Origin of the sequence: Sphingomonas sp. Sphisp66, assembly GCF_047324325.1 — a bacterium.
In the GTDB taxonomy this organism is placed as follows: Bacteria; Pseudomonadota; Alphaproteobacteria; order Sphingomonadales; family Sphingomonadaceae; genus Sphingomonas.
This window is the reverse complement of sequence record NZ_CP168508.1, coordinates 2,292,272-2,349,942: the sequence shown is the minus strand read 5'-3', so window position 1 is coordinate 2,349,942 and position 57,671 is coordinate 2,292,272. Positions and strand designations below refer to the sequence as shown.

Genomic DNA, 57,671 nt, shown 5'->3' with positions numbered 1-57,671 from the left:
ACGCGGGCGCGGCGGACATGGCGGGTGATCACCGAGCGGGCAACCTGGAACAGATAGGCGCGCGGATTGCGGATATCCTCGACCGTGTCGAGATCGGCGAGGATCGCGTAGGATTCCTGGATGATGTCGTCGACATCGAGGCCGAGCGGCTGGCGCCGGCCGAGCCAGCTGCGCAGCGCCGGCTCATGCGGCAGGACGTTGCGTAGGAACCATCGCGTCCGTTCGCGGTCGATCGCGTGCATCAGCCATCCCTGCAGGGTGCAACCCGAGACCTCGCCGATCAGCGAGTCGGCACCCCGTTAGGCGGCAAATGTGACAGTCTCTGTTCGCGCTACCTTCGGCGCATGCGGCATTTGACGGACGTCAATTCGGGATCGCCAGGGCCGGCGTAGATCGGGCGGGATACGAAGGATCCCGTCATGACGCGCCGCAGTCCACCCTTCGAACTGCTCATTTCGGGCTTCCAGCTATTGGAAGACGATCATGCCGTGCAGTGCAGCCTGTGCCACGAACTGGAGGGCGTTGCGGATCGGCTGCCGGCCCTGCCGTCGCCCGCCGAGGTGATGCGGCTGTGCAAGACGATCCAGCGCGTGACCGCCACGCATTTCGCCCGGGCCGAGCGCATCTTTGCCGGGTTGCCCCTGGCGCATCGGCCCGCGCCGGCATTCCTCTCGGCGCTGCACGAGATGCACCAGTTCGACCGGATGCATGGCGAGGACCTGGCGAGCGAACTGCGCCGCAGCGTCGAGACCGGGGCCGAGCGCGACGTGGGCAAGCTCTCCTACATGCTGCGCTGCTTCTTCGACGGCTGCCGCCGGGCGATCGTGCTCAAGGAAAGCGGGATCGAGATCGCCTGGCGCGGGCTCATGCCGGGTTGAGGATCGCTCGCAGGCTGGCTTCGCGCAGCACGGTGCAGCCGCGATCCCCCTTGGCGAAGGTCAGGATGCCCGCCGCCTTGAGTAGCGAGAGCTGGCGGCTGACCGTCTCGATCGTCAGCCCCAGATAATCCGCCATCTCGCCACGGCTTATCGGGATGGCGATGAGGGTGCCGCCGCTCGCCACGGGGCGGCCGGTACGCTCGACCAGGTCGAGCAGGAAACCGGCGATCCGCTCGCGGGCGTTGCGGCGGCCGAGCGCGAGCATCCGGGCGCGGGCGTCTCCGAGCGCCAGCAAGGTACGGCGCAGCAGCATGCGCTCCATGCGCGGATGCTGCTCCAGCGTGCGCTCGAATGCGGCGCGGGGATAGGTGCACAGGTCGGTCTCGCACAGGGCCGAGACGGTCAGTGTCGCGTCGTCCGCGAACAGCTCGCCGACAAAGTCGCCGGGGAAGAGCAGGCCGACGATCTGCTCGCGCCCGTCGCTGGTGGAGGCGGTGACCTTGAGCATGCCCTCGACCACGGTGGCGCAATGGTGGTTGCAGTCCCCGGCCCAGTTGAACACCTGGCCCGCCGGCAAGGTACGGCGCCGGCCGATCGCATGGAGCGCTGGGAGTTCGCCATCCGCCATCGCCGCGCAGAGCGAGCTGCCGCGTGCCTTGCAGGATTGACAGCGCGCGGGGGCGCAGCTGGCTGTGGTGTGGTCCTGGAGGAGCATGGCGGACGCTTTCGGCTGGAGGGCTAGACGGCGCTGCTGAAGCGATTGGTGCTCGCCACGCGCCAAGGATCGAAGGTTGCCGCGATGGTGCGGGCATAGGGCAGGGCGCCCTTGTCGAGCAGCAGCCGGGTGCCGGCCCAGGCGATCAGGCCCCGTGCCTCGAACGGCACCAGCCGGGTGCGGATCCCTTCGAGGTCCGACAGGCCGATGCATTCCGCTTCGCCGCGGCAGAGCAGGGCCTCGATGATCGCACCGCGGCGCCGATCGCCCGCGCTGCGCCTTATGCCTCGGGCGGTGCCGAACTGGCCGTTGCCCATGCGCAGGTGATAGCGGCCGGTGTTCTTCTCGTTCTGAAGCAGCGCGCCCGGGAAGGCGCTGATCGCGGAGGCCCCCAGGCCGATCAGCACCTCGGATCTGTCCTCGGTGAAGCCCTGGAAGTTGCGGCGCAGCGTCCTGCCGCGCGCGGCACGGGCGATCGTGTCGTGCGGCAGCGCGAAATGATCGAAGCCGATCGCGTCATAGCCGGCGCCGGTGAGCTTGCGATGCGCCTGCTGCGCCATGGCGAAGCGGACGGCGGGGCCGGGCAGGCGGGTTGAGTCGATCCGGCGCTGTCGGGGCAGCAAATGCGGGACATGCGCATAGCCGAACACAGCGAAGCGCTCGGGATGCATCGACAGGGCGATGCCCAGCGTCTCGTCGAGATCCTCGGAGAACTGGCCCGGCAGGCCGTACATCAGGTCGAAGTTGATCGATCGCACCCCCGCCACGCGGAGCCGGCCGGCGGTGCAGGCGATCTCCTCGGTCGGCTGGATGCGGCCGATCGCGCGCTGGATGTGCGGTGCGAAGGTCTGCACGCCCAAGCTGGCGCGGGTGACCTTGTTGCGCGCGAAGCACTCGGCCCATTCCCAGCCGAAGCCGCGCGGATCGAGCTCGACCGAGACGATGGCATCGGCGCAGGCGAAGGCGCTGCGCAGCCGTTGCATCAGTGCGTCGAACTGCGCGGGAGCAAGGGCATTTGGGCTGCCGCCGCCCCAGGCGATGCGCGCGATCCTGCCGCGGCCATCGAGCTTGCGGGCGACCAGGTCGATCTCCTCGCCCAGCCGCTGGACATAGGCGGTGACGCGCGCGGTGCGGTTGGCGGCGCTGGTGTTGCAGCCGCAATACCAGCAGATCTCATGGCAATAGGGGATGTGGAGGTAGAGCGAGACCGGCTCGTCCTCGCGCACCCGGGCCAGCGCGTGCTCCATGTCAGCGGGCCCGACATCGTCGCCGAACTCCGCTGCGGTGGGGAAGCTGGTGTAGCGGGGCACCGGCGTGGCGAGCAGCTCGGGATGATAGGTCCACATGGCAATTCCCTGCGGGCGCTGCGGCGCGGGGGCTTTGATGCCGGTCAAATCGCGGCTTGCGCTGCTGCAATGCGGCGCGGCGAACCGGCGCGCATCCCCTGGCGCGACAACACAGGAGGCAATGATGAAGACCCTGATCGCCCTGGCCGCCGCGAGCATGATGGCCGCGCTTCCCGCCGGCGCCCAGATGCGCGACGAAACCGGCATCAAGGCGGGCGACGTGCTCGTCCGGCTGCGCACCATCCTGGTGGCGCCCAACGAGAAATCGAACGGCATCCACCCGGCCTTCCAGGGCGAGAAGGTGAAGCTCGACAATGCCGTCATGCCCGAGATCGATGCGACCTACATGGTCACCGACACGATCGGCCTGGAGCTGATCGCCTCGACTACAAAGCATGATTTCTCGGGCGTCAGCGGCACCACCGGGTCGATCGGCAGGCTCGGCTCGACCTGGGTGCTGCCGCCGACGCTGACCGCGCAATATCACTTCAATCCGCGCGGCAAGCTGCGGCCCTATCTCGGCGCGGGCGTGAACTACACGATGTTCTGGGATGAGAAGGCGTCGGCCGGGCTGCAGGGCGCCGTGGGCAAGACCAGGGTGCGCATGTCCGACAGCTTCGGCTGGGCGGCGCAGGCGGGCATGGACGTCGACCTGACCCGCAAGGTCTTCCTCAACCTCGATGTGAAGTACATCGACATGCGCACCGATGTGCGGCTCGACACGGCCGCGATCGGCACGCAGCGCACGCTGGTGAAGGTCAATCCGCTGGTGTTCGGCCTGGGGCTCGGCGTGCGGCTCTAGATCTCGATGAAGCCGCGCCGCGCCGCGGTGATCACCGCATGGGTGCGGTCGGCGACGTCGAGCTTGGCGAAGATGTTCTTGAGGTGCGCCTTCACCGTGTCGGTGGAAAGCGACAGCCGCCAGGCGATCTGCTTGTTGGGATGGCCTTCGGCGACCAGCTTGAGGATGTCGGTCTCGCGCTCGCTCAGCCGGTCGTCGAAGGCATGGAGCGCGATCTCCTGCGCGACATCGGCGGCGATCGCGCGGCGCCCCTCATGGACGGCGCGGATCGTGTCGAGCAGGTCCTTGCGGATGCAGCTCTTGAGCAGATAGCCGGTCGCGCCCGCCTTGAGCGCGCGCAGCGCATGGGTGTCGCCGGGATAGGTGGTCAGCACGACGAACTGCGCCGCGGGGAATTCGCGGCGGATCACCTCGATCGTCTCGACCCCGTCCATGCCGGGCATCTGGATGTCCATCAGCGTCACGTCGGGCTGGAGCGCGCGATACTGCTCCACCGCCTCGGCACCGCCCTGCGCCTCGCCGACGATCTCCATGTCGGGCTGGCGCTCGACCACCGCGACGATGCCCTCGCGCAGCATCGGATGGTCGTCGACCACCATCACGCGGACGGTTCTCGTGCTCGTTATCACAGCTGCTTCACCCAATTCGGCCTCCCGTGACCAGAGCGCGCCACTTGCGGCGCCGTGTGTTCGAATAGGCGATCGTCGCGGGGACGATCAACGCGACTTCGGTGCCGCCGCCGGCCGGGCGCTGCACCACCAGCCGCGCCTGGATCTTGCCGGCGCGCTCCTGCATGCCGGGCAGGCCGAAATGGCCGTCGCGTCGGCCGTCGCGCACTATCTCCTCGGCGATGCCGACGCCGTCGTCGCGGAAGCGGACCGAGAAGCTCTCGGGGCGGAAGGCGATGCGGATGAGGATCTGCTTCGCCTGGGCGTGGCGCCAGATGTTGAACAGCGCCTCGTTGGCGATGCGTGCCACTTCGTCCCACACCAGCGGGTCTAGCGCCCGCGCCTCGCCTTCGCTGGCGACGTTGATCTGGGTGGCGGGCGAGAAGACCTGCTTGCGGGCGATCTCGAGGATCATGTGCTCGATATCGTCGGCGCCGCCGATCATCCGCAGGTCGCGCACCCGGTCGCGGCCCTCGGCCAGCACGTCGTCGGCGCGGTCGAGCGCTTCCTCCAGCGTGCGGCGGGCGGGGTTCTCGGGCGGAATGTCGTCGGCAACGAGCTGGAATCGCAGAACCAGCGCCTGAACCCCCTGGAGAAGCGTATCGTGCAATTCCCGCGCGATCCGCTCCCGCTCGGCGAGGCGCTCGCGCATGCGGACGCGCATCTGCGCCGCCATCGCACGCACCTTCACCTGGTAGAGCAGCAGGAACAGCGCTGCGATCGCCACCGCGCAGAGCAGGGCGAACCACGGGCTCTGCAGGAAGGTGGGCGGGATGGTGAGCTCCAGCACCGCCGGCCTCGGGTTCCACAGACCGTCATTGTTCGAGGCCATCACCCGGAAGCGGTACGTGCCCGGATCGAGATTGGTGTAGAAGGCCTGTCGCCGGGTGCCAGGATCGATCCAGCCCTTGTCGAAGCCTTCCAGCATGTAGCGGAAATGCACCCGGCTCGGCACCGAGAAGCTGAGGCCGGTATAGTCGATCGAGAGATTGGTCTTGCCCGCCGGAAGCGTGATCCGTTGCGGATCGACGAAGCGCTGGCCGTCGACGGTCAGCGCCCGGATCGCCACGGGCGGTACCGCGGCGTTGCGGACGAGGTGCGCGGGATCGATGCGCATCACGCTCTGGCGGGTGAGGAACCAGAGACGCCCGTCGCCGCCCGCATCGATCTGCAGCCCGTCGGCGCGCTGGGTACGGCTGGAGAGGCCGTCCTGCTCGTCGAACAGGTCGTGGCGGAGCGGCGCGGTGGGCTGGGCGAAGGCGCGGTCGAGATCGGCGGTGCGCAGCCGCAACAGGCCGGTATTGTTGACCATCCAGGTCTCGCCGGTGGCGGCCTGCACCACGCCGCGCACGCCGCGCAGCCAAGGATGATGGGCGATCGACAGCCGCTCGAACCGGCCGTTCCGCCAGCGCGCCAGCCCGTCACCGCCGGCGACCAGCAGGCCTTCGCGGCTGCCATAGACGCCGGTCAGGCCGGAGACGCCGATCTGCTCGTTGGTCCAGCCGCGGGCGATCGATCCGGTGACGCGGACAAGGGCCTTGCGATCGAGGATGATCACCGGATTGCCGTCGCCGTCGATCACGATGTCCTGCGGCCGGCCGGGCAGGGGGAGCCTTGGTTCATGCCAGCCATTGCCACGGCGGACGAGCACGCCGTGCTGGAAGCGCGCGACCCAGAGGCGTCCGAGCCGGTCCTCGGCGCACCCGAAGGTGGCGCCGGCGCCGGGCAGGCCGAGCGTCTCCACCACCCGGTCGCCGCGCAGCCGGACCATCTTCTCGGGCGTGCTCAGCCACACCGATCCATTGCCGCCGCGGCACAGCGCCTGGATTTCCGTGTAGCCGCTCGAGAAGAGCACGGGTTCCCGGCCGGGCAGGGCGCGGTAGAGCGAGGGGCCGCTCGCCAGCCAGACCGTGCCGCTGCTGTCCGCCGCGAGCAGATAGCCTTCCGCCGCGCCGCCCGACGGCGTGTCGATGCGGAAGAGGTTGGCCGGGCGGAACTGGTCGAGCCCCAGCTCGGTGCCGACCCAGATATTGCCCTCGCGGTCCTGGAGGAACGACACCGCCTGGTTCGAGGTGAGGCCGTTGCCGGTGCGATAGGTGGAGACCGCGCCCGGCAGGTCGTATCGATCCGCGGCGCGATCGACTTCGAAGATGCCGCTGGTGAAGCTCGAGCCCCAGAGATTGCCGTCGCGGTCGAACAGGATCGCCGTGCGGCGCACCCGACCGGAAAAGGGGTAGAGCACCGAACTGCGCGGCGTGTGCGCGCCGGCGGCATAATCGGGCAGCATGCGCGTGCCGTGCTCGTCGGCCAGCCACATATTGCCCTTGGGATCGAGCGCGAGATGGCCGCCGAAGCCGAGCTGCACCCCGGTCGGCTCGAAGCGTTTCCCGCCCCGGCGCCAGATGTAGAGCTGCTTGTCGGTGGCGATCCAGACCGAGCCGTCGCGGGCGGTGGCGAGGCTGGAGACATATTCCTTGTCCGGCACGCCCTGTGCTTCGCCGATCGTTTCCCAGCGGCCGCCGCGATAGCGCTTCAGTGCCTTGTGGGTGCGCCCGCCGACCGCCCAGATCGCGCCGTCCCGGTCTTCCCGCAGCTCGGTGAACTCGCCCGCGGCATCGGTCATGCCGGTGCGCACCATGCGTCCGCCGCGATAGACCTCGACCCCGCCGGCGCCGGCATAGGCGGCCCAGAGCTCGCCGGCGCGGGTGACGAGCACCGCGCTGACCGGGATCGCGCCGCGGGGATGGTCGGCGGCGGGCGGGACATATTCGAAGGTCACGCCGTCGAAGCGGTAGAGCCCGTTGCCGGTGCCGACCCAGATATAGCCGTCCGGTCCCTGGGCGAGCGCCTGGACCATGGCGGGGACGCCGTCCTTGCTGGTCCAGGTGGCGTGGAGATAGCGCGATATGCCCTGGCCGGGCGCGTCGGCGGTGGCCGTGCCGGTGCAGCACAGCGCGACGATCCCGGCGATGAGCAAGGCCAGTCGCAAGACGCTCCCTTTCTCACGCGACGCTTTGGAAAGCCGGGATGCTAGCACGAAAGCCCGGCGGAGCGTGAGGTACCCGAAAGAGTAGGCGCTGGCTACCGGCGCGGGATTTCCTTCGGCGCGGCGGCGTGGGACCCACATCGGACATCTGGCCGGAGGAAGAGCATGGACGAGCGTCTCGAGATCACGCGCCGCGCGTTCGGCATGGGCGCGGCGGCAGCGGCGGCGGTCGCGGCATTGCCCGTCTCCTTCCCGGCCATCGCTTCCCCCAATGCAGGAGACAGGATGATGGGCACCTTCAAGGTCGCGGACGGCACCGAGCTTTTCTACAAGGACTGGGGTCCCAGGGACGCGCAGGTGATCTGGTTCCACCATGGCTGGCCGCTCTCGGCGGACGACTGGGACAGCCAGATGATCTTCTTCCTCCACCAGGGCTACCGCGTGATCGCGCATGACCGCCGCGGGCATGGCCGCTCGACCCAGACCTATACGGGCAACGAGATGGACACCTATGCCGCAGATGTCGCGGCGCTGGTCGAGCATATCGACGTCAAGGGCGCCATCCATGTCGGCCACTCGACCGGCGGCGGCGAGGTCGCCCATTATGTCGCGCGGGCCAAGCCGGGCCGCGTCTCGAAGATGGTGCTGATCGGCGCGGTGCCGCCGGTCATGCTCAAGAGCGAGAAGAACCCGGGCGGCCTGCCGATCGAGGTGTTCGACGGCATCCGCGCCGGCGTGCTCGCCAATCGCGCGCAGCTCTACATCGATTTCCCGACCGGCCCCTTCTACGGCTACAACCGGCCGGGCGCGAAGATCAGCCAGGGCATCATCGACAACTGGTATCGCCAGGGCATGATGGGCGGGATCAAGGCCCATTACGACTGCATCAAGGCGTTCAGCGAGACCGACTTCACCGACGACCTGAAGAAGATCGAAGTGCCGTCGCTGGTGATGCACGGCGATGACGACCAGATCGTGCCCTATGCGGACTCGGCGCCGCTCTCGGCCAAGCTGCTGAAGAATGCCACGCTCAAGACCTACAAGGGCCTTCCGCACGGCATGGCGACCACGCATCCCGAAGTGATCAACCCGGACCTGCTCGCCTTCATCAAGGGCTGATCGTCGCACCCGAGTTCGGAGTATCGGATTGGCCCCCACGGTCATGCTCATCCATGGCGCTTGGCTGACCCCCAGCGCCTGGGACCGCTTCCGCCAGCGCTACGAGGCGGCGGGCATGACCGTGGTGGCGCCGGCCTGGCCCTGGCTCGACCGCCCGGTGGACGAGCTCCGCCGGGCGCCCGACCCGCGGCTGGCCAGGCTCGGCCTGCGCGAGATCACCGACCATTATGCCGCGCTGATCGCGGCGATGCCGCACCCGCCGATCCTGATCGGCCACAGCTTTGGCGGGCTGGTCGTCCAGCTGCTCGCCGATCGCGGGTTGGGCGCCGCGGCGGTGGCGATCGACCCGACGCCGCCGTTCGGGGTGCCCGTGCACCCGCTGGCGCTATGGTCCTCGCTCGGCGTGTTCACGGCCTTCAACGGCTGGAACCGCGTGCTGCGGATGCGCGCGGCGAGCTTCGCCACCGGCTTTGCCCAGACGCTGCCCGAGGCCGAGAAGCTCTATGCCTGGGAGAAGTTCATCGTGCCCACGCCCGGGCGGATATTCTTCCAGGCGGCGCTGGGCATCGGCAGCCGGGTGCGCTGGGACAATCCCGACCGGCCGCCGCTGATGCTGATCGCCGGCGCGCGCGATTGCACCGTGCCCGCGCCGATGGTGCGCGGCGCCTATCGCCGGCACCTGCGCTCGCCGGCCGTCACGGCGTTCCACGAATTTCCCGGCCGCTCGCACTGGCTGTGCAACGAGGATGGCTGGGAGGAAGTCGCCGACCGGGCGCTGTCCTGGGCGCGGACCGCGGCGGGGCGCTGATTTCCTATCCCGCGCGCCGTCGCGACTCGCCAAAGTACAGGAAGTACACGCCGGAAGCGGGTTTTCCCGGTCGGAAGGTCACAAAGTTCGCACCATTGGCGGCTTGCGAGATGCCGGCCGCGCAACAGGATTGCGCGAGGCCGATCCTATCTTTCCTACTGTGCAAAGAGCGGTCCGAAGACGCCTAAGCCCAGCAGGTGAAATCCTACATTGCAAGCGTGCCGCCCGTGACCCTGGGCTCCTGCTTTCGCAGGAGCACAAGGTCGGGGCTCAGGCGTATTCCGGCATGCCCTCCAGCAGCTTGTCGAGCGTGACCGGATAGTCGCGTACGCGGACGCCGGTGGCGTTGTAGATCGCATTGGCGACCGCCGCGCCGACTCCGCAGATGCCGAGTTCGCCCACGCCCTTGGCCTTCATCGGCGAGGTGGTGGGATCGGTCTCCTCGAGGAAGATCACTTCCTGGTGCGGGATGTCGGCATGGACCGGCACTTCGTACCCCGCCAGGTCGTGGTTGACGAAGAATCCGAAGCGCTTGTCGACCGCCAGCTCCTCCATCAGCGCCGCGCCGGCGCCCATGGTCATCGCCCCGATCACCTGGCTGCGCGCCGAGACCGGATTGAGGATACGGCCGGCCGCGCAGACCGCCAGCATGCGGCGAATGCGGATCTCGGCGGTGGCGATGTCGACGCCGACCTCGACGAAGTGCGCGCCGAAGGTCGATTGCTGGAACTTGCGACCCAGGTCGCCATATTCCATCACGTCCTCGGCGACGATCTCGCCGGACTTGGCGGCATCGGCGAGCGGCACGCTGCGCTTGCTCGCGCGGACCTTGCCGCCGGCGAACACCGTATCGGCCGAGTTGAAGCCGAGCTTCTGCGCCACCGCCTCGCGCAGCTTGACGCAGGCAGCGTAGACGCCCGCGGTCGCGCTGTTCGCGCCCCATTGCCCGCCCGAGCCGGCCGAGACCGGGAAGCTGGAATCGCCGAGCTTCACCTTCACCTTGTCGAGCGGCACGCCCATCATCTCGGCAGCGGTCTGCGCGACGATCGTGTAGGTGCCGGTGCCGATATCGGTCATGTCGGTCTCGACCGTGACCACGCCGTAGCTGTCGAGGCGAACGCGCGCGGCGGACTTCATGTTGATGTTGTTGCGGAAGGCCGCGGCCATGCCGATGCCGACCAGCCAGCGCCCGTCGCGCACCTGGCCCGGCCTGGCATTGCGCTTCGCCCAGCCGAACTTCTCCGCGCCGGTGCGCATGCACTCGACCAGCCGGCGCTGCGAGAAGGGGCGCTCCGGCTTTTCGGGATCGACCTGGGTGTCGTTGAGCGCACGGAACTCGATCGGATCGAGGCCGAGCTTCTCGGCCAGCTCGTCCATCGCGATCTCGAGCGCCATCATGCCCGGCGCCTCGCCCGGTGCACGCATCGCGTTCGCCTCGGGCAGGTTGAGCACGGCGAGCTTCTGGCCGATCAGGCGATTGGCTCCGGCATAGAGCAGCCGCGACTGGGCGACCGAATTCTCGCCGCCGCCACCGGGCAGGTCGCCGCACCATTCCTCATGCGCGATCGCGCTGATCCTGCCGTCGCGACCGGTGCCGATGCGGATGCGCTGGATCGTCGCGGGACGATGCGTGGTGTTGTTGAACATCAGCGGACGGGGCAGGGCGACCTTGACCGGCCGGCCCGCCGCCTTGGCGCCCAAAGCGGCCAGGATCGCATCGGCGCGGACGAACAGCTTGCCGCCGAAGCCGCCGCCGATGAAGGGGGAGATCAGCCGGACATTCTCCTTGGGGATGCCGAGCGTCTTGGCGACATCGCCCTGGCCCCAGGCGATCATCTGGTTGGCGGTCCAGAGCTGGAGCTTGTCGCCGTCCCAGGCCGCGATCGAGGCATGTGGCTCCATCATCGCATGCGCATGATCGGGCGTGGTGTATTTCTGGTCGAACTGCACCGGCGCGGCGGCGAAGGCGCCGTCGAAATCGCCGACCCTGGCATTGTTGCCGCCCGCCTTGACCGCGCTGTCCACCGAGGCGGCAAGATCATAGGCAGCCTTTTCGCGGGCATAGTCGACGCGGACCAAAGCGGCGGCGGCGCGCGCTTGCTCGAACGTCTCGGCGACCACCACGGCGACAGCCTGGTGGTAATGCTCGATGTCCGGACCGCCGAGCAGCTTGGCGGTGTTGAAGCTGCCCTTGACCAGCTTGCCGGCATTGTCGGCGGTGACGATCGCCAGCACGCCGGGCGCGGCCTTGGCATCGCGCAGGTCGATGCCGGTGATGCGGCCCTTGGCGATCGCCGAGCCGACGACATAGCCATAGGCGGGATTGGCCACCACGTCGCCATGCTCATAGGCATAGCGGGCGGTGCCGGTGGTCTTGAGCGGCCCCTCGATACGCGGCGTGGGCTTGCCGACGATCCTGCCCTGGTCGATCGGGTTGGTGCCGGCGGGTTCGGTGAACTTCATGGCTCAGGCCCTCGCTTCGGCAATGGCGGCGGCGAGCGTGCGCTCGGCCAGCACCAGCTTGAACTTGTTCTGCTCGGTCGGCTTCGCACCGGCAAAGGCGAGCGCGGCGGCGGCCTTTGCCCCCTGGGCCAGCGCGGCTTCGGCCGCCTCGACCCGCCAGGGCCTTGGTGCGACGCCGCCGAACGCGACGCGGCCGGTGCCGTCCTTCTGGAGGATCGCGCCTACCGAGACGAGCGCGAAGGCATAGGAGGCGCGGTCGCGGACCTTGTGGTAGATGTGGGTGCCGCCGATCGGCCTGGGCAAGGTCACCGCGGTGATCAGCTCGCCGGCTGCCAGGCTGTTCTCGACGTTCGGGGTGTCGCCGGGGAGCGTGTGGAACTCGGCGATCGGGATCGAGCGGGTGGTGCCGTCCGCACGCACCGTTTCCACCACCGCGTCGAGCGCGCGCATCGCCACCGCCATGTCGCTGGGATGGGTGGCGATGCAGGCGTCGCTGGTGCCGATCACGGCGAGGCTGCGGTTGATCCCGCCGATCGCCGCGCAGCCGCTGCCGGGCCTGCGCTTGTTGCACGGCTGGTTGGTGTCGTAGAAATAGGGGCAGCGGGTGCGCTGGAGCAGATTGCCCGCGGTCGTCGCCTTGTTGCGCAGCTGGCCCGAGGCGCCAGCGACCAGCGCACGGGAGAGCAGGGCGTAGTCCTTGCGGACGCGCCTGTCGGCGGCGAGATCGGTGTTGCGGACCAGCGCGCCGATGCGCAGCCCGCCCTCCGCCGTCGCCTCGATCCGGTCGAGCCCGAGATGGTTGACGTCGACCAGATGGGTCGGCGTCTCGATCTGCAGCTTCATCAGGTCGAGCAGATTGGTGCCGCCGGCGATGAAGCGGGCGCCCTGGGTGCTGCCGACGATCGCGGCGGCCTCGGCCGGGCTATGCGCCCGTTCGTAGCTGAACGCCTTCATGCCTTCCTCCGCGCGGCGACTTCGCCGATCGCCTCGATGATGTTCGAATAGGCGCCGCAGCGACAGATGTTGCCGCTCATCCGCTCGCGGATCTCGTCGGCGCTCATCGCCGGCTTGCCTGCGATGTCGCCGGTGACGTGGCTGGGGATGCCGGCGCGGATCTCGTCGAGCACCGCCACTGCCGAGCAGATCTGCCCCGGGGTGCAATAGCCGCACTGATAGCCGTCATGCTTGACGAAGGCGGCCTGCATCGGATGGAGCTTCTCGGGCGTGCCGAGGCCCTCGACGGTGGTGATGCTGTCGCCTTCGTGCATCACCGCCAGGCTGAGGCAGGAGTTGATCCGCCGGCCGTCGACGATCACCGTGCAGGCGCCGCACTGGCCATGGTCGCAGCCCTTCTTGGTGCCGCCGAGCAGCAGATGCTCGCGCAGCGCGTCGAGCAGGGTGGTGCGGGTGTCGAGCTCCAGCGCGTGCGGCTTGCCGTTCACCTTGAGGTTGACCTTCGCCAGCACCGGCGTGCCGGCACCGGCCGAGCCGGCCTGTTCAGGAGCCGCCTCTGCGACGGGGGCGGCCGTGGCCGCGACCGAGGCTGCGCCGCCGATCAAGACACCGCGCCGGGAAAGTTCGAAATCGCCTGGTCCGTGCATATCGGCATCTGCTCCTCATGACGCTGGTGCGTGTCCCGACTTCAACGTTCTAACGCGAACCGGGGGCCAGGCAAAGCGCGGCCTTGGCGGCCGGCTCCGGTCGAGGGAGAACGAGCGAGCCTGAGCAGATGTTGCCAGCATGCTGGAACAAGGGGATAAAGCCGCCAGATAAAAGGGGCCGTCCCCTCGGGAACAGCATGAAGCCGCCGCGCGGAATCAAGACCGATCACTACACCACCGCGGGGTTTCCGGCCGCAGATCGGCATGATCTGTGGTCCGCCCGGGGCTGGCCGAGCATTGCCTCGGTATTCGACTCGACGCCGATCGGCCCGTTCCACACCACTGCCGAGAATGTGCTGCTCGACGGTGTGCCTGTTTCCTATTCACACGGGACTGCCCGCCGGTTCGAGCGCACGCCGGAGCGCATCGCGGCGGACGGGATCGACGCGCTGGGGATCAGCGTGTTGCTCGAAGGCCGCACGCATGGCAGCGCGGCCGGCCTGCCGTTCGTCGCCGAGGCGGGGGAGGTGGTGCTGCTCGACCTTACCCAGGTCTCGTCGGTGGTGATCTCCGAGAACCGCTCGATCCAGTTCGCGGTGCCGCGCGATCGCGCCGAACTGGAGATCGGCCCGGTCGAGCCCTTGCACGGCCGGGTGATCGGCCGTGCGGCGGCGGCGCTGCTGCACGGCCATCTCGTCCAGCTGGCCGAGGGGATGAAATATATCCCCGAGACCGATGCTGCCCGGGTCGCCCGGACGCTGATCGACATGCTCGCCCTGGCGATCCGTGCGGAGGGGGAAGCGGCGCTGGGCGAAAGCGCGGTGCAGTCGCTGGCGCTGCGGGTGCGTGGCGAGATCCACCGCAATCTCGGCTCGCCGGGGCTGAACGCGGCGAGCCTGTGCCGCCGCTTCGCCATCTCGCGCTCGACGCTGCACCGGCTGTTCGAGGAGGAGGGCGGGATCCAGTCCTATATCCGCGCCACCCGGCTCGATGCAGCGCGTACGGCGCTGCTGACGCCGCCGCGGGCCGACCGGATCGGCGACATCGCCGAGCGGCTGGGGTTCAGCGATGCGGCGCATCTCAGCCGGCTGTTCCGCCAGCGCTTCGGCGAAAGCCCCAGCGACTGCCGGAAGCGGGCGCGGGATCGCGGCGAGGGGCAATGAAAAGGGCCGGGAGTTTGCTCCCGGCCCTTTCGATTACGAGGGTGGCGCGGATCAATTGCCGGCCAGTTCCTCCTCCAGGTCGAGATTGGTCTCGTCGAGCTGGATGATGATCGCGGTGTAGCCGATGCGCAGCAGCTCGCCGAGGCGGCTGACATTGTTGACCACCACCGCCGGGCGCTGGCTGTCCTGGCCGTTGCCGGCCGGGGCGATCAGGCCGAGCGCCAGGCCGACGGGCAGCTGGATCTCGCCATTCGCCGAGACGCTGCCGCCGGCCGGGCGGACGAAGGTGTCGATGAGGATCTGGCGCGCGTCGGCGGTGCCGCTGCCGATCACCGGCTGGTCGTTGACGATCAGCGTGCCGGTGTTGTTGGTGCGGATCTCGCCGAACACGCCGGTGACCGTGCCGCTCGGCGCCGTCACCGTGACAAGGCTTCCGTTGACCACCACGCTGATCGGGCGGGCCGAGGTGAGCGTGATCGTGGTCGGGCTGGTATAGCTGCCGGTGAGGGTGCCGTTGGTCTGGGCGGTGATGGCGCCGCCGGCGGTGACCGTCGCGCCGATCGCGCCGAGCTGCGACAGGATCGAGACGGCGCCGCCGCTGGTCACGGCCGAGGTGACTGCGCCGCTGGTGGTGGTCAGGCTGACCGCGCCGGCCGCGACGATCGGGCCGGTGATCGCGCCGCCGCTGGTCACCGCGACGCTGCCCTGCGACGTGATCGCGCGGCTGACGCTGCCGCCATAGCCGAGATTGACCGGGCCGCCGGCGATGAGCGAGCCGCTGCCCGAGCCGCCCGCGGTGATCGTCACCGAGCCGCCGGCGCGGATCGGGCCGCTCTCGTTGCCGGCCACCTGGGCGTTGACGTTGCCCAGCGTGTCGAGCGTGTTGGCGCTGAACTGCTGCGAGCCGCTGAGCACCGAGGTGAAGGTGCCGGCCAGCTTGACGGTCGCGGCGGTGAAGTCGTGGCCGGTCACGGTCATCGCGCCGAGGCGGATGGCGTCGGTACCTGCGTTGCCCAGGGTCACGTCGCCGCTGTTCGCGGTGAGGCCATTGCCGGCGGTGAAGGTGACGTTCTGCTGGGCGTTGGTGGTGCCGACCAGGGCTGGGGCGATCGAGATCGCACCGCCCGCGCCGCCGGGCAGGCTGGTGTTGAAGGTCGTCGCGGCCTGGGTCAGGCGCACCGCGGCGTTGGCACCACCGGTGAAGCCCAGGCTGTTGGCGGCATAGGTGGTGCCGTTGAGGACGGTGGTGCCCGCGTTGATCGCGGTGGCGCCGAGGCGGCGGAGCGCGCCGGCATTGCCGAGCGCCACCGTGCCGGTGCCGGCATCGAGCGTCAGGCCTGCGCCGCCTGCGACCGCTGCGTCGACCGCGCCGAGCGCGATCGCGCCGTTGCCGGTGGTCACGCTGCTGGTGCCGGCCAGGCTGGTCGCCCCGGTGACGGTGAAGGCGCCGCCATTGGTGGTATAGGCGCCGCCCAGGCTGGTCGCGCCGGTGTAGCGTTGCTCCCCATTGGTGGAGACGCCAAGGGTTGCGATGTTTGCGCCGGTGACGGAAAGGCTCGCGACCGACACGGTGCCGAGCGAGGTATTCCCCGTACCGCTGTTGACGCTGAAGCTTGCACTGCCGGTCACCGCGCCGAGGGCGACGTTGCCGCCGGTGGTCGCCACCGAGGTCGCGCCGGCCAGCGTGGTGCTGCCGGTCACCGAGAAGCTGGCGGCGCCATAGCTGCCGTTCAGCACGGTCACGCCGGTATAGCTCTGCGCGCCGCTGGTCGAGGCGCCGGCGGTGGTGATCGACGCGCCGGTGGCGGAGAGCGCGGTGAGGCCGGTCACGGCGCCGAGGGTGACGTTGCCGCCCGCCTCGATCGCCAGCGCCTGGGCGCCGGTTACCGTGCCGAAGCCGACATTGCCTCCGGCCACGACGCTGGTGTCCTCGGCCAGGTCGGTCGTGCCGTTGACGGTGGCGTCGCCGCCTGCGCTGTGCAGGCCGGCCAGGCTGGTCGCGCCGGTATAGGTCTGCGAGCCGCTGGTCACCGCGCCATAGTTGTTCACCGCCCGGCCGGTGAGCGACAGATCGGTCACGCCGGTCACCGAGCGGACCAGGACGGTGCCGTCGCTGCCGGCGTTGACGGTGAAGCTGCTGTTGCCGTCGCCGACGACCGAGCCCAGCCCGACGGCGAGGGTGCTGGCAGTGGTCAGGGTCGTCGATCCGGTGAGGATCGTGTCGCCGAACACGCCGAAGCTGGTGGCGCTGTAGGTGCCGCGCAGCAGCGTCTGGCCGAAATAATATTGGGCGCCGGCCGTGGTGGCGCCGGCGGTGGTGATGGTCGAGCCGGTGACGGTGAGCCCGGCGATCCCGTTGACGAAGCCCAGCGTCACATTGCCGCTGCCGGAATCGACGTTCAGCCCGGCATTCGGGCCGTTGATACTGCGGAAGCTCGCGTCGCCGCCCTGGGTCGCCACGTTGACGATGCCGCCGGCGCCGAGGGTGGTGGCGCCGGTGACGGTGAAGGCGCCGCCATTGGTGTTGTAGCTGCCGCGCAGCAGCGTCGCACCCGTATAGCTCTGCGCACCCGCGGTGGTCGCGCCGTTGGTAAGGATGCCGCGGCCGGTCACCGAGAGCGCGGCGAGGCCGTTGACCGCGCCCAGCGTGACCGTGCCGGTGCCGGCATCGACGGTGAGCGCACGGGTGCCGCCGACCACGCCGAAGGTCGCATTGGCGTTCGCGGTGGTGACGCTGCTGTCGCCGGCGAGCGTGGTCGTGCCGTTGACGGTGAAGGTGCCGCCGGCAGCATAGGCGCCGTTGAGCAGCAGCGTGCCACCATAGGTCTGCGCGCCGCTGGTGGTGACGCCCGCGGTGGTGAGGAGGGCGCCGCTGGCGGTCAGCGAACCGAGATTGGTTGCCGCGCCCAGCGTCACGCTGCCCGGGCCGGCGACAATCGCCAGCGCGTTGCCTGCGCCGGCGATCGTGCCGAGGCCGATAGTGCCGCCGGTGGTGGCGACCGAGGTCGCACCGGCCAGCGTCGCCGTGCCGGTGACGGTGAAGCCCGCGCCACTGGTCGCATAGCTGCCAGCGAGCGTCGTCGCGCCAGTGTAGCTCTGGGCGCCACTGGTCGAGGCGCCCGAGGTGGCGATCGTCGCGCCGGTCGCGGAGAGCGAGGCGATGCCGCTGACCGCGCCGAGGGTGACGTTGCCGGTGCCGGCATTGACGGTGAGGGCGCCCGCACCGCCGACGGTGCCGAGGCTCGCATTGCCGCCCGCGGTGGCGATGCTCACCGCGTTGACCGTGGTCGAGGCGCCGTTGACGGTGAAGGCGCCGCCATTGGTGCTGTACGCGCCGTCGAGGCTGGTCGCGCCGGTGTAGCTCTGCGCGCCATTGGTCGCGGCGCCGCCCGTCGCGATCGTTCCGCCGGTGACCGCAAGCGCGGCGAGGCCGTTGACTGCGCCCAGCGTGACGGCGTTCCCGCCTGCGTCGATCGCCAGCGCGCCTGTGCCGCCGATGCTGCCGAAGCTGGCATTGCCGCCCGTGGTCACGCCGGTGTTGCCGGCGACGATGGTGCCGTCGGCCACGGCGAAGCTGCCGCCCGAGACGTAGATGCCGTCCAGCGTCGTCGCGCCGGTGTAGCTCTGGCTACCCGTGCTGGTGACGCCGTGGGTGCGGATCGTGTCGCCGATGATGGTGAGAGAGCCGAGGTTCGACGTGCCGAGCGTCACATTGCCCGTGCCGGCATCGATGCCGAGATCGCTGGTGCCCGAGGCGCCGCCAAACAGGCTGACCGCACCGCCCGCCGTGGCGATGTCGGTAAGGGCGGCCAGCTGGGCCGCGCCGTTGACCGTGAAGGCGCCACCGCTGGTGCTGTAGCTGCCGGCCAGCAGGACCGTGCCGGTGTAGTTCTGCGTGCCGTCGGTGGAAACGCCCGCGGTGGCGATGGTCGCGCCGGTCGCGTCGAGCGAGGCGAGGCCCGAGGCCGCGCCCAGCGTCACCGCGCCGCTGCCCGCATCGAGGCTCAGGCCATTGCCGCCGCCGGCGACGGTGCCCAGCGTCGCGCTGCCGCCGTCGGTGACGATGCCGGTCGTGCCGGTCAGGGCCGAGGCACCCTGGACGGTGAAGCTGCCGCCATCCGTGACGTAGCTGCCGCCGAGCGAGATGGCGCCGACATAGCTCTGGTTGCCGCTGGTCGAGACGCCCGCGGTCGAGATGGTCGCGCCGGTCACCGAGAGGCCGGTGAGGCCGTTCACTGCGCCGAACGCGATCGCGCCGGTGCCAACATCCGCCGCCAGACCATATGCGCCGCCCAGCGTGCCGAAGCTGGCATTGCCGCCACTCGTGATCACGCTGCTGTCGCCGGCGAGCGTCGTCGCCCCGGTGACGCCGAACGCCGCACCGTTGGTGCTGTAGGCGCCGTTCAGCACGGTGTTGCCGGTGTAGTTCTGCGCGCCGCTGGTCGAGGCGCCCGCCGTGACGATCTCGTCCGCGCTGATCGTGATCGAGGCGAGGCCCGTCGCCTGGCCGAGGCTGACGTCGCGGTTGCCGGCCGAGGCGCTGAACGCATGGGCGCCGGTGAGGCTCGCGATGCCGATATCGCCGTCGGTCATGGTGATCGAGGTGTCGCCGGCCAGCGTCGCCTGGCCCGAGACGGTGAACCAGTCGCCGGCGTAATAGGCGCCGTTCAGCGTCGTCGCGCCGTCATATTGCTGCGACCCGACCGTGTAGACCTGTGCGGCGACGATGCTCGTCCCGGTCACGGACAGGCTGTTCAGCACCGACTGGCCGAGCGAGACGGTGGTGCCGGTCAGCGTCAGATTATAGGGCGAGAGGACCGAGCCGAGGTTCAGCGCGCCGCCGGCGAGGAGCGTCGTGTCGCCGGTCAGCACCATGCCGCCGGCGATGTTCATGTCGCCGCTGGCGATGATGCTGGTGCCGAGGTTCGTGCCCGCCGCGCCTGCACCGAAGGTCAGGTCGTTGAGCCGGAGCGTGCCGGAGATGTCGAGGATGCGCAGCGCGTCGAGCGTGACGCTCTCGTTATAGGTGCCGCCGGCGATATGGACGGTGCCGCCCGAGACGACCGCGTTCAGGCCGCCCTGGAGGTCGAGCAGGGTGCGCTGGCTGCCCTGCGCGCCCGCCACGCCGCTGGTGGCGACATAGGCGCGGGTGCGGTTCGCGGCGCTATAGCCCTGGTTGTAGACGGCCATGCCGCCATTCGCCGCGGACAGCGCCAGCAGGCGGGCCTGCTCGCTGAGCGGCGTGTTCGCGCCGAGCGACCCGGCCGAGGCAGTGATCGTCGTGCCGTTCCAGATGCCGTTCAGCCAGGTGATGATGCCCCATTCATTGCCGAAGCTGCCTTCGCTGTTGCCGGCGATGGTGAGGTTCGAGCCGTCGGTATACTGGACCGAGATCGCGCTCTTGGTGTTGTCGATCAGGTTGTTGGTCAGCGACGCGTTGACGTTGCGGCCGTCGATCAGGATGCCGTTGCGCACGCCGGTGATGGTGTTGCCGGTGACGGTGACGTTGTCGGCGCCGTTGGCGACGACCACGCCGCGGGTGATCGTCGGCCAGGCATAGGTGACATAGCTCTGGTCGGCCGGGCCGAAGATCTCGAAGCCCGAGACGGTGACGCCGTCGCCGGTGATCGTGATGCCGTTGTCGCCGTCATGGCTGGCGTCGATCTTCGCGCCGGCGCTGCCGAGCAGCGAGACGCCGTTGGTGCCGATCACGGTGCCCGAGGCATAGGTGCCGGCGGCGACGTTGATCGTGCCGTTCGCCCGCACGTCACGCGCGGCGGCGGCGATGCTCAGGCCGTCGACCACGGTGAACTGGTTGGTGCCGGCGCTGACCGCCCAGCCTTCGATCGAGCTGCTCGCCGGGGTGGCGAGCGACAGCGCATAGCCGGTCGCGTCGCTCAGGCTGGTGCGGAAGAAGGTGAACTGGTTGCCGTCCGCGCGGAAGGCGGTGTTGCGGACGATATGGTCGAAGCCCGTGATGCTCAGCGTGCCGACATCGTTGATGGCCGAGCTGTCCTGCAGATACAGGCCATTGGCCTCGCCGAAGAGGTTGTTGCCCTCGATCGTGATGCCGGTGAGCTGCTGGTTGCTGCCGGTCGGGCCATTGGCCTGATAGAGCGCCAGGCCGCCCCAGGCATTGCCCGAAGTGGTGGTGTTGCGGACCAGCACATTGGCGCTGTCGGTGATCGAGATGCCGTTGCCGGCGAGCGCGCCGGTGACGTTGACGTTGTCGATCGTCGCGCCGATCACCGAATTCAGGTCGAGCCCGGTCTTGCGCGAGCCGCTGATCGAGACGTCGCGGATCGCGAAATCGTCGATCCGGGCGTTGCCATTGGTATCGCCCGCGCCGACCTCGACCTTGATGCCATAGGTCGAGCTGCTGACTGCGTTCGGGGCGAGCAGCGAGAAGCCGCTCAGCGAGACATTGTCGGCATGGACGCGCATGCCATAGACGCTCAAGCCCGAGGCATCGAGGATCGTGCCGCTCTCGCTGGCGCCGACCAGCGACAGGCTCTTGTCGATCATCAGCGTGCCGGCGAGCATGTAGGTGCCGTTGGCGATGTTGATCGTGCCGCCGCTGCGCGCGTCGCGCACCGCGGAGTCGATACCCAGGCCCTGGACCACGGTGAAGACGTTGCTGTAGCCGGTGCCGGTATAGCCCTCGATCGAGCCGGTGCTCGCCGCGCCCAGGCCCAGCGCCCAGCCGGTGGCGTCGGCCAGGTCGGTGCGGAAATAGGTGAACTGGCCGCCATTGCTGCGATGGCCGGTGTTGCGGACGGCGTAGTTGTAGCCGGTCAGGTTGAGCTGGCCGAAGCCCTGTATCGTCGATTCCAGCTGGGCGAACAGGCCGTTCGCTTCCTCGAAATCATTCTGCGCGGCGTCGATGTTGATGTTCGTCGTCTGGCCGTCATAGCCGCCAGCGCGGTTGGTCTGGTAGAGCGCGACGCCGCCCCAGTTGTTGTTCAGCGTATGCACGCCGTTCAGCGTCACGTTCGCGCTGTCGGTGATCTGGACGCCGGCGCCTTCGGTGCCCTGGCCGTCTGCGGTGAAGTTGGTGAGGGTGACGCCCACGGCGCCGTTGATGTCGAGCTCGGCGCGGCGCGAGCCCTTCACCGTCACCTCGCTGATCGTGACGTTGCTGATCCGCTGCGAGGGCGCATAGGTGAGCGGGTCCGGCTGGACCTTGATGCCGTAATTGCCGCCCGAGAGCTGGCTGCCGAGCAGGGTGAAGTTGCTGAGCGTCGTGTTGTCGGCCGCGACCAGGATCGTGCCGAGTCCGCCGCCATTGTTGACCGTGCGGCCGTCGAGGATCGTGCCGGCCTGCGACTGGCCGACCAGCGCGATGCCGCGGTCGATCTTGAGCTGCGAGCCGAGCACATAGGTGCCGTCGAGGATGCGCACCGTGTCGCCATTCTGGGCGCGCGCGACCGAGGCGTCGATCGTGCTGGTGATGCGGATGTCGGGATCGCCGCCCGCCGTGATGGTGGCGCGGGCATTGGTCGAGCTGCCTTCATAGGCGAGCACGCCGCCGCGCAGGAAGCTGTTGCCGTTGTTACGGAACACATCGTCCCAGGCGAAGACGCTGCTGAGCAGGCCGACGGTGCGCACCGGGATGTCGACGTCGAAGCTGTTGCCGGTCACCGTCACTGCGCCGGCATAGAGCTGCTGCCACGGCGTGTTGGGCATGTAACCCTGGATCTGGAAGCCGCGCATGCCGGTGAGGCTGCTGCTCAGATAGTTGTTCGCGAAGATCCGGTTCGAGGCGTCGGTGGTGCGGCCGGCGCCGCCCGCGACGACCACCATGGCGCTGGCATAGGTGCCACCCAGGAACTTGTTGCCGGTGATCGTGAAGCTCTCGAGCCGGGTGCGCGCCGGATCGTTGAAGTCGTCGATATAGAGGTTGGCGGCGGTCTCGTTGCCGCTGTTGTCGATCACCGAGTTGCGCAGGGTGAAGGCGTTGCCGATCACCTCGACGGTCTTGTTGTCGCCGGCGGCTGCGGGCTTGAAGCCCAGGCCCTCGATGGTGACGCCGTTGCCCGAGACGAAGTGCTGCGCGCCGAAGCCGGCCTGGTAGCGCGACGTGATGAACGCCGCGACGTCGTCGGCATCGGTGATCGCGTTGCCGGCGGCATCGACGCCGCGCAGGGTGATGTTGTCCTTGTAGAGGTACAGGCCGAAGCTCTGCGCGCCGGCATCGCCATAATAGCCGACGCCGGTGACGCCCTCGAGATAGTCGCCCGGACGGACGGTGACGACCGCGCCCGACGCGGCCTCGTTGACCGCACCCTGGATGTTGCGGCTGAGGCTGTGATAGCCGGTCGCCGAAGTGTTGGCCCAGGCGCCGGCGCCGGCCAGCGTGTTGGCGGCGAGCAGGTCGGAGAAGCTGGCGGCGGTCATCGCCGCGTCGCGGATGTAGAGGCCGCCGGCGGTATAGTCGACGCCGGCCATGTCGATCACGTTGCCGGTGACGCTGGTATTGGTGCCGCGGGCGCGCAGCATGTTGCCGAAGCCGCCGGTGGTGCTGGCGAAGCGGTTGCCGGCGATCGTCGCGCCGACCGCGTCGATCGTCACGCCGCTGTTGAGGCCGCTGTTTCCGGTCACCTGGTTGTTGGTGAACACCACGTTCGAGGTGTTGCCGCCGCCCGCGCCGCCGCCGATCGCGACCAGCTGGCGCGAGACGTTGGGCGTGGTGAACTGCTGGCTCGACGGGGCAGAGGAGGGCGCCGCGCCGACAAAGGTCTGGCCGTTGAAGATGTTGCCGTCGATCGTCAGGTTGCTGACGGTCGCGCTGTACTCGGAGACCAGGCCGAGATCGCCGTTCGCGGTGATCGTGTTGCCGCGGATCGTGGTGCCGCTGTTGTTGCCCTGCAGGTAGAGCGCGGCATTCTCGATGCCCGGATTGCCATTGTCGATGCCGAGGATGGTGAAGCCGTCGATGGTGACATTGTTGGCGTTCGAGACGGTTGCCGCGCCCAGCGCGCCGAGGCCGGCCACACCCTGGATCGTGGTCAGGTCGCGGCCATTGGTCCCGGTGAGGGTGATGCCCGACTTGTTGATCAGGACATTCTCGACATAGGTGCCGGCGCCGACGCTGATGGTCGCGCCCGCCCGGGCATCGCGCAGCGCGGCGCCGATGGTTAGGCCGGCGACCACGGTGAAGTCGTTGCTGAAGGTGGTGCCGGTATAGCCTTCGATCGAGCTTGTCGTCGGTGCGCCCAGCGCCAGCGCGAAGCCGGTCGCCTTGGTCAGGTCGGTCTGGAACCAGGTGAACTGGCTGGCATCGGGGCGCGAGCCGGTGTTGCGGATCGCATAGTTGAACCCGGTGAGGTTCAGCTGGCCGAAGCCCTGGGTGGTCGAGGTCAGCTGGGTGAACAGCCCGTTCGCTTCGTCGAACTGGTTCTGGCCGGCGTCGATGTTGATGTTGGTGGTCTGGGCGTTGTAGCCGCTCGCGCTGTTGTTCTGGTAGAGCGCGACGCCGCCCCAATTGTTGTTCAGCGTGTGGACGCCGCTGAGCGTCACGTTCGAACTGTCGGTGATCTGGATGCCGGCACCGTCGGTGCCCTGGCCATCGGCGGTGAAGTTGGTGATGGTCGCGCCCACCACGCCGTTCAGGTCGAGCTCGGCGCGGCGCGAGCCGCTGACCGTGACGTTGCTCACCGCGAAGTTGTTGAGCCGCTCGCCGGTGCCGCCCGCGGTGTTGACGTGGCCGTTCGGGTTCGGGGCGACCTTGATGCCGTAATTGCCGCCGGCGAGCTGGCTGCCGAGCAGCGTGAAGTTACTGAGCGAGACATTGTCGGCGATCACCGAGATGGTGCCGAGGCCGTTGGCCGAGACCGCGCGGCCGTCGATCACCACGCCCGCCTGCGACTGGCCGATGATGCTCAGGCCATGGTTTATGACGAGCTGGGCCGAGCCGAGGCTGTAGTTGCCGTCGGCGACATAGACGGTGCCGCCGGTGACGACGGCGTTGACGCCCGCCTGGAGCGTCGCGAGCTTGCCGAGCGGGCTGCCCTGGTTGGAGTTGCTGCCGGCGGGACCGACATAGACGGCGGTGCGGTTGAGCGCCGACCAGCCTTGGTTCTGGACTTCCATCCCGCCATTGGCGGCACGCAGCGCGAGCAGGCGCTGCTGCTCGGCAAGCGGGGTGTTGGCGCCCAGCGATCCGGCCGCGGGCAGGATGGTGACGCCGTCCGCCTGCAGGATGCCGTTCAGGTAGAGGTTGATGCCCCATTCATTGCCATAGGTGCCGCCGTGATTACCCGTCATCACGACGTTCGATCCGTCGGTATACTGGACCGAGATCGCCGACTTGGTGTTGTCGATCCTGTTGTTCAGCAAATAGACGTTCGCGTTCCGCCCATCGACGATGATGCCGGTGCGGATGTCGTGGATGTTGTTGTTCAGCAGCTGGACGGTGTCGGCATAGCGATTGACGAAGATGCCGCGCGAATTGGTGCTGCCCCAGGCGAAGCTGGTATAGCCGCTGGTCGCCGGGCCCGCGATCTCCAGGTTCTGGACGGTGACGTAGTCGCCCCAGATGTCGATCGCGTTCTCGATGCCCGGCGTCCAGCCGATCCTGGCGACGCCCTGGCCGTCGATCCGCACGTCGCTCGCATCGACGCGCACGCCCGACCGGTAGGTGCCGGCGCCGAGCCGCAGCGTGGTGCCGAAGCCGGTGGTGCCGATCACGCCCAGCGCGTCGTTGATGTAGTTGCCGAGGCCGCTGGTGTCGGTGCCGTTGTTGCTCAGGTTGAGGTTCAGCGCAGTGGCCGTGCTGACCTTGCCGGCGCCGTAGATGTGCGGGGCGGTGATGTTGACCGTGCCCGAGGCGGCGCTGAGATTGCCCGAGATGTTCACGCCCTGATCGGAACTGATCAGGATGTTGCGGCTGATGCTGTTGCGGTCGTTGGCCGCGATCGTGCCGCGCAGATTGGCGCTGCCGCCCACCGCCTCGAGCACGACCACGCCATTGTCGAGCGTGGCGGAATCCACGCTGAGCGTGCCGGTGTTGACCAGATTGTCGATCAGCCCGCCTGCCGTCCTGGCGGACATCTGGATGCGGCCGCCCTCGGCGAAGACCTGGCCGTTGTTCTGGACGAGCGCGCTGCTGGCGGGCACGCCGATCTGGAGCAGGCCGTCGCCGGCAAGGTCGAGCGTGAAGGCGTTGCCGGCGCCCAGCTGCACCCGGCCCGCGGTGGCGGTGATCACGCCGCTGTTGCGCACCGTCGGCGCGACGAAGGCGGCGAGGCCGAGATTGCCGGCCGAGATGTTGATGTTGCCGTTGACGACGATCTCGCCGCCGGTGTTCGCCCCGGTGATCTCCAGCGTGCCGGCGCCCGACATGAAGGCGGCCTGGTCGATGTCGCCGGTCGAGGCGATCAGGCCGCCCACGTCGACATTGGCGGTGCCCGAGAACAGCACGCCATTGGGGTTGAGGATCGCGATCCGGCCATTGGCGTTGAGCTGGCCGGCGATCTCCGACGGCGCGGCGCCGCTGATCACGCGGTTGACGGTGATCGAGGTCACCGAGGGCTGGACGAAGGTGACGCTCGCGCCCGATCCGATGTCGAACGTGTTCCAGTTGATCACCGCGCGATCGCTGCTCTGGTTGACCGTCATGCTCGACGGGGTGGGCGTGCCGATCGTCGCCGTGCCGTGCACCACGTCGCCGCCGGTCGGCAGCGCATTCGGGGCAAGCTGGGCGCGGGCGGGATTGGCGAGCATGATCGCGGCGAGGCCCGCCGACAGCAGCAGCGCCGAGCGTTTCAGACGGCGGCGGGTGCCCTTGCTCGAGGCGATGGCGGCCTTGGCACTGTGCAGCTTGCTCATATCCCTGATCCCCATTTGGCCGTTAGGGGTGGCCAGCCCGCATTTCTCACGAACGAACGCGATCGACCGGATCGATCAGAACGACATGCCCACCGAGAAGAAGACCCGGCCGTCCTTGTCGCCGCGCGAGGCGACCGGCCGGTTGATCGGCTTGGCGAATTCCACCGAGCCGTTGATGCCCGCGCGCAGCCCCAGGCGGAGGCCGAGGCCGGCGGATTCGAGCGAGGTGTGGAGCGGCTCGCCCGGCAGCGGATCGTTCTGGGCGACCCGGCCGGCCTCGTAGAAGCCATAGGGCTGGATCGAGCCACTCTTGAAGCGTCCCGCGTAGAAGAGCTCGATCCGGCCAGCGGCGCCCTTGTCGCCGGTGATCTCGGACGGGTCATAGGCATGGGCGAACTGCTCGCCGCCCAGCCCGAACTCCTCGCTCGCGAGCAGGCTCTGCCCGCTATACTGCATCGCGCCGCTGGCCTGGACATAGAGGCCGCCGGCGATGCCATAGGCGAAGGAGACTTCGGCGTTCACCCGGGTGAACACGCCGGAACCGGTGGCGCGCGACTTGTTGGCGTCGCTGCGCACGGTCGCGCCGAGAAAGTCGAGACCCTGGGTGACCGAGGCGCGGACGTTCAGGATCCCGCCCCAGGGCGCGGCGTAGTTGCCGAAGATCTCGCCCTGCACGGTGCGCGTGGAATCGTCGAAGATCGGATCGATCACCACGTTGCGCGAGCTGCTGTCACGCCCGGTGAACATCAGCCGGCCGAAGAGGTTCGCCTCGCGGCTGCGCACGAACGGATAGCGCGCGGCAAAGCCATAGGTGGCGCTGCGGCCGCGCAGGTCGAGCAGGCGCAGCTCGTCGCCGGGATGCGTCGCGGCATAGCTGCCGAACGCAGTGAGGCGCAGGCCCGAATTGCCGACCGGCTGGTCCCAGGTCGCCGAGAGGAAGCCGAGTTCCCGGTGGATCGGCGCGCTGACCGCGGTGATCGAGATGCGCTCGCCGGCACCGAGCATGTCGTTGAACGACAGGCCGCCATAGACCTGGACCGGGCCGAGCCAGCGCGAGCCGCGATTGTCGACCGCGACAAAGCCTTCGATCCCCTTGCGCTCCACTGCCAGCGTCAGGTCGGCGGCACCGACTTCGCTGGGGGAGGGGGTGAGCACCGCGCGCGCATCGACGCCCTGCAGGTCGCGGGCGAGCAGCAGCGCGCGGGTCAGCGCGGCGCCGGTGGTGGGCCGCTCGGCGGCGACGCCGGCCAGATAGCCGCGCAGATAGGGTGCATAGCCGCCGGCATCGCCCTCGATCTTGGTCGCGCCGATATGGCCCTCGACCACCTGCAGCGTCAGCACGCCGCCCTCGATGCGTTGCGGGCCGACCACGGCACGCGAGAGGACGAAACCGCGACGGCGATATTCGGTGGTGATCGCCTCGGCGAGCTTGAACACCTCGGCGAGCGGCATGTCGCGATTGAGATAGGGCGCGGCGATCGCGTTCAGCGCCTCGACCGGCACTGCCGTCACGCCTTCGAAGCGGACCTCGCTCAGCCGGACCTGGATCGCGGAATCGGGCGTGCCCTGCTGGCGCGGCAGTTCGGGCACATCGACCGAGCGCGCGTCAGGCGTCTTGTCCGCCGGGCGAAGCCGCTCGTCGATCCGTCCCGGATTTACAGTCTGCTGGGCATGCGCCGCCTGCAACGGCACGATTGCCGCGGCGGCAAAAACAAACAGCCAGCAACGCTTGGATCCCATAGCCCCGGTTCCCCCTCCCAGAGACATGCAACCGAGCTGAGATGCGCCCGAATCGGTTGCAAGCGAGTCGGCTCTTACAATGGGCGGGGCGGACTCAGGAAGACGGACTCAGCGTTAACTATGTAATATTTGCAATAATAGGTTGATCCACAACGGGACTATTATATTATTTCCAGTTTGTTTCTAGGGTGACATGTTCTCGTCGATTCACTGCCCTGGCAGTTGCCGGGATAAACCCTTCGGTAACCATAAATACTAACCATATTCAGTGGCTTATACTTAGCTCCTTGTTAGCCTGGCCTTAGGGGGAGGCGGCGTATCCCGGTCCTCGGTTTCAACCGGGGGTTGGGGTTTTGCGTCGCGTATCTTCAACGCGGCTGGCGCTTGCCTGGGCGGCGCTGGCATCGGGGCAATCGCTGTCCGCCGCCGCGGCGGAGGCGCCCGAGTCGCGGGAGCGCGCAGAAGTCGCGCTGCGCCTCGCCGATGCCCCGCGCTGGACCGATGTGCTTGCGCGCGAAGCCGGCGAGACCGGCAGCCCCACACGGCTTCCCTTCTATTGCCGGATGCCCGCCGACGAGCTGCCAGCGGAATGCGGCGTCCGGGGCTGGCGCACGGCCTTTGCCGGGCTGCGCGGCCTGCCCGCGGACGAGCAGGTCTCCGGGGTCCAGGCGGTGGTCAACCGGCTCCCCTATGTCTCCGATCTCGCCAACTGGGGCATGGCCGATCGCTGGGAGACTCCGGCCGAGATGTTCGCGCGCGGAGGCGATTGCGAGGACTTCGCGCTCACCAAATATTTCGCGCTGCGTGACCTGGGCCTGCCCGAGGCGGCGATGCGGATCGCGGTGGTGTGGGACAGCCGGGATGCCGAGCAGCATGCCGTGCTGTTCGTCGAGGCCGGCGGGCAGCGCTGGGTGCTCGACAACAAGTTCGCGGCGCCGGTGCCCGCGGCCGATGTCGCCACCCGCTACCGGGTGATCTGGTCGGTCAACCGAGACGGCGCGCGGCTCACCACTTCCGATGCGGGGCAAGGGGAGGGGCCGCGCCTGCGCATCGCGCGCGGGGGCAGGATGCTGGTGCTCCGCACCCGGCCGGTTCGCCGCGAGGTGGTCGCGCCTGCGGGTGGTCCGAGCATCGCACGCTTTGCTGTGCCGGCGGGAATCGGGCGGCTGGGCGCTGCCCTGTCACGTGCGGAAATCGTGCTTCCGCCGGTTGGGACCGCTTCCAAAAATCGCGAAAATTCCGCGCAAAATGCGCTGTCACGGGCCGGCGAAATCGCGGTCGGCTACGCCGCAGACACATAATTTATCGCGTTATCGCAGATAGATAATCGCTAGCCCCATTCCGAATGTAACAAAATTGAGAACGTTCTTGAGAACGCTCTCAATTTATGCTCTAAGGCTCGCATCGGAGCGTAAGACTCCACGGACATGAGGGGTGTTGGAACAGGCTGCCGCGCGCGCCACGAGGCGTCGTCGGCTTGATCTGTCGCTGAATCCGACAGCGTTGTCGGATAAAAGCTCCCCCTGGTTGGATCGGATAAACAGGCACGCCTCCGGGCGTGTGCGGCGCCGTCCTGCGCGCCGAAGGGGAGAAGTGAATGCTGGTCAGCCTGCGGCACGTGGCGCGCTCGATGGCGCTACTCGCCACTACCGCGCTTGCCGGGACGATGGGCGCGCATGCGCAGGACCTCGTCGCGCCCGCCGCGTCTTCGAGTGAATCCAGCAAGCCCGCAGACCCTGCCGCGCGCCCCTGGGCCGACGCGAAGCTGCCCGCCGCCGCTCGCGCGGAGATGCTGCTCTCGGCGATGACGCTCGAGGAGAAGCTGGCGCTCGTCTACACGTGGTTCCCGCCGCTGGCGAAGGATCCGGCGGCGCCCACCGACATGATCCCCTCGGCCGGCCAGCAGCCGGCGATCCCGCGCCTGGGCATCCCGGCGCTGCGCGAGACCGATGCCAGCCTCGGCGTCGCCAACCAGGTCGAGCAGCGCAAGGGGGACACCGCCACCGCGCTCCCCTCGGGCCTGGCGCTCGCCGCCAGCTTCGATCCCAGGCTCGCCTATGAAAGCGGCGCGATGATCGGCGGCGAGGCGCGCGCCAAGCGCTTCAACGTGATGCTCGCCGGCGGGATCAACCTGACGCGCGATCCCTGGGGCGGGCGCAACTTCGAATATCTGGGCGAGGACCCGCTGCTTGCCGGCGTGATGGCGGGGGAGTCGATCAAGGGCATCCAGTCGAACCGCATCATCTCGACGATCAAGCATTTCGCGCTGAACGCGCAGGAGACCGGCCGCTTCGTCAGCGATGCGAAGATCGGGGAGGCGGCGTTCCGGGAAAGCGACCTGCTCGCCTTCGAGCTGGCAATCGAGCGCGGCAAGCCGGGCTCGGTGATGTGCGCGTACATGTCGGTCAATGGCGACTTCGCCTGTGAGAACGCGTTCCTGCTCAACACCGTGCTCAAGCAGGATTGGGCCTATCCGGGCTATGTCATGTCCGATTGGGGCGCGGTGCACTCGACCGTGAAGGCGGCGCGCAACGGGCTCGACCAGCAATCGGGCGGCGAGCTCGACACGCATATGTTCTTCCGCGGTGACCTGAAAAAGGCGGTGGAGAGCGGCGAGCTGCCCCTGCCGCGCCTCGATGACATGACCCGCCGCATCCTCAACGCGATGTTCTCCACCGGCGTGATGGACGCGCCGGTGGTCGAGGCACCGCAGCCGATCGACACCGCGAAGAACGCCGAGGTCGCCCAGCGCGCCGCCGAGGCGGGCATCGTGCTGCTCAAGAACGAGAAGAACATCCTGCCGTTGGCGAAGACCGCCAGGCGCATCGTGCTGATCGGCGGCCATGCCGATATCGGCGTGCTCTCCGGCGGCGGCTCGTCGCAGGTCCGCTCGACCGGCGGCATCCCGCTGGAGATCCCCCTCAAGAACGGCCCGGCCGCGTCCTTCGTGCGCGTGACCTGGCACGCGTCCTCGCCGCTCGCGGCGATCCGCGCGCTGGCCCCCAAGGCGCGCGTCGATTTCGTCGATGGCAGCGACCCCGAAGCTGCCGCCGCGGCGGCGAGGAACGCGGACCTGGCGATCGTCTGGGCCACGCAGTGGACCACGGAGGCCGAGGATCCCGAGACGATCGATCTCGACGGCAACCAGAATGCGGTGATCGCCGCGGTCGCCGCCGCCAATCCCAGGACGGCCGTGGTGCTGAACACCGGCGGCCCGGTGCTGATGCCCTGGCTCAAGCAGGTGCCGGCGGTGCTCGCCGCCTGGTATCCCGGCCAGCGCGGCGGCGAGGCGGTGGCGCGGGTGCTGTTCGGCGAGGTCAACCCCTCGGGCCGCCTGCCGATCACCTTCCCGGCCTCGATCGACCAGGCGCCGCGTCCGACCGTGCCGGGCTTCGAGCAGGTCAAGGCCTCGCCCGACCGCGGAACGGACGCGCGGGCGATCAAGCCGTTCGTGATCGACTACAAGGAAGGCTCGGACGTCGGCTATCGCTGGTATGCCCGTCAGGGCGCGCGGCCGGCTTTCCCGTTTGGCTACGGCCTCAGCTACACGCGCTTCGCCTATGCCAACCTCAAGGTCGAGGGCGGGGCTGCGCTGACGGTGAGCTTCGACGTCACCAATCGCGGCAAGCGCGAAGGCGCCGACGTGCCCCAGCTCTATGTGACACCGGCCACGGGCGCGCGCCCGCTGCGCCTGGCGGGCTTCGAGCGGGTGACGCTCAAGCCCGGCGAGACCCGCCGGATCACCCTCATAGCCGAGCCGCGCATCGTCGCGGACTACGACACCGCCCGGCCGGGCTGGCACGTCGCTGCGGGAACCTATCGTGTCGCGATCGCGCGGGATGCCGGCCAGCCGGTGCTCACGGGTGCGGCGGAGTTGCAGGAGCGCCGGCTGGCGCCCTGACAGAACAGCACCGGGTGAGGCGCGCGTAGATGCGCCGGGGTGCAGAACAGAGTGGGAGGACGAAGGGAATGAAGGGAATATCCAGTGTGATGGCCGGCCTGCTGGCATCGACCGCGTTGGTCGCGCCGGCATGGGCCCAGGACACGGCGACCGCCGTGCCGCAGGATGCCGGTGGCCAGGACGGCGAGATCATCGTCACCGGCATCCGCGCCTCGCAGGCCAAGTCGGTCGACATCAAGCGCACCGAGACGGCGATCGTCGACGCGATCTCGTCGGAAGACATCGGCAAGCTGCCGGACGTGACGATCGTCGATGCGCTGCAGCGCATCTCGGGCGTCCAGATCCAGCGCAGCGCCGGCGAAGGCTCGACGGTCAACATCCGCGGCCTGCCGCAGGTGATCACGCTGCTCAACGGCGAGCAGTATCTGAGCCCGGGCAATCTCGGCACCGCGCAGCCCAATCTCAACGACATCCCGGCGCAGCTGATGAATGCCGTGGTCGTCTACAAGTCGCAGGATACGCGCAACGCGCTGTCGGGCATTTCGGGCACGATCGACCTGCGCACGCGTCGCCCATTTGATATGAAGGAAGGCTTCGTATTCTCGGGGCAGGGTGAATATGCCCGGGGTTCGAACACCAAGCACAACGACTATCTGTTCAGCGGCCTGGCCAGCTGGCGCAGCGACCGCTTCGGCGCGATGGTCGGCGCGACCTATAGCCGCAACCGGCTGGGCAACAGCTATGCCGGCATCGGCGGCGGCGTGTTCGGCAACAACGACTGGGGCGGCTCCGGCGCGAACTGGATCTCGCCGCACGGCTATGAATTCTTCAACCGCGAAGTCGAGCGTACCCGCCTCGGCATCAACGGCGCGCTCCAGTTCAAGATCGACGAGGACTGGACCGTCACCGGCGAAGTCTTCCACACCGAGCTGACCGAGCACAACCGCGCCGCCGGCATCAACATCTCGAACCGCTGGAACGGCCTGGGCTGGACCACGCCGACCGACAGCACGCCCTCGGGCCAGACGGCCGGCAACGGCCAACCCTGGCTGGACGTCAACCAGTATGATCTCAATGTCTGGTGGTTCAACTCGTTCTCGGTCAACCGCACCGCGAAGGAGCACTCGACCAACTACAATTTCCAGATCGACTACGACAAGGACAACTTCAAGTTCAGCGCCCGCGCGCTGAAGTCCAACGCCAACATGCGCAGCATGAATGGCCAGGTGCAGGGCGACCTGAGCAACTGGCAATATGGCGCCAACCGCGCTTTTGGCCTGTTCCGCAACCCGGCGGACCGCACCCGCGGCCCGTTCTATCCGTCGAGCATCGCGTCGCAGTACCCGGCTTCGCAATATTCGAACGGCGTTATCGGCTCGCGCGGCGGCCGCTACATCAACCCGAACCCGCTGGGCTATGGCCAGGACCCGCAGCTCCATCTCGACCTGCGCGGCTCGAACCCCGCGATCAGCGGCTTCGACACCGCCATCTCGGGCGGCTTGGGCGCCGGCAAGACGCTCAAGGACTATATGGCCAATCTCGACAGCTATGCTGTCGCGGCCTTCTCGTCCGAGGGCAACCAGGAGAACCATGCGAGCCTGGGCGTGTTCCGCGCCGATGCGAGCTATGACTTCGACGAGGGCGGCCTGTTCGGCCTGCTCAACCGCGTCGATGTCGGTGTGCGCCGTTCGGATCGCCAGACCCAGATCCGCAACTTCCACCTCTTCTCGAACTTCTATGGCGGCAACGGCGCCGCGGTTCCGGAAGGCTGCCTCGCGCAGTGGAAGGCGATCGACGTGGTAATGGACAACGCCCAGTGCTCGGCGGGCGAGTTCGTCTCCAACCCGCAGTATAATGCGGCGAACCCGATGGCGACGGCGCCGTCGAGCTGCGGCGCGGCGACGGTGGCCAATACGCCGACCTGCTTCCAGGGCTACACCGTCAACCGGCCGACCAAGCTCGATGCCTATACCCCGGTCTATTTCCAGACCAACTGGGGCGGCGTGGTCAACGGCATGCCCGGCCTGTGGGTGGTCGATCCCAAGGCGTTCGACGATGTGAAGGCGTTCCAGGACAAGGTGTTCGGTCCGTCGACCGAAGTCACCATCCCGGGCAACACCTATGACGTCGATCTGGTCGAGGAGAGCGCGTACCTGAACACCGCGTTCGGCACCGGCGGGTTCAAGGCCAATCTGGGCCTGCGCGTGGTCAACACCAAGCTGACCGTGAAGCAGAACCTCACCGGCGACACCCGCGCCTATGGCGACACCAACCTGGATGTGGGCGACGTGGTCTCGCGCCGTTCCTATCTCGACTGGCTGCCGACGGTGACGCTGTCGTATGACTTCACCCGCCAGCTGCGTGTCCGCGCGGCCTTCGCCAAGACGATGATCCCGCTGGATCTCGGCAATTATGGCGGCGGCCTGACCATCTCGACGGCGGACTCGCAAGGGCCGACGCCGACGAACCCGGATGCCGCGCCCGTAGGCGTGCGCCAGGTGACCGGCGCCAGCTCGAGCGGCAACCCGAACCTCAACCCGTGGCGTTCGAACAACTATGACCTGAGCCTGGAATATTATCTGGGCCGGGCCTCGATGCTCAACGTCGGTGCGTTCAAGCTGGACATCAACAGCTTCGTCCAGAGCCGTACCACGCCGGGTGCGGGCCGCTTTGCGGACGGCGACGGCGTGATCCGCCGCGCGGTGCCGGTGACGCAGCCGGAACAGGGCACGGGCGGTTCGCTGCAGGGCTTTGAAGTGGGCGCCAAGCTCGCCTTCAGCGACCTGATCGGCAGCGGTTTCTTCCGCAACTTCGGTATCGACGCCAACTACACCTATTCGGACAGCAAGCAGAACGGCCGCGCGTTGAACGGCGAGCGCTTCCCGTTCCCGGATAACTCGAAGAGCCAGGTCAACCTGGTCGGCTGGTACCAGGACGATCACCTGCAGCTGCGCGTGGCGTACAACTACCGCACGCCGCGCCTGGCCTCCACCTTTGGCGGCATCGGCATCTACCAGGATACCGCGCAATATGTGGACGCCAACGTGACCTACAACATCAACGATGCCTTCGCGGTGTACGTGAACGGCTCGAACATCTTCGGTGAGCGCGAGCGCTACTACTTCCAGTTCGACGACGACTCGAAGCAGTACCATTCGCAGAACCGGTTCGAGCCGCGCTTCTCGGGCGGCGTGCGCGTCCGCTTCTAACGAGCCAACCCTCCTGGGCCGGCAGTCTCTCATGGGCTGCCGGCTCATTTTTCAGGGCAGGGCCGTATTTCAGAAGGCGAGGGGCGGTTTCGCTTGCGATACCGTTACCAAGACGATCAGATACCATCATGAAGGACGGGGGTATGGCCAGCGGCGCGATCGAGCGTGTCGTCATCGTCGGCGGGGGTACCGCCGGCTGGATGGCGGCGGCGGCGCTCGGTGCCTATCTCGCGGGGACGGGCACCCGCATCACCCTGATCGAAAGCTCGGAGATCGGGACGATCGGCGTCGGCGAGGCGACGATCCCCACCATCCGCCGCTTCTATGCGCAGCTCGGCATGGGCGATGCCGAAGTGATGCGCGCCTGCGAGGCGACCGCCAAGCTCGGCATCCGCTTCGTCGACTGGAAGCCCGGCACCAGCTTCGTCCACCCCTTCGGCCGCTTCGGGCAGGACCTGCGCGGCATCGACTTCCACCATTTCTGGCTGAAAGCACGCGCCGCGGGCCAGGCCGCTCCGCTCGAGGAATATTCGCTGGGCGCGATGCTGGCGCGCGAAGGCCATGCCAGCGTGCCCTTGCCCAATCCGCCGAGCCAGCTTTCGGTGTTCGACTGGGCGCTGCACTTCGACGCCGCGCTGTTCGCCGGCCATATGCGCGCCTATGCCGAGCGCAGCGGCGTCACGCGGATCGACGCGAAGATCACCGACGTGTCGCTGCACGGCGAGACCGGCTTCATCGAGAGCGTGACGCTGGACAGCGGCGAGCAGGTCGCAGGCGACCTTTTCATCGACTGCTCGGGTTTCCGCGGCCTGCTGATCGGCGAGGCGCTGGGCGTCGGCTACCAGGACTGGTCGCACTGGCTGCTCTGCGACGGCGCGTTCGCGGTGCAGAGCGAGCGGGTAGGGGCGCCGCCGAGCTGTACCACGGTCACGGCGCGCAGTTCGGGCTGGCAATGGCGCATTCCGCTGCGAACCCGCGAGGGAAATGGTATCGTGTTCGCGAGCCATTTCCAGAAAGACGAGGATGCGCGGGCCGAGCTGCTCGCCAATGTGCCGGGCAAACCCACCATGGAACCGCGCCGGCTGCGCTTCACGCCAGGCCGCCGCGAAGTCGCCTGGGCGAAGAACTGCGTGTCCCTCGGCCTCGCCTCAGGCTTTCTCGAGCCGCTGGAATCGACGAGCATCGCGCTGATCGAGACGGGCATCGAGCGGCTGAAGAACCTCTTTCCCGACAAGGGTTTCGACCCCGCAGTCATCGCGGAATACAATATCCAGAGCGCCGAGGAGATGGAGCGCGTCCGCGACTTCATCATCCTCCATTATCATCTCAGCACCCGTGAAGGCCCGTTCTGGCAGGCCTGCCGCGAGATGACGCTACCGGACACGCTCAACGCCAAGCTCGACCTGTGGCGCGCGCGCGGCGCCTTCATCCGCTATCGCTGGGAGATGTTCCACCCCGCATCCTGGCTCGCCATCTATGGCGGCTATGAGCATCTGCCCGAGCGGATCGATCCCGGTGTCGCGGCGGTCGATGTGCCCGAGCTTGCCCGCGCGCTGGAGCAGATGCGGGCGGCGGTGGCGCGCACCGTCTCCGACACGCCTACCCATGACGAATTCCTCGCGACGGTCGATGGCGCCGCTGCCGAGCCCCTGAGGACAACTGCATGAACAACCCCGACGCGCTGCGTAAGGTCTGCATCGTCGGCGGGGGCACCGCCGGCTGGATCGCCGCCGCGGTGATGGCGCATCACATGAAGGGCAAGCTCTTCGAGATCGAGCTGGTCGAAAGCGACGATATCGGCACGATCGGGGTGGGCGAGAGCACGATCCCGCCCTTCATGGAGCTGATCGCCAAGCTCGACATCAACGAGCAGGATTTCGTCCGCCAGGTTCAGGCCAGCTTCAAGCTCGGCATCGAGTTCAAGGACTGGTACAAGAAGGGCGAGCGCTATTTCCATCCGTTCGGCGATGTCGGCCAGCGGATCGAGCTCAGCGACTTCTACCAGTGCTGGCGCAAGGCGACGCTCGCCGGGCACGACTTCCCGCTCCAGGACTTCGCGCCGGCCAGCGTGATGGCGCGGGAAGGGCGGTTCATGCTGCCGTTCAAGGCGCAGCGCACGCCGATCGCCGGCGCTTCCTATGCGCTGCATGTCGATGCCAAGCGCGTTGCCCAGTATCTGCGCGGCCATGCCGAGGCGCGCGGCGTGAAGCGCACCGAGGGGATCGTGACCGATGTCGCGCTCGACGATCGCGGCTTCGTCTCGACGCTGACGCTCAAGGACGGGCGCACGGTCGATGCCGACTTCTTCATCGACTGCTCGGGTTTCCGTGCGCTGCTGATCGAGAAGACGCTGGGCACCAAGTTCACCGACTGGTCCAACTATCTTTTCTGCGACCGTGCCATTGCCGCGCAGACCGAGAATGTCGGCCCGCCGCGCCCCTATACGCTCGCCGAGGCGCAGGATGCCGGCTGGCGCTGGCGCATCCCGCTGCAGCACCGGACCGGCAACGGCCATGTCTATTCCTCCGAGTTCATGAGCGACGAAGAAGCGACGCGCATCCTGCTCGACAAGGTGGAGGGCGAGGTGGTCGCCGGGCCGATGGTGGTGCCGTTCCGCACCGGCGTGCGCGAGCAGATCTGGCACAGGAACGTGCTCTCGCTCGGCCTCGCCTCGGGCTTCATCGAGCCGCTGGAGAGCACTGCGATCCACCTGATCTATCGCGGCATGGACTTCTTCTTCCGCTTCCTGCCCGATCGCCACTGCGATCCGGCGCTGGCGGACGAGTATAACCGGCGGATGGTGGCGGACTATGTCGAGATCCGCGACTTCATCGTGCTCCACTATTGCACCAGCGCACGCGACGACACGCCGTTCTGGCGCAAGGTGCGCGACATGGAATGGCCGGACAGCCTGCGGGAGCGCGTCGAGCTGTTCCGCTCCAACGGATCGCTGCGCGAAGGGCTGGACGAGCTGTTCCGCTCGGTCAGCTGGTTCTCGGTGCTCGACGGCATGGGCATCCGCCCGCGCACCTATCACCCGCTGGTCGACCGGATCGACGAGGCCGCGCTCTATGCAGGGCTGACGACGGCGCGCGACCAGCTCGCCGGGTTCGTCCAGCAGCTGCCGACCCAGCAGCAGTTCATCGACGCGCATTGCCGCGCCGAGAAGGTCGACCTCATGCGCCCGGCGACTGCCGCCTGATGCAGAAGAAGCGCGCGATCACGATCAAGGACGTGGCGGCCGAGGCGGGGGTCTCGCTGCAGACGGTGAGCCGCGTCATCAACAAGGGGCCTAACGTCACCGCGGGCGTGCAGGCGCGCGTCCAGCAGGCGATCGACAAGCTGGGTTACGTGCCGAGCCTGGCTGCGCGGCGGCTGGGCGGCTCGCGCTCCTACCTGATCCTCGCCTTCAACGACGAGCGGCCGACGCTCGAGGGCTGGCAGTCGCGGCGCGGCAACGACTGGGTCGACCAGATGCTCTATGGCGGCATGCTCAAATGCGCCGAGCATGGCTATCGCATGTTGTTCGAGCTGGTGGATTCGCATTCGGACCAGCTCGAGGGGCAGGTCCAGGCGGCGCTTTCGGCGCTGCACCCGGACGGGGTGATCCTCACGCCGCCGCACAGCGACGACACAAGGATCACCGACCTGCTCCACCGCAACGGGCTGATCTTCGCCCGGCTGGGCTCGCACCGCGATGCCGAGGGCTTTGCCGTGTACATGGACGACGAGGCGGCGGCGCGGCGGGCGACCGAGCATCTGCTCGATCTCGGCCACACCCGCATCGCCTATGTCCAGGGGCATCCCGAATATGCGATGAGCCCGGACCGGTTGCGCGGCTTCACCAGCGCGATCGAGGCGAGGGGGCTCAAGGTCGATCCCGCCTATCTCCAGCCCGGCGACTTCACCTACGAGGCGGGCGTCGATGCGCTCAATGTGCTGGCGAAGCTTGCGGTGCCGCCCAGCGCGGTGCTGGCGAGCAGCGACGAGATGGCGCTCGGCGTGCTCCACGCTGCCGGGCCGCTGGGACTTTCGGTGCCGGGCGACCTCTCGGTGGTGAGCTTCGACGATACGCCGACGGTGCGGATGAGCGTGCCGGCGCTTACCGCGATCCGCCAGCCGATCGCGGCGATGACCGCGCGGGCGGCGGAGCTGCTGATCCAGGGCAAGGCGCGCGGCGAGGCGGCGAACGATCATCACCTGTTGCCCTTCGATTTCGTCGTCCGTGAATCGACCGCGCCGCCGCGGCGTTGACTTGGTTCCCGCTGGGACCGATGGTCCGCCGCCCATGCATTTCGCTTCCCCCGGCCGCGGCTTCATCCTTCTTTACGCGCTGGCCTATGCGGGCATGTTCGTCAGCTTCATGCCGTTCGTCATGGTGCTGCTGCCGCTGAAGGCGGCGCTGGCGGGCGGGGGGCATGCGGTGCAGCTGCTCAGCGCCGGCGCGCTGGGCGGGGCGGCAGTGGCCAGCGTCACCAACATCCTGTTCGGTGCGCTGAGCGACCGGACGCTGCGCAAGCGGGGCACCAGGCGGCCCTGGGTCGTGGCGGGGCTGGGCGCGCTCAGTGCCTCCTACGGCCTGCTGCTCGTCGCTGCCGATCCGGTGAGCCTGCTGCTCGCGGTCACCTGCATCCAGATCGGCATCAACATGATGTTCGCGCCGGTCGCGGCGGTGATGGCGGACGAGATACCCGATGCGCAGAAGGGCATGGTCGCGGGGCTGATCGGCGTCGCCCACCCGATCGGCGCGCTCGCCGCGGTGCTGATCACGCTGCCGGGGCTTGGCGGGGACGCGGTGCGATACGCGCTGCTGTGCCTGTTGTTCACCGCGCTGACCGCGCCCTTCCTGCTCTTCGCGCGCGAAAGTGCGACGCCGATGCCGGCGCCCCCGGCACCGCAGATCGGGCAGCGCCGCTTCGACTTCATCCTCGCCTGGGCCTCGCGCATCCTGTTCCAGGTCGCGGGCAATGGCCTGGCCACCTATGGATTCTTCTATTTCCTCGCGGTGCTCGACCGGGAAGACATCAGCAAGACCAGCGTCGAGGCCAATCCGATCGTCGCGACGATGACCGGATCGACGATCGTCGCGGTGCTGCTCACCCTTCTGGCGGGCCGGCTCTCGGACCGGATGATGCGCCGCAAGCCCTTCCTCGCCGCGGGGGCGGTGGCGATGACGGCGGGGCTGACGGTGATGGCGTTCGCGAAGGCCTGGGGTGTCGCCGCGATCGGCCATGCGCTGGCGCTGTCGGGGCTGAGCGTGTTCCTGGCGATCCACTCGGCGATCGCGATGCAGCTGCTGCCGTCGCCCGAGCATCGTGGGCGGGACCTTGGCATCCTCAACCTCACCAATACCCTTCCGGCAATGGTCGCGCCGCTGCTGGCGCTGGCGCTCGCGCCCGAGAAAACCGGCTATATGCTGTGGCTACTGATCCTCGCGCTCGGCACGCTGGCGGGCGGCGCGGTGTCGCTCTGCATCCGGACACAGGACTGAAGCTGCGTGAAGGGGGATGCCTCTCCGCCATTTCCATGTGCTCCTGCGAAAGCAGGAGTCCAGGATGACGAAGTACCTGATTACCCTGGGTTCCTGCTTTCGCAGGAACACTGAGTTTTCAACCGATCGGGCGGGCCTTTCGACCCGCCCGATTCGGAACTCAGTGAACCGGCTCGCCCGCGCTCGAATTGCGGTCGACCTTGGCGGTCATGCCGGTGGCGTCGGCATCGTCCTGGGTCTGCTCGTCCGGCGCCAGGTCGGGTGCGGTCGGCGCGGTGTCGGCGGTGGTGGCGTTGGTGGCCGCCGGCGTCTCGACCGGCTGGTCGATCGTGACGTTCGAGAAGCTCTCCGGCTCGCCGATATTGGCGACGACGGTCTCGTTGGTCGTCTCCTCGGGCTTGTTGCCACCGCAGGCGGCGAGCGACAGGCCGGCGACGGCGATCAGCAGAATAGTGCGGGTCTTCATTCCTATTTCCCCTTCTTTCAGCGTGCGGAGACCGCCGCCGCGGTGATCGCGGAGCGCTTCTCGATCTTGGCGGCGAGGTCCTTGTCCCAGCCATAGGGATCGCCGCGGAAGTTCATCGTGCCGTTCGCATTGGCGAAGGCGGTCCAGTAGAGCAGATAGACCGAGACCTGGTCCTGCGGCTGCAGGCTCACCCGGAGCGTGTCGCCCTTGGCGAGCGCGGCGTTGATCTGGTCGGGCTGCCAGTTGGGATCGTTGCGCAGCAGCAGCTGAGCGAGCGGACCCGGCTTCTCCAGGCGGACGCAGCCATGGCTGGCCAGGCGGCTGAAGCTGGCGAAGGTCGACTGCGACGGCGTGTCGTGCAGGTACACGGCATAGTTGTTCGGGAAGTCGAACTTGTAGCGGCCGAGCGCGCTGCGCGGGCCGGGCTGCTGCTGCAGGCGGCGGTTCGCGCCGGTGCCGATGATCTTGTAGCCCTGCGCCTTCAGCGCTGCCTCGCCCTTGGGCCACAGCTCCTTCTGGGCGATGCCGGTCGGCACGTTCCAGGGCGGATTGAGCACGATCGAGTGGATCTTCGACTGGAGCATCGGCGTCTCGTTGCCGGGACGGCCGGTGACTGCCTTCATCGAGGCGATCGGAGCGTCGCCCTCGAACACGGTGAGCACCGCGGCGGCGATGTTGACCTGGATGCGCTTGGCCGGCAGCTCGCTCGGCAGCCAGCGCCAGCGCTCCATGTTCGCCATGATCTGGCCGACCCGGTCCTGCGCCGGCACGTTGAGCGCACCGAGCGTTCCGCTCGAGACCACGCCAGTGGGGTTGAGGCCGTAGCGGCGCTGGGCGCGGACCACGGCTTCCTTCAGATCGGCATCGAACTTGTCGCCGGTGGCGACGACCTGGGAGTCCTCGACCGCCAGCCGCTTGCGCAGCGCCGCGACGCGCGCGCCGCTGGCGCCGGCGGCGAGGTCCGGGCCGGCGGGAAGAGTCTGCCAGCCGCCCTTGGCGACGATCTGGCGATAGGTGGCCAGGCCCTTCTGCAGCGTGTCATAGCCGGCCCAGGGCGGCGGCAGGTCGCGCAGCCAGGCGCCGACGCGGTTCTGCTTCACCGCCTCGGCAAAGGCGGGCAGGGGATCGTAGCCGGTGGGACGCAGGCCCCAGTTCGGATCGAAATCGGCCTCGGCGAGCCGGCCCGAATGGACGGCTCGAGCATAATCGAGCGCGGCGCGGACCAGCGAGTCATTGTCCTTGAAGCTCGGCACCGGATCGCCGACGCGGCGCAGGCCCTGGGCGAAACCGGCCTCGGTGAGGATCGGCGCGAGCTCGGCCGCCTGGGACGGCGTCAGCACCGGCAGCACGACCGGCGCGTTCGGGACGAACGGCGGCACCGGGACTACCTGGAGCGTCGGCGTGGATTGTGGCGCGGGCGCGACCTGTTGCGCGACGACCGGCGCCGCTATGCCGGCAAGCGCCGCAGTCCATATCACCCGACGGGTCAGGCGGCCCGAAAACACATTGTTCACTCGCAAATCTCCCTCACGGCCGCCCCGATACGCCGGGCGACCTGAATCGCCGCCTGCTATTAAGCCAAAGGGGGCGCATGTGGCGAGCGTCGAATTTAGGCGTTTCATCGACATAACTTGACAGTGGCAACGTTGTCGGACCAGTTTCCCTCAAACGCCCGCCGTGGCAAGGAGCGGGCGACGTCCGCAGGGAGAGGTTTCTTGGCATCCACACGTTCCACACAGACGACGCTGGCGTTCGCCGCCGTCACAACCCTGTTCTTTGCCTGGGGTTTCATCACCTCGCTGGTCGACCCGCTGGTCGCCGCGGTGAAGGGCATCTTCACGCTCACCGATTTCCAGGCCCAGGCGAGCGCCTTCGCGTTCTTCTTCGCCTATTTTGTCGTCTCGATTCCCGCCTCTGCGCTAGTTTCGCGGCTGAAGGCGGTGCCTTCGATCCTCGTCGCGCTGGCCACGATGATCGCGGGCTGCCTGATCATGCTGACCGCCGCCAACGCCGCCAACTACTGGCTGGTGCTGCTCGGCCTGTTCACGCTCGCCAGCGGCATCACCATCCTGCAGGTGGCGGCCAATCCGCTCGCCGCGGCGCTGGGTGACCCGAAGGGCAGCCATTTCCGCCTGGTGCTCAGCCAGACCTTCAACTCCTTCGGCACCTTCCTCGGCCCGCTGCTCGGCGCGCACCTGTTCCTGCAGGGCGTCGAAGTGAAGGAAGGCACCGTCATCACGCCGGAGATCCGCGCCCAGGCGCTGCACGGCATCGATTCCGCCTATTTCTGGATCTGCGGCCTGATCGCCGCGCTGGCAGTGTTCTTCTTCCTCAGCCGCCGCGTGGTGACCGAGGCTGCTCCGGCACCGGCTGCCAGCAGCGATGGCCTGTTCGCGGCCTTCTCGTCCAAATGGGCGCTGTTCGGCGGCCTCGCCATCTTCCTCTATGTCGGTGCGGAAGTGTCGATCGGCACGCAGATGGCGCTGTTCCTCAACTCGGATGCGATCTGGGGCCATTCGGACGCGGCCTTCGGCGTGCCGCTGCTCGGCTATGCGATGGGCAGCGATGGCGTGCAGGGGGTCTCGCTGCAGGAAGCCGGCAAGGCGGTCGCCTTCTACTGGCTCGGCGCAATGGTCGGCCGTGCGGTTGGTTCGGTCCTGCTCACCATGGTGAAGGCCCACAAGCTGCTCGCGCTGTTCACCGCGATCGCCGCGGCGATGTGTCTCTATGTCTTCGCGGTGGGCGGCGTGACCGCCGGCTTCGTCGCGCTGTCGATCGGCCTGTTCAACTCGATCATGTTCCCGGTGATCTTCACGCTCACCCTGGAGCGCTCGAGCGCCAGCGCCGAATCGACCTCGGGCCTGCTTTGCACCGCCATCGTCGGCGGCGCGGTCCTGCCGCTGCTGGTCGGTCTGGTCTCGGGTTCGCACGGCTACAGCTTCGCGCTGATCGTTCCGGCGATCTGCTATGTCGCGCTCTGCGTCTTCGCGATCGCTGCCGGCCGCGCGCCGGTGGTAGGTGCCAAGGGTGAGACCGCTTCGATCCACTGATCGGAGAAAGTCGTTCGCTTGCCGCCGGATCCCCGGGTCTCCCCCTCCGGCGGCAAGGAACGAACTGGTGCGCGAACGCTGTCGAACGCGATCCCGACATCCGCGCACAATGCCGGGCCGATCCTCTAAACGGCCCGTTCCGCGATAACTTGCGGGCTTTTCTTGCCGCGCCATCGGGCGCTACTGTTACCGGTATCCGTTCGATGCCGGAGATGCCTGAGATGCCGATCGTCCGCCGTGGGTTCCTTGCCGGTGCCCTGCTGCTCCCCGCCGCCAGCGCCGTCCAGGCCCAGGAGAGCTGGGAGGACAAGCACCAGCGCCAGCTCAAGGAAGACTGGCCCTGGCTCGGCCGCTATGCCGCCGACAATGCGAAGCTGATCGCCTCCGGCCAGAAGGTCGACATCGTCTTCATGGGCGATTCGATCACCGAGGGCTGGCAGAGCAAGCACCCCGGTTTCTTCACCCCCGGCCGCGTGTGCCGCGGGATCGGCGGCCAGACCACGCCGCAGATGGTGTTGCGGATGATCGCCGATGTGATCGCGCTCAAGCCGCGGCTGATCCACATCATGGCCGGCACCAACGACATCGCCGGCAATACCGGCAAGATCACGCTCGATCAGAGCTATGACAATCTTCGCATGATGACCGAGCTGGCCCAGGCGAACGGCATCAAGGTGCTGCTCGGATCGGTGCCACCCGCAGACCATTTCCCCTGGCGTCCGGGCCTGGAGACGGTGCAGCCGATCCGGGCGATCAATGCGTGGCTGAAGGACTATGCCCGCCGCGCCCGCGCGACCCATGTCGACTATACCGGCGTGCTGGCGACCGAGGCAGGCGCGATGAAGCCCGGCCTGGCCTCTGACGGGGTGCATCCCACCGAACAGGGCTATGCCGTGATGGAGAGCGTCCTCGCGCCGGTGCTGAAGGCAAACAAGGCGTGAGGGCGGTCTTTCGTAATTCCCCTCCCTGCAAGGGAGGGGCTAGGGGTGGGTCGTGTCCGGGCGATACTGCTTCCAGGCGCTCGACTGCGCCGTATCGTGGTCATCCACCCACCCCCAACCCCTCCCTTGCAGGGAGGGGAGTTCTGCTCGCGCTTGCGGTTCTGTTCTCGATCACCCACGCTTCCGCGCAACAGCTTCTCACCGCCGCCTCGCCCGATGGCAGCAACCGCATAGCGATCCAGCTGAACGGCTCGGGCACGCCGACCTATGCCGTCTCGCGCGGCGGCAACCTGGTGATCGCGCCGTCGCCGATCCTGCTCGATCTCGACACCGATACGCTCGGCTACAATCTCGCGATCACCGGTTCGGAGACCGCCGTCGCCGATACGCGCTACCCGATCGTCGCGGGCACCGCCGCGGAAGGGCGGGACCATTACAACCAGCTCACCGTCCATTTCCAGGAAAGGGGCGGGGCGAAGCGCAAGCTCGACATCGTGGTGCGCGCCTATGACGACGGGGTGGCGTTCCGCACCGTCGTGCCCGTTCAGCCGCAGACCGCCGCGGCGATCATCCGCTACGAGCGCACCGGCTTCTATTTCCCGCCTACCTACAAATGCTGGGGCTTCAATGTCGGCAAGTTCGGCTCGAGCCATGAGGGCGAGTTCGATGCGGTCGACCTGTCGCATGTGCGTGACCACAATCTCTTCGATCTCCCTTTCGCCTGCGAGACCGGCAAGGCCGCATTCGCGATCACCGAGGCGGATCTGCTCGACTTTGCCGGCATGTACCTGACCGGCCGCGGCGATGGCGGGCCGGGGCTGCAGCTCAAGCTCTCGCCCTCGCTCGACGATTACCGGATCGCGGTGCACACGCGCATCGGCAGTCCGATCGTCACGCCGTGGCGCGTGGTGATGCTCGCCGACCAGCTCGGCAAGCTGAACGAGAGCACCCTGGTCACCAACCTATCCAGCCCGAGCCGGATCGAGGACACCAGCTGGATCAAGCCGGGCCTGACCAGCTGGGACTGGTGGAGCGGCCCCTCGATCGCGGCGCTTCCCGGCCAGCGCAGCACCACTGCGGTCGCCAAGGCGCTGATCGACTTCGCCGCTGCCAATGGCCTGCCATATTCGATGATCGACGAGGGCTGGTATGCCGGCGCCGGCGGGGGCGGGGTGCGCCGTCCTGGCGTCGACATCACCAAATGGGCCGACACGCTCAACCTCCAGGAAGTCGCCGACTATGCCCGGTCGAAGAAGGTGCGGCTCTGGGTGTGGATGCATTGGCAGGCGCTCGACGAGCAGCTGGAGGATGCGCTGACGCTCTACGAGAAGCTCGGCATCGCCGGCATCAAGATCGATTTCATGGACCGCGACGACCAGTGGATGGTCAACTGGTACACCCGCACGCTCGGTGCCGCTGCGCGCCATCACCTGATGGTCGATTTCCACGGCGCCTTCCCGCCGCGCGGGCTCGCCCGCACCTGGCCGAACTTCATGACCCAGGAAGGCGTGATGGGCGCCGAGTACAACAAGTGGAGCAAGCGGGCGACCTCGCGGCACAATGTCATGCTCGCCTTCACCCGCGGGCTGATCGGCCCGATGGATTACACCCCTGGCGGCTTCCGCAACGTGACGCCGGCCGAGTTCCGTATCCGCGGCGATCTTCCCTTCGTCCAGACCAGCCGCGCGCATGGGCTGGCGATGTATGTCGTCTTCCTCTCGCCGATCGGCGCGGTGTCCGACAGTCCGGACACCTATGCCGCGAGCCCTGCCGGGTTCGACTTCATCAAGGCGGTGCCGTCGAGCTGGGACGAGACGCGGTATCTCGCCGGCGAGACCGGCGAGTACATCGTCCTCGCCCGCCGCAAGGGCAGCCGCTGGTATCTCGGCGCGATGAACAGCGAGACCGCGCGCAGGGTGACCGTGCCGCTCGATTTCCTCGGCAAGCGCGGCGCGGCGATGCGGTTGTGGACCGATGGCGCCAGGCCCGACACGCCTATCGTCACCGAGAAGCGGGTCGCCGATGGCGAGACGCTGACGCTCGACCTCGCCGCCGATGGCGGGGCCGCGGCGATATTCGACAAATAGGGGGTTTTAAAACTCATACAATTGATGTTAGCCTCTTCCGAAAGAGGAGAGGGTGATGCGGATCACGCAAAGGGACGTCGGCATTGCCGCGGTCGCGATCTTGTGCGGCTGGGGCGCCAGTGCGCTGGCCCAGCAGCACGAGGTGCTCGGCCCGGCGGTGTGGGACTGGAACAAGCTGGCGGTGAAGAAGACCGATGTCGGCGAGATCCGCGACCTCGTCCGCCAGCCTACCGCGACGCTGTCCGAACTGGAGATGCACGTCACCACGCTCAATCCGGGCCTCGCCTCGCACCCGCCGCACACCCATCCGAACGAGGAGCTGGTGATCATCGATCGCGGCACCGTCGAGACGCTGTCGGGCGGCAAATGGGAACGGCTCGGTCCGGGCTCGGTGATCTTCAACGCTTCCAATTCGCCGCATGCGCAGCGCAATGTGGGCGACACGCCGGCGACCTATCACGTGATCAACTGGAAGACCGCCGCCACGCCGGCCAAGTGACAGGAGAGCACGAGATGGACCGCCGATCGATCCTCGGCATTGCCGGCATTGCCGCGATGCTGCCCCCCGAAGTCCTCGCCCAGTCGCAAAGCTCGGGCAACGCACCCTCGGAAAATGCCGCGCCTGTCGGGCCGGAGCCGGGCGTGACCCACAAGGTGGATTTCGGCGTGATCGGGCTCGATCACGCGCACATCTATTCAATGACCGACGCGATGATTCGCGGCGGTGGCGTGCTGAAGAGCTTCTACGCGGCCGATCCCAAGCAGGTCGACACCTTCCGCAAGCGCTATGGCAACGCCGTGAAGCTCGCGCGGAGCGAGGACGAGATCCTTGGCGACAAGTCGATCAAGCTGATCGTCGGCGCGCCGATCCCCGACCTGCGTGCGCTGCTGGGCGTCCGGGCGATGCGTGCCGGCAAGGACTATCTTGGCGACAAGCCGGCGATCACTTCGCTCGAGCAGCTCGCCGAGGTCCGCAAGGCGGTCGCCGAGACCAAGCGCAAGTTCGCGATCATGTATTCCGAGCGGCTCGAGGTGCGGGCCGCGGTCCATGCCGGCGAGCTCGTGCAGCAGGGCCGGATCGGCAAGGTGATCCAGACGGTCAATCTCGCCCCGCACCGTGTCGGCGCGGGCCGTCCGGACTGGTTCTGGGACAAGGCCCGCTATGGCGGCATTCTCACCGACATCGGCAGCCACCAGGCCGATCAGTTCCTGTTCTATACCGGCTCGAAGACCGCGCATGTCGTCGCCGCGCAGACCGGCAATCTGAAATGGCCGGACAAGCCGGACTTCGAGGATTTCGGCGACATGATGCTGACTGGCGATGGCGGCACCGGCTATGTCCGGGTCGACTGGTTCACGCCCGACGGGTTGCCGACCTGGGGCGATGGCCGGCTCTTCATCCTTGGGACCGAGGGGTACATCGAACTCCGCAAATATGTCGACATCGCGGGACGCCCCGGCGGCAACCACCTGCTGATCTGCGACAAGCAGGGCGTCCGCTATATCGATTGCTCGAAGGTGCATCTGCCCTTCGGCCCGCAATTCATCGCCGATGTCGTCGAGCGGAGCAGCGTGGCGCAGGACCAGGAACAGGCCCTGCTCGCCGCCGAACTGGTGCTCACCGCACAGAAGAGCGCGACGAGGCCGGTCACGGCCTGAACCACAGCACAGAAGAGGAGAGGGGCATGCGGCTTTCCAGACGCCAGACTTTGGGTGCCATTGCGGCGCCGATGATCGTGCCGTCCAGCGTGTTCGGCCAGAACGCTCCCTCCAATCGCGTGGCGATCGGCGCGATCGGGGTGGGGCGGATCAGCCGCGTCCACGACATGAAGGAGATCCACAAGCACGCCGACGCCCAGATCGTCGCAGTGTGCGACGTCGATACCAAGCGGCTCGGTGCCGGCATGCAGCTGGTCGACGACCGCTATGCCGCCAGCACCGGCAAACCCTATTCGGGCACGCGCGGCTATACCGATTATCGCGAGCTGCTCGCGGCGAAGGATATCGATGCGGTGCTGGTCTCAACGCCCGATCACCAGCACGCCCCGCTCGCCGTGCATGCGGTGCAGGCGGGCAAGCATGTCTACCTGCAGAAGCCCGCCTCGCTGACCATCGCCGAAGGGCGTCGCATGGCCGACGAAGTCGCGAAGTCGGGCAGGATTCTCCAGATCGGCTCGCAGCAGCGTGGGCAGGACCCATGGCCGCAATTCCACCGCGCCTGCGAGCTGGTCCGCAACGGCCGGATCGGCAAGCTCAAGCATGTCGAGATCGGCCTGCCCGGCGATCCTTCGGGCCCCGAGGCGCCGCAGATGCCGATCCCGCCCAACCTCAATTATGACGCCTGGCTCGGCACGACGCCGGAGGCCTATTACACCGAGATCCGCGTCCACCCGCAGAACAGCTTCGAGGACCGCCCCGGCTGGCTGCGCATGGAGCAGTTCGGCGCCGGGATGATCACCGGCTGGGGCGCGCATCATGTCGACATCGCCCATTGGGGTATGGACATGGAGCATTCGGGCCCGGTCGAGATCTGGGGCAGCGCGGAGTTTCCCAAGTCCGGCCTGTGGGACGTGCACGGCCCGTTCGAGACGCATGCCCGCTATGCCAATGGCGTGACCATGACGATCTCGGGCGCGCTGCCCAACGGCGTGAAGTTCATCGGCGACAAGGGCTGGGTGTTCGTCCAGCGCACCGGCGCGGTCTCCTCGTCCGACCCTTCCAAGCCCGCCGAGGTGCCGCTCACCGCCAGCGATCCGAAGATCCTCGCCAGCGTGATCGGCCCGAACGAAGTCCAGCTCTACAAGGCGCCCGAGCAGCACCGGAACTGGCTCGACGCGATCCTGAAGGGGGTACCGGTCAGCGCGCCGGCGGAGATCGGCCACCGCGCCTGCTCGACCTGCCTGCTCCACCACATCGCGATGAAGACCGGCCGCCGCCTCAAATGGGATCCCAAGGCCGAGAAGTTCATCGGCGACGATGCCGCCAATGCGATGCTCAGCCGTCCGCAGCGGGCGAAATACGCGATCTGAGAGCCCCCTCCCGTGATCCCGGCCTTCGGGCCGGGGTCACGCTTTGTCTTCCCGCTTCGTCATCCCGGCGAAAGCCGGAATCTCAGGCGAAGGCGCGGGGAAAGAGCCGCACGAGATCCCGGCTTTCTCCGGGATGACGGTTATAATTCCTTGAGTGCCCCGATCAGCCGATCCACTTCCTCGGCGCTATTGTAATGGCACAGACCAACCCGCAGCAGCCCGCCTGCCGCATCGAGCCCGAGCCGCGCGGTAACCTCCACCGCGTAGAAGCTGCCCGACCAGGCGAAGATGCCGTTTTCCGCAAGATGCGCGGCGATATCGTCCGGATGATGCCCCTGTATCGTGAACGAGAAGGTCGGCACCCGGCCTTCCATCGTAGGCGGGCCCCAGAGCTTCAGGCCGGGGATGCTCGCCAGCCCGGCAAGCAACCGCTCACCGAGATGCTCCTCGTAGCGGACACAGCCCTGCATCGCCGCGACCAGCCTGCCGCGCCTGCCATCGGCCTGCGGATCGAGCTGCGCCCCGAGCCAATCGAGATATTCGATCGTGCCGAGCACCGCCGCCTGGCCCTCGAACGACGGCGTTCCCGTCTCGAAGCGATGCGCCCCGTGATTGCCCGCCGGGCGGACCCGATAGGCCTCGACGCGCTCGACCGTCTCGGCGCGGGCCCAGAGCACGCCCTGGTGCGGGCCGAAGAACTTGTAGGGCGAGCAGGCGAGGAAGTCGGCGCCCAGCGCTTCGACGTCGGTGACGATGTGCGGCACCGATTGCACCGCATCGACAAACACCAGCGCGTCGGAATGCGCACGGACGATCTTCACCGCCTCGGCCACCGGGTTGATCGTGCCGAGCGCGTTGCTTGCCATGCCAAGCGCCACCAGCCGGGTCCGCGGCTGGAGCAGCGCTTTCAGCTCCTCGAGCTTCCAGCGGCCGGTCTCGGGATCGAAATCGAGCCAGCGCACCGTCATCCCCTTGTCGCGCGCCGCCTGGAGCCAGGGCGAGACATTGGCGTCATGATCGAGCCGGGTGCAGATCAGTTCGTCGCCCTCGGCCCATTCCCGCGCCAGCGCGCGGGACAAGGCGAAGGTGAGCGAGGTCATGTTCGGGCCGAAGGCGATTTCGTCCGGCCTGCCGCCGAGCAGCTCGGCCATCGCGGCGTGCGCCTGATCGCTGATCGCATCGGTCTCAATCGAGGTGACGAAGGCGCCGCCCGAATTGGCCGTGCCGTCGCGCAGGTGCAGCACCATGCGCGCGATCGCGCTTTCGCAGATCTGGGTGCCGCCGGGCGCGTCGAAATAGACGTGGCCGGAGCGGAGTGCCGGGAATTGCGCGCGCACGGCTTCGATTGGAAAGTCCATTGCGCTGGCATAGAGCGAGCGCGGCAACCGCAAAAGAGGAGGACGTCATGATCCGCACCGGAGTGATCGGCTATGGGCTGGGCGGTCTCGCCTTTCACGCGCCGCTGGTCGATGCGGTTCCTGAGCTGGAGCTGGCCGCCATCGCCACCTCGCGTGCGGCGGACGTCCATGCGCGCTACCCCGATGTCGCGGTGGTCACGCCCGACGCACTGCTCGCCGATCCCTCGATCGAGCTGGTCGTGGTCACTACCCCCAACGACACGCATGTGCCCCTGGCGCGCCGCGCGCTGGAGGCGGGCAAGCATGTCGTGATCGACAAGCCCTTCGCCACCAATGTTCCCGACGGCGAGGGCCTGATCGCGCTGGCGAAGGAGAAGGGCAGGCTGGTCAGCGCCTTCCACAATCGCCGCTGGGACGGCGATTTCCTCACCGTGCGCAAGCTGGTGGAGGCGGGGACGCTGGGCGAGATCATGCTCGCCGAGCTGCGCTGGGACCGGTTCCGCCCCGCGCTCGCCCAGGCGTGGAAGGAAGACCCCGATGCGGGCGCCGGCATCCTCGCCGATCTCGGCCCGCACCTGATCGACCAGGCGCTGCAGCTGTTCGGCACGCCGGAGGCGCTCTATGCCGACATCGCCGTGCAGCGCGAAGGTGGGCGCACCGACGATTATTTCGAGATCACGCTCTTCTATGGCGAGCGCCGGGTCACGCTCTCCGCCGGCCGGCTGTTCGTCACCCCGCGCCCGCGCTTCTGGCTGCACGGCACCCTGGCGGACTTCGCCAAGCACGGCCTCGACCCGCAGGAGCCGCGCGTGAAGGACGGTGCGCGCTACACCGATCCCGGCGTCGGCGACGAGGAACCGCAGTTCCACGGCACGCTTACCCGCGCCGATGGCAGCAGCGAGACCGTGCCGACCGAGACCGGCGACTATCGCGGCTTCTATGCGGGCATCGCGAAGGCGATTGCCACGGGAGCCCTCGCGCCGGTGACGGGCGAGGACGCGGTGCTCGGCCTGCGCATCGCGGAGCTGGCGCGGCAGAGTGCGCGAGAAGGGCGGCGGCTCAGCCTCTAGCCCCGAACCGTCATCCCGGCCTCAATCCGTCATCCCGACGAAAGTCGGGATCTCAGGCGAAGGCGCAGGGAAGGAGCCGCACGAGATCCCGGCTTTCGCCGGGATGACGAGTTGTGGCGGGGACGACGACTTACTTCGAATGCCGCCTCCGGTTACGGCCGCCACCCCACCGCGATCGTCCGCGCCTGCACCGCAACCGGCACCGTCGCGACGATATCCGTCGCCGAGGTCCCCAGCAGCACCTGCACCGTGCCGCTAGCGACCTTCCAGCTGTTGCTCGCCCCGTCGAACGTCGCGAGCAGGCGCGGATCGACCTTCAGCGTCACCGTCTTCGCCTCGCCCGGCGCCAGCTCGACCTTGGCGAAGCCGCCCAGCCGCTTCGGCGCTTCCCAGCCCGCGCCGGATACATAGAGCTGAGGCACGTCCTTGCCCTGCAGCTTGCCGGTGTTGCGGATCGTGAAGCTCGCCGTGATCGTGCCGTCCGCAGCCTGCGCCTTCAGGTCCGAATAGGCGAAGCTGGTATAGCTCAGGCCGTGGCCGAACGGGAAAGCCGGGGTCAGCTTGCGCGCGTCGTACCATTTGTACCCGACGGTCGCGCCTTCGCTGTAGGTGGTGTCGCCCTTGTTCGGGGTCGAGGGCTTGGCGAGCTGGTCGAGGCTGGCCGGGAAGGTCGCGGGCAGGTGGCCGGAGGGATTCACCTTGCCGAACAGCAGGTTGGCGATCGCGCTGCCGCCCTGGGTACCCGGATACCAGGCTGCGAGGATGCCGGCGACCTGGCCGCGCCACGGCGTCAGCACCGGGCCGCCCGTCTCGAGCACCACCACCGTCTTCGGATTGGCCTTGGCGACCGCGGCGATCAGCTTGTCCTGGTCGTCGTCGAGGCTGAGCGCCACGTCGAACGCCTCGCCGGCCCATTGCGTGCCGAACACGATCGCCACGTTCGCGTCCTTCGCCGCCCTGGCCGCGCTGCCCGCATTGCCGCCATCGACGAACACCACTTCCGCGTTCGGCGCCTGCGCCTTGATCGCGGCGAGCGGCGCATCGGGATAATACATCACCGGCCCCGGCCAGGTCGTCGGCTTGAGCCCGGGGACCGCATTGCCCGCCACCGGATAGACCAGCGACGAGCCGCTGCCCGCCAGCACGCCCTTGTCGGCGCGCCCGCCGATCACGACGATCTTCTTCACGTCGGGCGAGAGCGGCAGGATCGCGCCCTTGTTCTGCAGCAGCACCGCGCCGCCTTCGGCATCCTTGCGCGTCACTTCGGCGCTGGCCGCCAGCAGCTCGGGCGAGAGGTCCATCGGCGCTTCGATCACCGGCTGGTCGAACAGGCCGTTGTCGAACATCGCATGCAGGATCGCGCCCGCCATCGCGTCGAGCCGCTCCTTCGAGACCGCGCCCTTCGTCACCGCATCCTTAAGCGGCGCGCCGAAATAGGGTTCCTTGTCGAACGGGAAGCCCGAATCCTGGTCGAGCCCGGCATTGGCCGCCGGCGCGGTCGAATGGGTCGCGCCCCAGTCCGACATCACATAGCCCTTGTACCCCCAGTCGCGGCGCAGCACGTCGTTGAGCAGCCAGCCATTCTCGCAGGCATGGGTGCCGTTCACCCGGTTGTAGCTGCACATCACCGAACCGGGATCGCCCCGCTCGATCGCGAACTGGAAGGCGAGCAGGTCGCTCATCCGCGCCGCCACCGGATCGATGATCGAGTTGCCGGTGTCGCGGTCGGTCTCCTGATCGTTGATCGCGTAATGCTTCACGGTCGAGATGATGTGGTTCGACTGGATACCGGCGATCTGCGCGCCCACCATCGTGCCGGCGAGCAGCGGATCCTCGCCGCCATATTCGAAGTTCCGCCCGTTGCGCGGCTCGCGCATCAGGTTGACGCCGCCGGCGAGCATCACGTTGAAGCCAGAGGCGCGCGCCTCGTTGCCGATCATCGCGCCGCCGGCATGGGCGAGGTCGACATCCCAGCTCGCCGTGGTGGCGAGGCCGGAGGGCAGGGCGGTACGGCCGCGCTTCCTGGGGGCACCGCCCTGGGTGGCGACGCCGACGCCGGCATCGGTCTGCCACTGCGCCGGGATGCCCAGCCGCGGGATGCCGGGAATATAGCCGGCCGAGCCCGGCCGCGCCTCGGCGGGTGCCTTGTAGCCGTTCTTGGGCGCGAAATCGGTGCCGAAATAACCGAAGACCAGGACGAGCTTCTCGTCCTCGGTCATCTGGGCGAGGACCGCCTTCACCCGCGCATCGGCGGAGAGCTTGGCGTCCATCCAGGGGCGTGGCTGCTCCTGCGCGGTGGCCGGTGCCGCGGCGGCGAGCGCGATGCCCAATGCGATGATCGAATCCGCAAGGGCGTGGCGGCGCAGCTTCATGATTCCCTCTCCCGCGATTTTTGTCAGCGTTGTCGGGAAGGGTATACAGGTCAAGCCTTGGTAACGCTATCACCGAGATGGTCGTAGAACACCGACTACACCGTCATCCCCGCGAAGGCGGGGATGACGAGGAGTTTAAGGCAAGTTCGCCTTCAGCTCCTCGATCCACGGCCGCGCCACGCCGTCCGAGGGCGCGCGCCAGTCGCCGCGCGGGCTCACTGCGCCGCCGGCCGAGACCTTCGGCCCGTTGGGCAGCGCCGAGCGCTTGAACTGGCTGGTCTGGAAGAAGCGGAACAGGAATTCCTCCAGCCATTTCGCGATCGTCGTCAGGTCGTACTGGTGGCGCGCATCCTCGGGGAAGCCGATCGGCCATTGCCCGGCGGTGGCGTCCTTCCAGGCATGCCAGGCGAGGAAGGCGATCTTCGAGGGCCTGAGGCCATGCCGGATCGTATAGTGGAGGAAGAAGTCGTGCAGCTCGTACGGCCCGATCCGGTCCTGCGTGCTCTGCATCTTGCCGTCGGCATCGGCGGGCACCAGCTCGGGCGAGATCTCGGTGTCGAGGATGCTGGTCAGCACGCTCGCCGCCTTGCCGGTGAACTGGCCGGTCTGCACGGTCCAGCGGATCAGATACTGGATCAGCGTCTTGGGCACGCCGGCATTGATGCCGTAGTGGCTCATATGGTCGCCGACGCCGTACGTGCACCAGCCGAGCGCCAGCTCGCTCAGGTCGCCGGTGCCGAGCACGAAGCCCTGGCGCTGGTTGGCGAGGCGGAACAGGTAATCGGTGCGCAGGCCCGCCTGGACGTTCTCGAAAGTCACGTCATAGACCGGCTCGCCCCTGGCGAAGGGGTGGTCGATCCCCTCGAGCATCGTCCGTGCGGCAGGGCGGATGTCGATCTCGGCGCCGGTCACCCCCAGCGCGTCCATCAGCGCCCAGGCGTTCGACTTGGTGCCCTCGCTGGTCGCGAAGCCGGGCATGGTGAAGCCCAGGATGTCGGTGCGCGGTCGGCCGAGCCGGTCCATCGCCCTGGCGGCGACGATCAGGGCATGGGTAGAGTCCAGGCCGCCCGAGACGCCGATGACGATATGTTTGGCGCCGGTGGACTCGAGCCGCTTGCGCAGTCCCTCCACCTGGATGTTGAACGCTTCGTAGCAATCCTCTTCCAGCTTGGACGGGGTATTGGGCACGAAGGGGAAGCGGCGCAGCTTCCGAAGCAGGCCCTTGTCGGCATAGTCGGGCCGGTGCTGGAAGGTAACCCGGCGGAAGCGCGTCTCGGGATCGCCATTGGCGGCGGCGCAGTCGTTGAACGTGCCCATCCGCATCCGCTCGAGCCGCAACCGCTCGAGATCGATGTCGGCGCACACCACTTCGGTGGTCAGTTCGAATCGCTCGGTAGTGGCGAGGCATTCGCCCAGTTCGTGGATCATGCCCTGGCCATCCCAGGCGAGATCGGTAGTGCTCTCGCCGGGTCCGGAGGCGGAATAGACATAGGCGGCCACGGCGCGCGCCGATTGCGCCGCGCACAGCATCGCCCGCTCGCGCGCCTTGCCCACCACGATGTTCGAGGCGGAGAGGTTGCACAGCACCAGCGCGCCGGCCAGTCCGCCCTCGGTCGAGGGGGGCAGGGGTGCCCAGTAGTCCTCGCAGATCTCGGCGTGGAAGACGAAGTCGGGCAGCTCCTCGGCGGCGAAGATCAGGTCGGTGCCGAAGGGCACGGTCTGCCCCGCCACCTCGATCTCCAGCCCGGCCAGCCCTGCGCCGAGCGCGAACCAGCGCTTCTCATAATATTCGCGGTAATTGGGCAGATAGCTCTTGGGTACCACGCCCAGGATGCGGCCGCGCGAGATCGCCACCGCGGTATTGTACAGTCGCCCGCTGCGCCGCAGCGCCGCGCCGACCAGCAGGACGGGCTTCAGCTCGGCGCTGGCCGCGACGATCGCCGCGATGCCCGCCTCGGTCGCCTCGCATATCGTGTCCTGCAGGTGCAGGTCGTCGATCGCGTAGGAAGTGATGCTGAGCTCGGGATAGACGAGCAGGTCGGCGCCCATCGCGTCGCCCTGCCGGGCCAGCGCGATCGCCGCCTCGGCATTGCGCACCGGATCGCCAACCGTCATCGCCGGAGTGCAGACGCCCGCGCGGATCATGCCTTGGCGGTGGATCGAATAAAAGGGGTGGGATTGGGCCATCGTCTCCGTCTTGCAGCGACATGTTTCGATCTGTTGCATCCCCTAGTCGCTCGGCTCGCCTTGTGCCAACCCCGCGCAGGCTTTACCCGCACGTCATGCTCCACTGGATCCGCCGCCAGTTCGACGCGCATCCGGTGCGCACGGTCATGGCCGTTTTCGTCGCGTACACGATCTTCAAGATCAACCTGAAGTTCTTCGCACCGGCCGGGCCGTGGTGGCGCGGCTGGCACGATCAGGGCCAGTATCTGAAGTCGGCCAAGGCATTCCTGCATTTCGACCTGAACCCCGACCAGCATTGGTATCCGCTGCTCTACCCACTCGCCGGCGCTCCCTTTGCCTGGGCGCCGACGCCGTTCGTGCCGATCAACCTGCTGTGCTATGCGGGCGCCTTC

The 57,671-nt window shown here is 68.0% G+C and carries 35 protein-coding genes (2 of these 35 running past the window's edge); 20 read left to right on the top strand and 15 right to left on the bottom strand.

The annotated features are described in order from the left end of the window. A protein-coding gene (locus tag ACEN8G_RS11280; protein ID WP_413414472.1) for an RNA polymerase sigma factor crosses the window boundary here: on the bottom strand, positions 1-242 show its 5' portion. 361 nt of this gene lie to the left of the window's left edge; only the first 242 of its 603 coding nucleotides appear in the window; the start codon lies at positions 240-242; its stop codon lies off the left edge, out of view. Positions 243-419: 177 nt separating this feature from the next. Here ACEN8G_RS11280 and ACEN8G_RS11275 point away from each other — a divergent pair, with 177 nt between their 5' ends. Next, a complete protein-coding gene (locus ACEN8G_RS11275; RefSeq protein WP_413414471.1) occupies positions 420-878 on the top strand; it encodes a hemerythrin domain-containing protein in 459 nt (152 codons plus the stop codon). On the opposite strand, the gene ACEN8G_RS11270 is transcribed toward ACEN8G_RS11275, so the two are convergent. After that, complete coding sequence (locus ACEN8G_RS11270; protein WP_413414470.1) at positions 865-1,593, bottom strand: Crp/Fnr family transcriptional regulator; 729 nt, start codon at positions 1,591-1,593, stop codon at positions 865-867. The genes ACEN8G_RS11275 and ACEN8G_RS11270 overlap by 14 nt on opposite strands. 23 nt (positions 1,594-1,616) lie before the next feature. Continuing rightward, positions 1,617-2,939, bottom strand: a complete 1,323-nt coding sequence (hemN, locus tag ACEN8G_RS11265) for an oxygen-independent coproporphyrinogen III oxidase (RefSeq protein WP_413414469.1) — start codon at positions 2,937-2,939, stop codon at positions 1,617-1,619. Positions 2,940-3,060: 121 nt separating this feature from the next. Between hemN and ACEN8G_RS11260 the strand changes: the two genes are divergently transcribed. Continuing rightward, positions 3,061-3,741 carry an OmpW/AlkL family protein gene (locus ACEN8G_RS11260; protein WP_413414468.1) on the top strand — a complete coding sequence of 227 codons (681 nt, stop codon included), beginning with the start codon at positions 3,061-3,063 and terminating at the stop codon, positions 3,739-3,741. Here ACEN8G_RS11260 and ACEN8G_RS11255 read toward each other — a convergent pair. Then, the gene (locus ACEN8G_RS11255) at positions 3,738-4,385 is read right to left on the bottom strand and encodes a response regulator (RefSeq protein WP_413414467.1); all 648 of its coding nucleotides are present in this window, start codon (positions 4,383-4,385) and stop codon (positions 3,738-3,740) included. The genes ACEN8G_RS11260 and ACEN8G_RS11255 overlap by 4 nt on opposite strands. Beyond that, positions 4,378-7,398 carry a two-component regulator propeller domain-containing protein gene (locus tag ACEN8G_RS11250; RefSeq protein WP_413414466.1) on the bottom strand — a complete coding sequence of 1,007 codons (3,021 nt, stop codon included), beginning with the start codon at positions 7,396-7,398 and terminating at the stop codon, positions 4,378-4,380. The genes ACEN8G_RS11255 and ACEN8G_RS11250 overlap by 8 nt, the downstream gene beginning before the upstream one ends. A 285-nt stretch (positions 7,399-7,683) precedes the next feature. Here ACEN8G_RS11250 and ACEN8G_RS11245 point away from each other — a divergent pair, with 285 nt between their 5' ends. After that, positions 7,684-8,514 carry an alpha/beta fold hydrolase gene (locus ACEN8G_RS11245; RefSeq protein ID WP_413414486.1) on the top strand — a complete coding sequence of 277 codons (831 nt, stop codon included), beginning with the start codon at positions 7,684-7,686 and terminating at the stop codon, positions 8,512-8,514. Between the two features lie 43 nt (positions 8,515-8,557). Further along, positions 8,558-9,322 carry an alpha/beta hydrolase gene (locus ACEN8G_RS11240; protein WP_413740785.1) on the top strand — a complete coding sequence of 255 codons (765 nt, stop codon included), beginning with the start codon at positions 8,558-8,560 and terminating at the stop codon, positions 9,320-9,322. A gap of 270 nt (positions 9,323-9,592) precedes the next feature. On the opposite strand, the gene paoC is transcribed toward ACEN8G_RS11240, so the two are convergent. The 3 genes from paoC to paoA are packed head-to-tail and all read right to left on the bottom strand — an operon-like array spanning position 9,593 to position 13,386. Then, a complete protein-coding gene (gene paoC, locus ACEN8G_RS11235; RefSeq protein ID WP_413414464.1) occupies positions 9,593-11,785 on the bottom strand; it encodes an aldehyde oxidoreductase molybdenum-binding subunit PaoC in 2,193 nt (730 codons plus the stop codon). Positions 11,786-11,788: 3 nt separating this feature from the next. Then, a complete protein-coding gene (locus ACEN8G_RS11230; protein WP_413414463.1) occupies positions 11,789-12,739 on the bottom strand; it encodes an FAD binding domain-containing protein in 951 nt (316 codons plus the stop codon). Beyond that, positions 12,736-13,386, bottom strand: a complete 651-nt coding sequence (gene paoA, locus ACEN8G_RS11225; RefSeq protein WP_413414462.1) for an aldehyde dehydrogenase iron-sulfur subunit PaoA — start codon at positions 13,384-13,386, stop codon at positions 12,736-12,738. The genes ACEN8G_RS11230 and paoA overlap by 4 nt, the downstream gene beginning before the upstream one ends. A 197-nt stretch (positions 13,387-13,583) precedes the next feature. Between paoA and ACEN8G_RS11220 the strand changes: the two genes are divergently transcribed. Next, on the top strand, positions 13,584-14,549 hold the full coding sequence (locus ACEN8G_RS11220) for a helix-turn-helix domain-containing protein (RefSeq protein WP_413414461.1): 966 nt from the start codon (positions 13,584-13,586) through the stop codon (positions 14,547-14,549). A 51-nt stretch (positions 14,550-14,600) separates the two neighbouring features. Here ACEN8G_RS11220 and ACEN8G_RS11215 read toward each other — a convergent pair whose 3' ends face one another. Then, positions 14,601-26,378 (bottom strand): beta strand repeat-containing protein, encoded by an 11,778-nt coding sequence (locus ACEN8G_RS11215; RefSeq protein WP_413414460.1) that lies wholly within the window; start codon positions 26,376-26,378, stop codon positions 14,601-14,603. Between the two features lie 75 nt (positions 26,379-26,453). Next, positions 26,454-28,118 (bottom strand): ShlB/FhaC/HecB family hemolysin secretion/activation protein, encoded by a 1,665-nt coding sequence (locus tag ACEN8G_RS11210; protein ID WP_413414459.1) that lies wholly within the window; start codon positions 28,116-28,118, stop codon positions 26,454-26,456. A 353-nt stretch (positions 28,119-28,471) separates the two neighbouring features. Here ACEN8G_RS11210 and ACEN8G_RS11205 point away from each other — a divergent pair, with 353 nt between their 5' ends. From ACEN8G_RS11205 to ACEN8G_RS11175, 7 genes are all read left to right on the top strand, one after another. Then, positions 28,472-29,419, top strand: a complete 948-nt coding sequence (locus ACEN8G_RS11205; protein WP_413414458.1) for a transglutaminase-like cysteine peptidase — start codon at positions 28,472-28,474, stop codon at positions 29,417-29,419. A gap of 296 nt (positions 29,420-29,715) precedes the next feature. Then, a complete protein-coding gene (locus ACEN8G_RS11200) occupies positions 29,716-32,019 on the top strand; it encodes a beta-glucosidase (RefSeq protein WP_413414457.1) in 2,304 nt (767 codons plus the stop codon). Between the two features lie 89 nt (positions 32,020-32,108). Then, positions 32,109-35,228: a TonB-dependent receptor gene (locus ACEN8G_RS11195; RefSeq protein WP_413414456.1), complete on the top strand. Its 3,120-nt coding sequence runs from the start codon at positions 32,109-32,111 to the stop codon at positions 35,226-35,228. A gap of 128 nt (positions 35,229-35,356) precedes the next feature. After that, on the top strand, positions 35,357-36,895 hold the full coding sequence (locus tag ACEN8G_RS11190) for a tryptophan halogenase family protein (protein ID WP_413414455.1): 1,539 nt from the start codon (positions 35,357-35,359) through the stop codon (positions 36,893-36,895). Further along, complete coding sequence (locus ACEN8G_RS11185; RefSeq protein ID WP_413414454.1) at positions 36,892-38,430, top strand: tryptophan halogenase family protein; 1,539 nt, start codon at positions 36,892-36,894, stop codon at positions 38,428-38,430. Before ACEN8G_RS11190 ends, ACEN8G_RS11185 begins: the two co-directional genes overlap by 4 nt. Then, positions 38,430-39,482 (top strand): LacI family DNA-binding transcriptional regulator, encoded by a 1,053-nt coding sequence (locus tag ACEN8G_RS11180; RefSeq protein ID WP_413414453.1) that lies wholly within the window; start codon positions 38,430-38,432, stop codon positions 39,480-39,482. The genes ACEN8G_RS11185 and ACEN8G_RS11180 overlap by 1 nt, the downstream gene beginning before the upstream one ends. A gap of 34 nt (positions 39,483-39,516) precedes the next feature. Beyond that, positions 39,517-40,719, top strand: coding sequence for an MFS transporter (locus ACEN8G_RS11175; protein WP_413414452.1), 1,203 nt, complete (start codon positions 39,517-39,519; stop codon positions 40,717-40,719). 160 nt (positions 40,720-40,879) lie between these two features. Here ACEN8G_RS11175 and ACEN8G_RS11170 read toward each other — a convergent pair whose 3' ends face one another. Then, positions 40,880-41,185, bottom strand: coding sequence for a hypothetical protein (locus ACEN8G_RS11170; protein ID WP_307119524.1), 306 nt, complete (start codon positions 41,183-41,185; stop codon positions 40,880-40,882). Between the two features lie 17 nt (positions 41,186-41,202). Then, positions 41,203-42,690: a L,D-transpeptidase family protein gene (locus ACEN8G_RS11165; RefSeq protein WP_413414485.1), complete on the bottom strand. Its 1,488-nt coding sequence runs from the start codon at positions 42,688-42,690 to the stop codon at positions 41,203-41,205. Between the two features lie 210 nt (positions 42,691-42,900). Between ACEN8G_RS11165 and ACEN8G_RS11160 the strand changes: the two genes are divergently transcribed. From ACEN8G_RS11160 to ACEN8G_RS11135, 6 genes are all read left to right on the top strand, one after another. Continuing rightward, positions 42,901-44,235 (top strand): MFS transporter, encoded by a 1,335-nt coding sequence (locus ACEN8G_RS11160; protein WP_413414451.1) that lies wholly within the window; start codon positions 42,901-42,903, stop codon positions 44,233-44,235. 203 nt (positions 44,236-44,438) lie between these two features. Further along, the gene (locus tag ACEN8G_RS11155; RefSeq protein WP_413414450.1) at positions 44,439-45,176 is read left to right on the top strand and encodes a GDSL-type esterase/lipase family protein; all 738 of its coding nucleotides are present in this window, start codon (positions 44,439-44,441) and stop codon (positions 45,174-45,176) included. Positions 45,177-45,319: 143 nt separating this feature from the next. Next, a complete protein-coding gene (locus ACEN8G_RS11150; protein ID WP_413740796.1) occupies positions 45,320-47,263 on the top strand; it encodes a glycoside hydrolase family 97 protein in 1,944 nt (647 codons plus the stop codon). Between the two features lie 55 nt (positions 47,264-47,318). Beyond that, positions 47,319-47,762, top strand: coding sequence for a cupin domain-containing protein (locus ACEN8G_RS11145; RefSeq protein WP_413415601.1), 444 nt, complete (start codon positions 47,319-47,321; stop codon positions 47,760-47,762). A gap of 14 nt (positions 47,763-47,776) precedes the next feature. Continuing rightward, positions 47,777-48,922: a Gfo/Idh/MocA family protein gene (locus tag ACEN8G_RS11140; RefSeq protein WP_413415602.1), complete on the top strand. Its 1,146-nt coding sequence runs from the start codon at positions 47,777-47,779 to the stop codon at positions 48,920-48,922. A gap of 26 nt (positions 48,923-48,948) precedes the next feature. Beyond that, positions 48,949-50,292 (top strand): Gfo/Idh/MocA family protein, encoded by a 1,344-nt coding sequence (locus ACEN8G_RS11135; protein WP_413415604.1) that lies wholly within the window; start codon positions 48,949-48,951, stop codon positions 50,290-50,292. A 140-nt stretch (positions 50,293-50,432) separates the two neighbouring features. Here ACEN8G_RS11135 and ACEN8G_RS11130 read toward each other — a convergent pair whose 3' ends face one another. Next, positions 50,433-51,650 (bottom strand): cysteine desulfurase-like protein, encoded by a 1,218-nt coding sequence (locus tag ACEN8G_RS11130; RefSeq protein WP_413415605.1) that lies wholly within the window; start codon positions 51,648-51,650, stop codon positions 50,433-50,435. A gap of 47 nt (positions 51,651-51,697) precedes the next feature. On the opposite strand from ACEN8G_RS11130, the gene ACEN8G_RS11125 reads away from it, so the two are divergent. Beyond that, entirely contained in the window at positions 51,698-52,720 is a 1,023-nt protein-coding gene (locus ACEN8G_RS11125) for an oxidoreductase (protein WP_413415606.1), read from the top strand. A 152-nt stretch (positions 52,721-52,872) separates the two neighbouring features. On the opposite strand, the gene ACEN8G_RS11120 is transcribed toward ACEN8G_RS11125, so the two are convergent. Continuing rightward, on the bottom strand, positions 52,873-55,092 hold the full coding sequence (locus tag ACEN8G_RS11120; protein WP_413415607.1) for a beta-glucosidase: 2,220 nt from the start codon (positions 55,090-55,092) through the stop codon (positions 52,873-52,875). Positions 55,093-55,227: 135 nt separating this feature from the next. Then, the gene (locus ACEN8G_RS11115) at positions 55,228-57,279 is read right to left on the bottom strand and encodes an NAD(+) synthase (RefSeq protein ID WP_413415608.1); all 2,052 of its coding nucleotides are present in this window, start codon (positions 57,277-57,279) and stop codon (positions 55,228-55,230) included. A 95-nt stretch (positions 57,280-57,374) separates the two neighbouring features. Here ACEN8G_RS11115 and ACEN8G_RS11110 point away from each other — a divergent pair, with 95 nt between their 5' ends. Then, positions 57,375-57,671: the beginning of a hypothetical protein gene (locus ACEN8G_RS11110; protein WP_413415609.1), read on the top strand. 1,215 nt of this gene lie beyond the right edge of the window; the window shows 297 of its 1,512 coding nt (coding positions 1-297); it begins with the start codon at positions 57,375-57,377; the stop codon falls past the right edge of the window.

Excerpts from the sequence above, each read along its gene's own strand:
- ACEN8G_RS11275 (WP_413414471.1), top strand. The coding sequence starts at position 420 with ATGACGCGCCGCAGTCCACCCTTCGAACTGCTCATTTCGGGCTTCCAG.
- ACEN8G_RS11270 (WP_413414470.1), bottom strand. The coding sequence starts at position 1,593 with ATGCTCCTCCAGGACCACACCACAGCCAGCTGCGCCCCCGCGCGCTGT.
- hemN (WP_413414469.1), bottom strand. The coding sequence starts at position 2,939 with ATGTGGACCTATCATCCCGAGCTGCTCGCCACGCCGGTGCCCCGCTAC.
- ACEN8G_RS11260 (WP_413414468.1), top strand. The coding sequence starts at position 3,061 with ATGATGAAGACCCTGATCGCCCTGGCCGCCGCGAGCATGATGGCCGCG.
- ACEN8G_RS11245 (WP_413414486.1), top strand. The coding sequence starts at position 7,684 with ATGGGCACCTTCAAGGTCGCGGACGGCACCGAGCTTTTCTACAAGGAC.
- ACEN8G_RS11240 (WP_413740785.1), top strand. The coding sequence starts at position 8,558 with ATGCTCATCCATGGCGCTTGGCTGACCCCCAGCGCCTGGGACCGCTTC.
- paoC (WP_413414464.1), bottom strand. The coding sequence starts at position 11,785 with ATGAAGTTCACCGAACCCGCCGGCACCAACCCGATCGACCAGGGCAGG.
- ACEN8G_RS11230 (WP_413414463.1), bottom strand. The coding sequence starts at position 12,739 with ATGAAGGCGTTCAGCTACGAACGGGCGCATAGCCCGGCCGAGGCCGCC.
- paoA (WP_413414462.1), bottom strand. The coding sequence starts at position 13,386 with ATGCACGGACCAGGCGATTTCGAACTTTCCCGGCGCGGTGTCTTGATC.
- ACEN8G_RS11220 (WP_413414461.1), top strand. The coding sequence starts at position 13,584 with ATGAAGCCGCCGCGCGGAATCAAGACCGATCACTACACCACCGCGGGG.
- ACEN8G_RS11215 (WP_413414460.1), bottom strand. The coding sequence starts at position 26,378 with ATGAGCAAGCTGCACAGTGCCAAGGCCGCCATCGCCTCGAGCAAGGGC.
- ACEN8G_RS11210 (WP_413414459.1), bottom strand. The coding sequence starts at position 28,118 with ATGGGATCCAAGCGTTGCTGGCTGTTTGTTTTTGCCGCCGCGGCAATC.
- ACEN8G_RS11200 (WP_413414457.1), top strand. The coding sequence starts at position 29,716 with ATGCTGGTCAGCCTGCGGCACGTGGCGCGCTCGATGGCGCTACTCGCC.
- ACEN8G_RS11195 (WP_413414456.1), top strand. The coding sequence starts at position 32,109 with ATGGCCGGCCTGCTGGCATCGACCGCGTTGGTCGCGCCGGCATGGGCC.
- ACEN8G_RS11190 (WP_413414455.1), top strand. The coding sequence starts at position 35,357 with ATGAAGGACGGGGGTATGGCCAGCGGCGCGATCGAGCGTGTCGTCATC.
- ACEN8G_RS11185 (WP_413414454.1), top strand. The coding sequence starts at position 36,892 with ATGAACAACCCCGACGCGCTGCGTAAGGTCTGCATCGTCGGCGGGGGC.
- ACEN8G_RS11180 (WP_413414453.1), top strand. The coding sequence starts at position 38,430 with ATGCAGAAGAAGCGCGCGATCACGATCAAGGACGTGGCGGCCGAGGCG.
- ACEN8G_RS11175 (WP_413414452.1), top strand. The coding sequence starts at position 39,517 with ATGCATTTCGCTTCCCCCGGCCGCGGCTTCATCCTTCTTTACGCGCTG.
- ACEN8G_RS11170 (WP_307119524.1), bottom strand. The coding sequence starts at position 41,185 with ATGAAGACCCGCACTATTCTGCTGATCGCCGTCGCCGGCCTGTCGCTC.
- ACEN8G_RS11155 (WP_413414450.1), top strand. The coding sequence starts at position 44,439 with ATGCCGGAGATGCCTGAGATGCCGATCGTCCGCCGTGGGTTCCTTGCC.
- ACEN8G_RS11145 (WP_413415601.1), top strand. The coding sequence starts at position 47,319 with ATGCGGATCACGCAAAGGGACGTCGGCATTGCCGCGGTCGCGATCTTG.
- ACEN8G_RS11140 (WP_413415602.1), top strand. The coding sequence starts at position 47,777 with ATGGACCGCCGATCGATCCTCGGCATTGCCGGCATTGCCGCGATGCTG.
- ACEN8G_RS11135 (WP_413415604.1), top strand. The coding sequence starts at position 48,949 with ATGCGGCTTTCCAGACGCCAGACTTTGGGTGCCATTGCGGCGCCGATG.
- ACEN8G_RS11130 (WP_413415605.1), bottom strand. The coding sequence starts at position 51,650 with ATGGACTTTCCAATCGAAGCCGTGCGCGCGCAATTCCCGGCACTCCGC.
- ACEN8G_RS11125 (WP_413415606.1), top strand. The coding sequence starts at position 51,698 with ATGATCCGCACCGGAGTGATCGGCTATGGGCTGGGCGGTCTCGCCTTT.
- ACEN8G_RS11120 (WP_413415607.1), bottom strand. The coding sequence starts at position 55,092 with ATGAAGCTGCGCCGCCACGCCCTTGCGGATTCGATCATCGCATTGGGC.
- ACEN8G_RS11115 (WP_413415608.1), bottom strand. The coding sequence starts at position 57,279 with ATGGCCCAATCCCACCCCTTTTATTCGATCCACCGCCAAGGCATGATC.